Origin of the sequence: Paracoccus sp. (in: a-proteobacteria), from assembly GCF_047605025.1 — a bacterium.
Classification (GTDB): Bacteria; Pseudomonadota; Alphaproteobacteria; order Rhodobacterales; family Rhodobacteraceae; genus Paracoccus.
Map to the genome: position 1 here is coordinate 1 of NZ_JASGGO010000026.1, position 55910 is coordinate 55910.

49 protein-coding genes and 8 pseudogenes are annotated in these 55910 nt (G+C 65.7%); 33 read left to right on the top strand and 24 right to left on the bottom strand.

Annotated elements, in window-relative coordinates:
• Positions 1–418: 418 nt before the first annotated feature.
• Positions 419–547, top strand: coding sequence for a hypothetical protein (locus QM682_RS14275; protein ID WP_415130886.1), 129 nt, complete (start codon positions 419–421; stop codon positions 545–547).
• A 163-nt stretch (positions 548–710) separates the two neighbouring features.
• Entirely contained in the window at positions 711–1184 is a 474-nt protein-coding gene (locus QM682_RS14280) for a DUF4177 domain-containing protein (RefSeq protein WP_415130888.1), read from the top strand.
• Between the two features lie 60 nt (positions 1185–1244).
• Here the strand turns inward: QM682_RS14280 and QM682_RS14285 are convergent, their stop codons facing one another.
• Positions 1245–1454 carry a SlyX family protein gene (locus tag QM682_RS14285; protein WP_415130890.1) on the bottom strand — a complete coding sequence of 70 codons (210 nt, stop codon included), beginning with the start codon at positions 1452–1454 and terminating at the stop codon, positions 1245–1247.
• Between the two features lie 49 nt (positions 1455–1503).
• Here QM682_RS14285 and hisS point away from each other — a divergent pair, with 49 nt between their 5' ends.
• Genes hisS through hisG form a run of 3 tightly spaced genes read left to right on the top strand, consistent with a single transcriptional unit; the run spans position 1504 to position 4738 of the window.
• On the top strand, positions 1504–2988 hold the full coding sequence (gene hisS / locus QM682_RS14290) for a histidine--tRNA ligase (protein ID WP_415130892.1): 1485 nt from the start codon (positions 1504–1506) through the stop codon (positions 2986–2988).
• The gene (locus QM682_RS14295; RefSeq protein WP_415130894.1) at positions 2985–4061 is read left to right on the top strand and encodes an ATP phosphoribosyltransferase regulatory subunit; all 1077 of its coding nucleotides are present in this window, start codon (positions 2985–2987) and stop codon (positions 4059–4061) included. The genes hisS and QM682_RS14295 overlap by 4 nt, the downstream gene beginning before the upstream one ends.
• Positions 4058–4738, top strand: coding sequence for an ATP phosphoribosyltransferase (gene hisG / locus QM682_RS14300; RefSeq protein WP_415130896.1), 681 nt, complete (start codon positions 4058–4060; stop codon positions 4736–4738). Before QM682_RS14295 ends, hisG begins: the two co-directional genes overlap by 4 nt.
• Before the next feature lie 714 nt (positions 4739–5452).
• Here hisG and ftsY read toward each other — a convergent pair.
• The gene (gene ftsY / locus QM682_RS14305) at positions 5453–6523 is read right to left on the bottom strand and encodes a signal recognition particle-docking protein FtsY (RefSeq protein ID WP_415130898.1); all 1071 of its coding nucleotides are present in this window, start codon (positions 6521–6523) and stop codon (positions 5453–5455) included.
• Positions 6524–6867: 344 nt separating this feature from the next.
• On the bottom strand, positions 6868–8067 hold the full coding sequence (locus QM682_RS14310; protein ID WP_415130900.1) for a phosphoglycerate kinase: 1200 nt from the start codon (positions 8065–8067) through the stop codon (positions 6868–6870).
• Positions 8068–8243: 176 nt separating this feature from the next.
• Between QM682_RS14310 and QM682_RS14315 the strand changes: the two genes are divergently transcribed.
• From QM682_RS14315 to QM682_RS14335, 5 genes are all read left to right on the top strand, one after another.
• Complete coding sequence (locus tag QM682_RS14315; protein ID WP_415130902.1) at positions 8244–8753, top strand: peptidylprolyl isomerase; 510 nt, start codon at positions 8244–8246, stop codon at positions 8751–8753.
• Complete coding sequence (locus QM682_RS14320; protein WP_415130904.1) at positions 8743–9339, top strand: peptidylprolyl isomerase; 597 nt, start codon at positions 8743–8745, stop codon at positions 9337–9339. Before QM682_RS14315 ends, QM682_RS14320 begins: the two co-directional genes overlap by 11 nt.
• 49 nt (positions 9340–9388) lie before the next feature.
• Positions 9389–9850, top strand: coding sequence for a YaiI/YqxD family protein (locus QM682_RS14325; protein ID WP_415130906.1), 462 nt, complete (start codon positions 9389–9391; stop codon positions 9848–9850).
• A gap of 104 nt (positions 9851–9954) precedes the next feature.
• A complete protein-coding gene (locus QM682_RS14330) occupies positions 9955–10584 on the top strand; it encodes a LysE family translocator (protein ID WP_415130908.1) in 630 nt (209 codons plus the stop codon).
• Positions 10581–11039, top strand: coding sequence for a pyridoxamine 5'-phosphate oxidase family protein (locus QM682_RS14335; RefSeq protein WP_415130910.1), 459 nt, complete (start codon positions 10581–10583; stop codon positions 11037–11039). The genes QM682_RS14330 and QM682_RS14335 overlap by 4 nt, the downstream gene beginning before the upstream one ends.
• Positions 11040–11687: 648 nt before the next feature.
• Here the strand turns inward: QM682_RS14335 and QM682_RS14340 are convergent.
• A complete protein-coding gene (locus QM682_RS14340) occupies positions 11688–13592 on the bottom strand; it encodes an AMP-binding protein (RefSeq protein ID WP_415130912.1) in 1905 nt (634 codons plus the stop codon).
• Positions 13593–13689: 97 nt separating this feature from the next.
• A complete protein-coding gene (locus QM682_RS14345) occupies positions 13690–15969 on the bottom strand; it encodes an NADP-dependent malic enzyme (protein WP_415130914.1) in 2280 nt (759 codons plus the stop codon).
• 148 nt (positions 15970–16117) lie between these two features.
• Between QM682_RS14345 and QM682_RS14350 the strand changes: the two genes are divergently transcribed.
• From QM682_RS14350 to QM682_RS14385, 8 genes and pseudogenes are all read left to right on the top strand, one after another.
• Positions 16118–16513 (top strand): cytidine deaminase, encoded by a 396-nt coding sequence (locus tag QM682_RS14350; RefSeq protein ID WP_415130916.1) that lies wholly within the window; start codon positions 16118–16120, stop codon positions 16511–16513.
• Entirely contained in the window at positions 16510–17808 is a 1299-nt protein-coding gene (locus QM682_RS14355) for a thymidine phosphorylase (RefSeq protein ID WP_415130918.1), read from the top strand. The genes QM682_RS14350 and QM682_RS14355 overlap by 4 nt, the downstream gene beginning before the upstream one ends.
• Positions 17805–19004 carry a phosphopentomutase gene (locus QM682_RS14360; protein WP_415130920.1) on the top strand — a complete coding sequence of 400 codons (1200 nt, stop codon included), beginning with the start codon at positions 17805–17807 and terminating at the stop codon, positions 19002–19004. The genes QM682_RS14355 and QM682_RS14360 overlap by 4 nt, the downstream gene beginning before the upstream one ends.
• The gene (locus QM682_RS14365; protein WP_415130922.1) at positions 19001–19969 is read left to right on the top strand and encodes an adenosine deaminase; all 969 of its coding nucleotides are present in this window, start codon (positions 19001–19003) and stop codon (positions 19967–19969) included. Before QM682_RS14360 ends, QM682_RS14365 begins: the two co-directional genes overlap by 4 nt.
• Complete coding sequence (gene upp, locus QM682_RS14370; protein ID WP_415130924.1) at positions 19966–20598, top strand: uracil phosphoribosyltransferase; 633 nt, start codon at positions 19966–19968, stop codon at positions 20596–20598. The genes QM682_RS14365 and upp overlap by 4 nt, the downstream gene beginning before the upstream one ends.
• A 69-nt stretch (positions 20599–20667) precedes the next feature.
• On the top strand, positions 20668–21840 hold the full coding sequence (locus QM682_RS14375) for an SPOR domain-containing protein (RefSeq protein ID WP_415130926.1): 1173 nt from the start codon (positions 20668–20670) through the stop codon (positions 21838–21840).
• Positions 21841–22135: 295 nt separating this feature from the next.
• Positions 22136–23369 (top strand): annotated as a pseudogene (gene istA / locus QM682_RS14380) (IS21 family transposase); the annotation flags it as partial.
• Positions 23367–23525, top strand: a pseudogene (locus QM682_RS14385) (IS3 family transposase); the annotation flags it as partial. The pseudogenes istA and QM682_RS14385, both read left to right, overlap by 3 nt.
• Here the strand turns inward: QM682_RS14385 and QM682_RS14390 are convergent.
• Positions 23520–24288, bottom strand: a pseudogene (locus QM682_RS14390) (IS110 family transposase); the annotation flags it as partial. The pseudogenes QM682_RS14385 and QM682_RS14390 sit on opposite strands and share 6 nt — an antisense overlap.
• A gap of 136 nt (positions 24289–24424) precedes the next feature.
• On the opposite strand from QM682_RS14390, the pseudogene QM682_RS14395 reads away from it, so the two are divergent.
• A pseudogene (locus tag QM682_RS14395) lies at positions 24425–24697 on the top strand (integrase core domain-containing protein); the annotation flags it as partial.
• 300 nt (positions 24698–24997) lie between these two features.
• On the opposite strand, the gene ansP reads toward QM682_RS14395, so the two are convergent.
• The 4 genes from ansP to QM682_RS14415 form a co-directional block, all read right to left on the bottom strand.
• Entirely contained in the window at positions 24998–26563 is a 1566-nt protein-coding gene (gene ansP / locus QM682_RS14400; protein WP_415130928.1) for an L-asparagine permease, read from the bottom strand.
• Between the two features lie 101 nt (positions 26564–26664).
• Positions 26665–27561: a transporter substrate-binding domain-containing protein gene (locus tag QM682_RS14405; protein WP_415130930.1), complete on the bottom strand. Its 897-nt coding sequence runs from the start codon at positions 27559–27561 to the stop codon at positions 26665–26667.
• A gap of 317 nt (positions 27562–27878) precedes the next feature.
• A complete protein-coding gene (locus QM682_RS14410; RefSeq protein WP_415130932.1) occupies positions 27879–28271 on the bottom strand; it encodes a hypothetical protein in 393 nt (130 codons plus the stop codon).
• Between the two features lie 413 nt (positions 28272–28684).
• On the bottom strand, positions 28685–29395 hold the full coding sequence (locus QM682_RS14415) for a GntR family transcriptional regulator (RefSeq protein WP_415130977.1): 711 nt from the start codon (positions 29393–29395) through the stop codon (positions 28685–28687).
• Here QM682_RS14415 and QM682_RS14420 point away from each other — a divergent pair.
• A pseudogene (locus QM682_RS14420) lies at positions 29318–29928 on the top strand (IS5 family transposase); the annotation flags it as partial. The gene QM682_RS14415 and the pseudogene QM682_RS14420 overlap by 78 nt on opposite strands.
• Positions 29929–30130: 202 nt before the next feature.
• Here QM682_RS14420 and QM682_RS14425 read toward each other — a convergent pair.
• The 3 genes from QM682_RS14425 to QM682_RS14435 form a co-directional block, all read right to left on the bottom strand.
• The gene (locus QM682_RS14425) at positions 30131–31465 is read right to left on the bottom strand and encodes a sigma-54-dependent transcriptional regulator (RefSeq protein ID WP_415130934.1); all 1335 of its coding nucleotides are present in this window, start codon (positions 31463–31465) and stop codon (positions 30131–30133) included.
• Entirely contained in the window at positions 31462–33186 is a 1725-nt protein-coding gene (locus QM682_RS14430) for an ATP-binding protein (protein WP_415130936.1), read from the bottom strand. The genes QM682_RS14425 and QM682_RS14430 overlap by 4 nt, the downstream gene beginning before the upstream one ends.
• A 365-nt stretch (positions 33187–33551) precedes the next feature.
• A complete protein-coding gene (locus tag QM682_RS14435) occupies positions 33552–34784 on the bottom strand; it encodes an MFS transporter (RefSeq protein WP_415130979.1) in 1233 nt (410 codons plus the stop codon).
• Between QM682_RS14435 and QM682_RS14440 the strand changes: the two genes are divergently transcribed.
• Positions 34679–35716 carry an aspartate/glutamate racemase family protein gene (locus tag QM682_RS14440; protein ID WP_415130981.1) on the top strand — a complete coding sequence of 346 codons (1038 nt, stop codon included), beginning with the start codon at positions 34679–34681 and terminating at the stop codon, positions 35714–35716. The genes QM682_RS14435 and QM682_RS14440 overlap by 106 nt on opposite strands.
• Here QM682_RS14440 and QM682_RS14445 read toward each other — a convergent pair.
• Positions 35680–36180: pseudogene (locus tag QM682_RS14445) on the bottom strand (NADPH-dependent F420 reductase); the annotation flags it as partial. The gene QM682_RS14440 and the pseudogene QM682_RS14445 overlap by 37 nt on opposite strands.
• Before the next feature lie 243 nt (positions 36181–36423).
• Here QM682_RS14445 and QM682_RS14450 point away from each other — a divergent pair.
• The 3 genes from QM682_RS14450 to QM682_RS14460 all read left to right on the top strand — a co-directional run bounded on the left by QM682_RS14450 (position 36424) and on the right by QM682_RS14460 (position 39816).
• Positions 36424–38067, top strand: a complete 1644-nt coding sequence (locus QM682_RS14450) for a dipeptide ABC transporter ATP-binding protein (protein WP_415130938.1) — start codon at positions 36424–36426, stop codon at positions 38065–38067.
• A gap of 75 nt (positions 38068–38142) precedes the next feature.
• A complete protein-coding gene (locus QM682_RS14455) occupies positions 38143–39435 on the top strand; it encodes a M20/M25/M40 family metallo-hydrolase (protein WP_415130940.1) in 1293 nt (430 codons plus the stop codon).
• A gap of 93 nt (positions 39436–39528) precedes the next feature.
• Positions 39529–39816 (top strand): TSUP family transporter, encoded by a 288-nt coding sequence (locus tag QM682_RS14460; RefSeq protein WP_415130942.1) that lies wholly within the window; start codon positions 39529–39531, stop codon positions 39814–39816.
• A 14-nt stretch (positions 39817–39830) separates the two neighbouring features.
• On the opposite strand, the pseudogene QM682_RS14465 reads toward QM682_RS14460, so the two are convergent.
• A pseudogene (locus tag QM682_RS14465) lies at positions 39831–40280 on the bottom strand (IS21 family transposase); the annotation flags it as partial.
• 171 nt (positions 40281–40451) lie between these two features.
• Between QM682_RS14465 and QM682_RS14470 the strand changes: the two are divergent.
• A pseudogene (locus QM682_RS14470) lies at positions 40452–40734 on the top strand (transposase); the annotation flags it as partial.
• 204 nt (positions 40735–40938) lie between these two features.
• On the opposite strand, the gene maiA reads toward QM682_RS14470, so the two are convergent.
• The 3 genes from maiA to hmgA all read right to left on the bottom strand — a co-directional run bounded on the left by maiA (position 40939) and on the right by hmgA (position 44232).
• The gene (maiA, locus tag QM682_RS14475; RefSeq protein WP_415130944.1) at positions 40939–41577 is read right to left on the bottom strand and encodes a maleylacetoacetate isomerase; all 639 of its coding nucleotides are present in this window, start codon (positions 41575–41577) and stop codon (positions 40939–40941) included.
• A complete protein-coding gene (gene fahA / locus QM682_RS14480; RefSeq protein WP_415130945.1) occupies positions 41574–42779 on the bottom strand; it encodes a fumarylacetoacetase in 1206 nt (401 codons plus the stop codon). Before fahA ends, maiA begins: the two co-directional genes overlap by 4 nt.
• 73 nt (positions 42780–42852) lie before the next feature.
• Complete coding sequence (hmgA, locus tag QM682_RS14485) at positions 42853–44232, bottom strand: homogentisate 1,2-dioxygenase (protein WP_415130947.1); 1380 nt, start codon at positions 44230–44232, stop codon at positions 42853–42855.
• Between the two features lie 145 nt (positions 44233–44377).
• On the opposite strand from hmgA, the gene QM682_RS14490 reads away from it, so the two are divergent.
• Positions 44378–44800 carry a MarR family winged helix-turn-helix transcriptional regulator gene (locus QM682_RS14490; protein ID WP_415130949.1) on the top strand — a complete coding sequence of 141 codons (423 nt, stop codon included), beginning with the start codon at positions 44378–44380 and terminating at the stop codon, positions 44798–44800.
• Here the strand turns inward: QM682_RS14490 and QM682_RS14495 are convergent.
• From QM682_RS14495 to QM682_RS14505, 3 genes are all read right to left on the bottom strand, one after another.
• The gene (locus tag QM682_RS14495; RefSeq protein ID WP_415130951.1) at positions 44797–45231 is read right to left on the bottom strand and encodes a MarR family winged helix-turn-helix transcriptional regulator; all 435 of its coding nucleotides are present in this window, start codon (positions 45229–45231) and stop codon (positions 44797–44799) included. The genes QM682_RS14490 and QM682_RS14495 overlap by 4 nt on opposite strands.
• Positions 45232–45295: 64 nt before the next feature.
• Positions 45296–46066, bottom strand: a complete 771-nt coding sequence (locus QM682_RS14500) for a prephenate dehydrogenase/arogenate dehydrogenase family protein (protein ID WP_415130953.1) — start codon at positions 46064–46066, stop codon at positions 45296–45298.
• A 150-nt stretch (positions 46067–46216) separates the two neighbouring features.
• The gene (locus tag QM682_RS14505) at positions 46217–47269 is read right to left on the bottom strand and encodes an AraC family transcriptional regulator ligand-binding domain-containing protein (RefSeq protein WP_415130955.1); all 1053 of its coding nucleotides are present in this window, start codon (positions 47267–47269) and stop codon (positions 46217–46219) included.
• A 130-nt stretch (positions 47270–47399) separates the two neighbouring features.
• On the opposite strand from QM682_RS14505, the gene QM682_RS14510 reads away from it, so the two are divergent.
• Genes QM682_RS14510 through QM682_RS14525 form a run of 4 tightly spaced genes read left to right on the top strand, consistent with a single transcriptional unit; the run spans position 47400 to position 50334 of the window.
• Positions 47400–47606: a hypothetical protein gene (locus QM682_RS14510; protein WP_415130957.1), complete on the top strand. Its 207-nt coding sequence runs from the start codon at positions 47400–47402 to the stop codon at positions 47604–47606.
• Positions 47561–48721, top strand: coding sequence for an APC family permease (locus QM682_RS14515; protein ID WP_415130983.1), 1161 nt, complete (start codon positions 47561–47563; stop codon positions 48719–48721). The genes QM682_RS14510 and QM682_RS14515 overlap by 46 nt, the downstream gene beginning before the upstream one ends.
• A 4-nt stretch (positions 48722–48725) precedes the next feature.
• Positions 48726–50015, top strand: coding sequence for an NAD(P)/FAD-dependent oxidoreductase (locus tag QM682_RS14520; RefSeq protein ID WP_415130959.1), 1290 nt, complete (start codon positions 48726–48728; stop codon positions 50013–50015).
• Positions 50016–50040: 25 nt separating this feature from the next.
• Complete coding sequence (locus QM682_RS14525; RefSeq protein WP_415130961.1) at positions 50041–50334, top strand: hypothetical protein; 294 nt, start codon at positions 50041–50043, stop codon at positions 50332–50334.
• A 161-nt stretch (positions 50335–50495) separates the two neighbouring features.
• Here the strand turns inward: QM682_RS14525 and QM682_RS14530 are convergent, their stop codons facing one another.
• From QM682_RS14530 to QM682_RS14540, 3 genes are all read right to left on the bottom strand, one after another.
• Complete coding sequence (locus QM682_RS14530) at positions 50496–51986, bottom strand: sodium:solute symporter family transporter (RefSeq protein ID WP_415130963.1); 1491 nt, start codon at positions 51984–51986, stop codon at positions 50496–50498.
• Between the two features lies 1 nt (position 51987).
• A complete protein-coding gene (locus tag QM682_RS14535) occupies positions 51988–52227 on the bottom strand; it encodes a hypothetical protein (protein ID WP_415130965.1) in 240 nt (79 codons plus the stop codon).
• Between the two features lie 84 nt (positions 52228–52311).
• The gene (locus QM682_RS14540) at positions 52312–53034 is read right to left on the bottom strand and encodes a LuxR C-terminal-related transcriptional regulator (RefSeq protein WP_415130967.1); all 723 of its coding nucleotides are present in this window, start codon (positions 53032–53034) and stop codon (positions 52312–52314) included.
• Positions 53035–53151: 117 nt separating this feature from the next.
• On the opposite strand from QM682_RS14540, the gene QM682_RS14545 reads away from it, so the two are divergent.
• From QM682_RS14545 to QM682_RS14555, 3 genes are read left to right on the top strand one after another with little or no spacing between them, the layout of a single operon-like run.
• On the top strand, positions 53152–54111 hold the full coding sequence (locus QM682_RS14545; RefSeq protein ID WP_415130969.1) for an MBL fold metallo-hydrolase: 960 nt from the start codon (positions 53152–53154) through the stop codon (positions 54109–54111).
• Between the two features lie 24 nt (positions 54112–54135).
• A complete protein-coding gene (locus tag QM682_RS14550) occupies positions 54136–55716 on the top strand; it encodes an FAD-dependent oxidoreductase (RefSeq protein ID WP_415130971.1) in 1581 nt (526 codons plus the stop codon).
• The gene (locus QM682_RS14555; RefSeq protein ID WP_415130973.1) at positions 55704–55895 is read left to right on the top strand and encodes a DUF2783 domain-containing protein; all 192 of its coding nucleotides are present in this window, start codon (positions 55704–55706) and stop codon (positions 55893–55895) included. Before QM682_RS14550 ends, QM682_RS14555 begins: the two co-directional genes overlap by 13 nt.
• Positions 55896–55910 lie beyond the last annotated feature (15 nt).

Consider the following 55910-nt stretch of genomic DNA (forward strand, 5'->3'; position numbering starts at 1 on the left):
CGCCAGAGCCGGCAGTTAATCAAATATCGGGAGAGTTTTGAGACGCTCTGCCTGAAATCTGCGACAGATCCGCCGCTCCCGGAACATCAGGGGGTTTCGTTTCACACGTTCTTGTCGCATTCGCGACGCCACTTGCGACAGGCGCTACCTTGGGGTGACCGTTCGCTTTGTCCCTCATAGCCAACGCCTGCTTCCTGACACAGCGGGCCACCCCACCCCATCAGCCTTGAAGCGCGCGCCGGCCTCGCCGAAAGTCTGGGCATCTGGGCATCTGGGCATCTGGGCATCTGTCGCGGGGGGCCAGCCTTGGGCCTCTCTCAAGGCCGGCGCGTTCACCTGACGCTCCGGGGCGTTATCCGATCCTGGGAGGGATCAGACGGGTATCGCGGATCTGGCGACCGGCACCCTGGTCGAGGTGATGCCCCGGTGCCGCGACGCGCCCTTGCCGATGACGCTGCTCTTTCCGCATCGCCATTCCCTGCCGCAGCGGGTCACGGTCTTTGCCGACTGGCTTGAGGATCTGCTTCGTGAATATGTTCTCGCCTGAGGCTCCCTGGGGTGCGTGGGCACTGCGTGCCGATAACCTCAGGACCGCCGGAAGGCGCGCTCCCTCCCGAATATGTGCGCCACGCGCCACACGCAGTCCCAGCGCAACGCTTCCCTTGCCCGCCCATCTCGCCTAACCTCCGCCCCAAAGGAAAGGCACCCGCATGAGCCGTTACGAATACATCGCCATTCCCGCCCCCGCGCGCGGCGAAAAGACCAAAAGCGCCAAGGCCGGCATCGACCGTTTCGCGGCCACCCTGACCGACACGCTGAACCAGATGGCCGACGACGGCTGGAACTATGTGCGCGCCGAGACCCTGCCGGCCGAGGAACGTTCGGGCTTGACCGGCCGCAGCACCGTCTATCACAACCTGCTGATTTTCCGTCGCGCCCTGGTCGCCGAAGCGGCGGATCATGCCCATCTCCAGCCAGCGCGGGAAGTCGCGCCCCCGCTCGTCCCGGAGGCTGCGCCGCAGTCCGTCACCGCCCCCGAGGCCCAGACCCCGCCTGTGCGTGCTCCTTTCAGCCAGCCCATGCGCGCCATGCCGGAACGCGCCCAGTCCCGCGCGGCCGAGCCACCCCTGACCCGGCCCGAACCGCAACCGGCGGGGCCGCGCCTTGGGCCGGCCAGCCGCTGATTTCTTGCTTGTGAAAATATCCTGGGGTGAGCCCCCGTAAGGGGGCGAGGGGCAAAGCCCCTACCAATGCGGCGGGCGCTGGTCCGCAAGCGGGATCGTGCTGCCCTCGGCCTCGCGTTCGGCTTCGCGCTCCATAAGCAGTCCGACCCGGCGTGACAGCCGCGCGATCTCGCGCTCCTGGCGCGTGACGACCTCGGACAGATCCTCCGCCTGCCGCGCCAGATGCGCGACCGTCTCCTCCAGGCGTTCCAGCCGCTCCTGCTTGTCCATGACCTCACCATCCGTTAGACCCCCGCATGGTAGAAGCCCGAGGCGAACCATGGCGAAAGATCAGAAGAAACAACCCCGTCCCAAGGCCGAGACGCCCAAGGGGTTCCGTGACTATTTTGGCGCGGACGTGACCGAGCGCAAGCAGATGCTGGACCGCATCGCCGAGATTTATCATCGCCATGGCTTCGAGCCGCTAGAGACCAGCGCCGTGGAAACCGTCGAGGCTTTGGGCAAGTTCCTGCCCGATGTGGACCGCCCCAATGCCGGCGTCTTCGCCTGGCAAGAGGCCGAGGTGCCCGGCGGCGGCGCGGGCGACTGGCTGGCCCTGCGCTATGACCTGACCGCGCCCCTGGCACGCGTCGCGGCGCAGTTCCGCAACGATCTGCCCAGTCCCTACCGGCGCTATGCCATGGGGCCGGTCTGGCGCAACGAAAAGCCGGGGCCGGGGCGCTTTCGCCAGTTCTATCAATGCGATGCCGATACGGTGGGCAGCGCCTCGGTCGCGGCGGATGCCGAGATCTGCGCCATGCTTGCGACTGCCCTGGAACATGCCGGCATTCAGCGCGGCGATTACCTGATCCGCATCAACAACCGCAAGGTTCTGAACGGCATTCTTGAAGCGATGGGCGTGGCCGAGGGCAGGCCCGCCGACGATGTGCTGCGCACCATCGACAAGTTCGACAAGGTGGGTCAGGACGGCGTGCGCCAGCTTCTGACCACCGGCCGCAAGGACGAGTCGGGCGCGATGATCGAAGGCGTCGGCCTTGCCCCCGAACAGGCCGAACCCGTCATCGCCTTCCTGACCTCGAAAGGGGCCGACAACGCGGAAACGCTGAACAATCTGCGCGCCGCCGTGGGCATCTCGGCCGTGGGCGCCGAAGGGGTCGAGGAACTGGCGCAGATCAGCGACATGCTGGCCGCCATGGGCGTGGCCGAGGATCGGGCCATCATCGACCCTTCGATCGTGCGTGGCCTTGGCTATTACACCGGCCCGGTATTCGAGGCCGAGCTGACCTTCGAGATCCTTGACGACAAGGGCCGCAAGCGCCAGTTCGGTTCTGTCGCCGGCGGCGGGCGCTATGACGGGCTGGTCGAACGCTTCACCGGGCAGAAGGTGCCGGCGACCGGGGTTTCCATCGGCGTGGATCGCCTGCTGGCCGCCCTGCGCGCCAAGGGCTTGATGGGCGGTCAGGCCCAGGGCCCGGTCGTGGTGACCGTCATGGACCGCGACCGCATGGCCGATTACCAGGCCATGGCCGCCGAGCTTCGCGCCGCCGGAATCCGCGCCGAGGTCTATCTGGGTAACCCGAAGAATTTTGGCAACCAGTTGAAATATGCCGATAAACGTCAGTCCCCCGTGGCCATCATCCAGGGCGGGGACGAGGCTTTGCGTGGCGTCGTCCAGATCAAGGACCTGATCCTGGGCGCGAAAATCGCCGCCAAGGTCAGCCATGAGGAATGGAAGGCCCAGCCCGCCCAGACCGAGGTGCCGCGCGGTGATCTGGTCCGCGAAGTGCGGCGCATTCTGGGATGAGCAAGCGCGAGAAACAGGCCATCGGCCAGCAGATTCTGGCCGCCTTCCGCGCTGCCGGAGCCAAGGAGGTCGCGCCCGACCTGCTTTTGCCCGCCGAGACGCTGCTGGACCTTTACGGCGAGGATATCCGTGCCCGCGCCTATGTCACCCAGGATCCGATCCGGGGCGAGGTCATGCTGCGCCCCGACTTCACCGTTCCCGTCGTGCAGATTCACATGCAGGGCGGTGCCGAGCCGGCGCGCTACTGCTATCTGGGTGAGGTCTTTCGCAAGCAGGACCAGGGCGAGATCCAGCCAGAACACCCGCGCGACAATGAGTTTCTGCAAGCGGGGTTCGAACTTTTCGCCCGCGATGCCGATGCCGATGCCGAGGTTTTCGCGCTGTTTCATAATATCCTCGCCCCGCTGCGCTTGCAGGCCACCATGGGCGACATGGATCTGCTGATGGATGCGGTCCGCGCGCTGCCCCTGTCCGAGGCGCGGCGCGCGGCGCTTTTGCATCACATCTGGCGGCCCCGGCGCTTCGCCCGCCTGCTGGCGCGGTTTGCCGCGCCGCCCCAGCCGCGCGGCTCCGCCGCTTCCTGCGCGCCCTGGAACGGGCTACGCTCGCGCGAGGAAATGCAGGCGCGGATCGACCGGCTTCAGGCCGATAAGGACGAGGCCCCGCTGCCCGCGATCTGGATCGAACGGCTGGAGCGGCTTTTTGCCATTGATGCGCCCGCCCCCGAGGCGCTGCGCCAGTTGCGCGACCTGGCGGCCGAGATCCCCGAGATCATCGAGGCGGTCGAGCGGCTGGACCGCAACCTTTCGCTGCTTGCCGCGCGCGGCATAGATGCTGACGCGATCCGCTATGACGCCAGCCATGGCCGGCATACGATGGAGTATTACGACGGCATGACCTTCAGCTTCATGGCCGAGGGACGGGCCGACTGGCCTCCGGTCGCCACCGGCGGGCGCTATGACGCATTGGCGGCGGTGCTGGGGCAGGGGCGCGCCATTCCCGCCGTGGGCGGCATCATTCGTCCAGGTCTGATCTTCGAGATGGGGGCCGCGATCTTGGAGAAATCGGCATGATTCGCCTGGGTGTGCCCTCGAAGGGGCGGCTGATGGAGCAGACCTTCGAATGGTTCGCGGCGCGCGGCGTGCGCCTGTCGCGCGCTGGCTCGGACCGGGAATATGCCGGCAGGGTCGACGGCGCCGAGAACGTCGCCCTGGTGCTGCTTTCGGCGGGTGAGATCCCGCGCGAACTCAAGGCCGGGCGCATCCATCTGGGCGTCACCGGCACCGATCTGATCCGCGAAAAGCTGGCCGGCTGGCGCAGCCATGTCGAGGAGCTGGCGCCCATGGGCTTCGGCCATGCCGACCTGATCCTGGCGGTTCCCGCCTGCTGGGCCGATTGCGACAGCCTGGACGATTTCGCCGCCATCGCCCGCGATTTCCGCGCCGAGCATGGCTTCCGCCTGCGCATCGCGACCAAGTATCACCGGCTCGTGCGGGCCTGGCTTTCGGCCGAGGAAGTGGCGGATTACCAGCTTGTGGACAGCCAGGGCGCGACCGAGGGCACCGTCGCGAATCTGACCGCCGAGGCGATAGCGGACATCACCTCCTCGGGCGAGACGTTGCGGGCGAACCACCTGAAGATCCTGGGCGAGGCCCCGATTCTGCGCAGCCAGGCAACGCTGCTGCGTTCGCTTGCCGCAGGCGACACGGATGATGTGCACGCCTTCGCCGCGCGGCTGGGGCTTCGGTAACCCGAGCCCCGAAGGACGCGTTGGGGCCTTGCAATGACAAGGAAAATTCCATGTCATGCGACCATGATCCCCGCCGCGGGACGTGCGGATGCGCGCATCCGGGGGCGCTGAGGCCGCGACGAACGCCAGGACCGATGCGTATCCGGTCAAGCTCTGAGCGCAGCTTTGGCGGCACGGGTGCATGGGTATTTGGAAAACGAAGAAGGGCCGAACTGGAGCCTGGCGCATGCGTGGGCTTTTCGTGGATTGGCTGCGGCGGTGTGGATCATGGCCTCGGCCGGGTTTGCCTGGCGCGCATGGCGATGGGTTTGGGTTCCGCATGCTTGTGGAAGGCGTTCTCGACGGCGTGATGGCAGGCGAATCTTTGGCATCGATCCTGCGCTTCCGCGCGGAAGGGATGTCGCGAGATGGCGATCAGGGCGCTCAATTTGGTGGCGGCATTATGACGCTGCCCGCGCCGGCCTGGCCTGGGCTACCCAAACCATCATTTGGATCGGGTCCGGGCCGTCTGCCCATTGAAGCGGCCAATGGCCCGGCTTTCAGCCACCTTCACGCCCTGGCTCTTGGCGTTTTGGCCGTGACGGTGGCTCTTGGCGATCGTCGGGGCGGCCAGGGCATGTTTCAGGCGGGATTATCCGGCGCGACCCTTGCCTGCCGGGCATCCGTCGGTATATCGCGATCACATCCGGGCCGGCTTGGGACGTAGCGCATGCTTTAGTCGGGCAAGCCTACCAGAGCGCGGGCGAAGTCCCGGGCGTCGAAGGCGTCGAGATCGTCGATCTGCTCGCCCACGCCTATGGCATGGATCGGCAGACCGAAACGGTCGGCAAGTGCCACCAGAACGCCGCCCCGCGCCGTGCCGTCCAGCTTGGTCATCACCAGGCCCGAGACATCGGCGAGCTTCTGGAAGGTCTCGACTTGGCCCAGAGCGTTCTGGCCGGTGGTGGCGTCCAGGATCAGCAGCGTATTATGTGGCGCCGAGGGGTCCTTCTTGCGGATGACGCGGACGATCTTGGCCAGTTCCTCCATCAGATCCTGGCGGTTTTGCAGGCGCCCGGCGGTGTCGATCATCAGCAGATCGGCGCCCTCGGCCTCTGCCCGGCTCATGGCGTCGAAGGCGAGGCTTGCGGGGTCCGAGCCTTCGGGGGCGGTCATCACCGGCACGCCGGCGCGCTTGCCCCAGACCTGCAACTGCTCGACTGCGGCGGCTCGGAAGGTGTCACCCGCAGCGATCACCACATTCTTGCCCGCCGCCTTGAACTGGCTGGCGAGCTTGCCGATTGTCGTGGTCTTGCCCGAACCGTTGACGCCCACGACCAGCACCACCTGCGGGCGCTTGGGGTAGATTGGCAGCGGCCTTGCCACGGGGGTCATGATCCGCGCAATCTCATCGGCCAGAAGCTGCTTCAGTTCCGTGGCCGAGATACGCCGGCCCATGCGACCCTCGGCGATATTGGCGGTGACCCGCAGCGAGGTGTCGACGCCCATGTCCGACTGTATCAGCATTTCCTCAAGCTGTTCCAGCATCTCGTCGTCCAACTCGCGCCGAGGTTCTGCGGGGGCGCCGGTGCTGCCGAAAATGCGCCCGATCAGGCCAGGACGCGGCGTTTCCGGCGGCGCTTCCGGAGGCGGTGCGAGGGCAGGGCTTGGCTGCGCGGACAGGGGGGTGGCCTGGGGCGACTCCCCCCCCTCGTCCCCGCCTTCGGCGACGATGTCGTCCAGTCCCGCGCCGATCTTCGACGATGAGCGCGTCAGGCGGTCGCGCAGTTTCGAGAAAAACGACATAGCCCCATCCTTCCAAATAGCCGCGTCGAACCTAGGCATTTCCGCGCCGAAGGGAAAGCGCCCTCTGTTTTCTTTCTTGTCCAAATATCCCGGGGTCTGGGGCGGAGCCCCAGCAGGGCAGTTCCCGGGAAAAGCCGCGCTGATCGGGCGTTTCCCAACCCGAAGTAGGCTTCGGCATGCATGATGCCGATCCCGAACGGCGCTGTCCGCCCCGATCACTACGATCGTCGCCAGCCTCGGGGCCTAGGGGATGTCCGGCCGCGCCGAGGTGGCGCAGACGGCCTCCGCCGCGCAGGTTTCGGCGCATTGAGAAGAGGTCCGTCCCCCTTCTCAATGCCGGCCCCTCAAGCGTGCTTTCGCAAAGCCGCGACGCCGGGCAGGTCCTTGCCCTCCATCCACTCCAGGAAGGCGCCGCCCGCGGTCGAGATAAAGGTGAAGTCCTCCGCCACACCGGCCTTGTTCAGCGCCGCCACCGTGTCGCCCCCGCCCGCCACCGAGATGAGCCTGCCTTCGCGTGTCAGCCGTGCCGCCTCTTGCGCCGCCGCATTGGTCGCGGTGTCGAACGGAGCGATCTCGAAGGCGCCGAGCGGGCCGTTCCAGATCAGCGTGCGCGATGCCTCGAACACCTCGCGCACCGCCGCGACCGTCAGCGGGCCGGCATCCAGGATCATCGCATCGGTGGGGCAGGCGTTGGCGGCCAGGGTCTCGCTGGCCGCGCCGGCCTTGAATTCGCGTGCCACCACCACGTCCACGGGCAGGTGGATCCTGCATCCAGAGGTCTCGGCCTTGGCCAGGATCCCGCGCGCGGTATCGGCCATGTCGCGTTCGGCCAGGGATTTGCCGACCTCGGTGCCCTGCGCGACCAGGAAGGTGTTTGCCATGCCGCCGCCGATCACCAGATGATCGACCTTGGTGATCAGGTTCCCCAGCAGATCGAGCTTGGTCGAGACCTTGGCCCCCCCCACCACCGCGACCACGGGCCGCTGCGGCTCGCCCAGGGCGGCGTTCAGGGCCTTCAGCTCCGCTTCCATCAGCCGGCCGGCGGCAGCGGGCAGAAGCTGCGCGATCCCCTCGGTCGAGGCATGGGCGCGATGCGCCGCTGAAAAGGCGTCGTTCACATAGGCTTGACCCAAGGCGGCCAGCGAGGCCGCGAAAGTGGCGTCGTTTGCCTCCTCGCCCTCATAGAACCGGGTGTTCTCCAGCAGCAGCACGTCGCCGGGCTGCAAATCGGCCACGGCGCGCTTGGCCGGGCCGCCGATGGCCTCGTCCGAGAATTTCACCGCCTGGCCAAGCGCCTGCTCCAGCGCGGGCAGCACCACCTTCAGGCTCATGCTGTCGACGCGCTTGCCCTTGGGCCGGTCGAAATGCGCCAGCAGCACCGGGATGCCGCCCTTGGCCTGGATGTCCTTGACCGTGGGCACGATCTTTTCGATCCGGGTCGCGTCGGTCACCTGGCCGTTCTCGACCGGGACGTTCAGATCCACGCGGGTCAGCACGACCTTGCCGTCAAGGTCCAGGTCGTCGATCGTGTTGAAATCGGCCATGCTTCGTCCTTTCCTTTGGGGCACTCGCGGCCCTGACGGGTTGTCCCGCATCATGACATTCGCGTCAACCGGCAGGTCGCAGGATGGTTCCGGTCGAACCGCTCTGCAATGCTGGCGTTGTATGGGCGCAACGAAATGCTTATGGCTTTCGCCCAAGCCAGCAGAAGGAGACCGCCATGGCCGAGATCAAGGATCCCGAAAACACCATCATCATCGAACTGAAGGACGGGCCGGTGGTCATCGAGCTTTTGTCCGACGTAGCCCCGAAACATGCCGAGCGGATGAAGGAACTGGCCCGCGCCGGGAAATATGACAACGTGGCCTTCCACCGCGTGATCGAGGGCTTCATGGCCCAGACCGGCGACGTGGAGCACGCGAACATGGAAAACAATTACAATCCGGGCCGGGCGGGCACGGGCGGCTCGGACCTGCCGGACCTGCCGGCGGAATTCTCGCGCCTGCCGCATGACCGGGGCACGCTGGGCGCCGCGCGCTCGATGAACCCCAACAGCGCCAACAGCCAGTTCTTCATCAACTTCAAGGACAACCATTTCCTGAACGGGCAATACACGGTCTATGGCCGGGTGATTTCGGGGATGGAGGCCGTGGACAAGATCGCCCGTGGCGAGCCGCCGGCGAAACCGGACCGGATGATCTCGGTCAAGGTGGCCGCCGATGTCGCGTAAGCTTGGCGCGGCGGTTCTGGCCCTGGTCTTGGCGGGTCCCGCCCTGGCCGAGGGCCTGCCGGGCGTGACCGATGGTCCCGGCCCGAACCTGGTGATCGAGGTCGCGGATGCCAAGGGCGCGGCCAAGGGCAGGATCGTGCTGGATCTTTACGCCGACAAGGCGCCGAAGCATGTCGAGCGGCTGGTCGGGCTGGCGAAATCCGGCGCCTATGACGGGGTGGTGTTCCATCGCGTGATCGACGGTTTCATGGCCCAGACCGGAGACGTGGAATTCGGCAAGCATGGCGGTGATACCGCGCGCGCGGGCATGGGCGGCTCGAAGCAGCCCGACCTGCGGGCCGAGTTCAACGAGGTCAGCTTCCAGCGCGGCACCGTGGGCATGGCCCGCGCCCAGAACCCGAACAGCGCCAACAGCCAGTTCTTCATCGATCTGGCCCCGGCCGAGTTCCTGGACGGGCAATATACCGTCGTCGGCCAGTTGGTCGAAGGCTGGGACGTGCTGAACGCGATCAAGAAGGGCGACCCGGCCGCGAATGGCGCGGTGCTGGATCCCGATTACATGGCCAAGGTCTCGGTCGCCGAGTGACCCTTGTAGGCCCCGCCTCGTGCGGGGCTTTCTTTCCGCCGGAGATGCGATGACCACGCTTTACATCGACGCCGATGCCTGCCCGGTGAAAGCCGAGGCCGAGCGCGTCGCCACCAGGATGCGCCTGCCGATGGTGCTGGTCTGCAATGGCGGGCTGCGGCCGTCGGCCAATCCCTTCGTGAGCCTGCGGATCGTCCCGGACGGCCCGGACGAGGCCGACAAGTGGATCGCGGCGTCCTGCGGTCCGGGCGATGTGGTCGTCACCTCGGACATTCCCCTGGCGGACCGCTGCCTGAAGGCCGGCGCGCAGGTGATCCAGCCGAATGGCGAGGTGCTGACCCTGGCCAATATCGGCGGCAGGCTGGCCACACGGGATCTGATGCAGGATATGCGCGCCTCGGACCCGTTCATGCAGGGAAGGGGTGGGGCTTTCGGCAAGGCGGACAGGGCGCGGTTTCTTCAGGCGCTGGACCGGGTGATGGCGGCGGCGGTGCGGGTGGGAAGCGGTTGATCGGCGGCCGGGCAGACGGCTGTAAGGCCAAAAACTCGAGCGAAGAAAGGCATTGGTGTTGTCGAGCATTCGACATAGCCTGACATGATGAGATGGAGGCCGGAATGCCTACCGAGATCGTCGTCGTCGCGACAGTGCTGCTTCTCTACGCGGCCATTGTCGTCAGTCCGGGTCCGAACTTCGCTCTGATTTCCCGTCTGGCAATCTCCGGTGCAAGGCAAACCGCCATCGGCGCAACTCTTGGTCTGGCCTGTGCCGGAACTCTCTATGCGATCCTAAGCATGTCCGGCCTTGCCCTGCTGCTGACCCGGATCGGCTGGCTGGCGGGGGCGGTGCAGATCGCCGGGGGCCTGTTTCTTGTCTATCTGGGCGTCAAGGGATGGTTGCATCGTCCTGCCCCTGACGATGAGCGCGGCGTTCCTTTGGCGCAGGACCGCTTCGCTCGGGGGCTGCGCCTCGGGCTGCTCGTCAACCTGAGCAACCCGAAGGGGATCGCGTTCTTCATCAGCCTCTATGCCGCGACCATTCCGCTGGACACGTCTACAGCCGCGAGGATCGCGATCCTCGGCGGTGGCTTCGCGCTGGAAATCCTGTGGTATGGGCTGGTGATCTGGCTGCTGTCCACGGGGCCGGCGCGAGCGGCCTACAGGCGGTTCGGGGTCTGGATCGAGCGCGTCATGGGAACCTTTCTGGTGCTTTTCGGCCTCCGCCTCATCTTCGAGAGGCGGACATGACCGGCAGATTCAAGGAGGTGGAAAGGGCGGTTCTCTGCTGGCTGGCGACCGTGGATGCCCGAAACCGGCCGAATGTCTCGCCCAAGGAAATCTATGCCGAAACCGGCGCGAACCGGCTGGTCATCGCCGATATCGCCTCGGCGCGAAGCGTCAGGAACATTCGCGAAAATCCGGCGGTCTGCGTCAGCCTGATCGACATTTTCCTGCAACGCGGGCGCAAGCTGGAAGGCCTGGCGGAAATCATCGCCCCCGACCACCCGGATTTCGCGACCTTGTTGGCACCGCTGCTGGAAAGGAGTGGCGGCGCGTTTCCGATCCGCCATGTGATATCCGTCGATGTCAAGCAAGTCTCGCCCATCCTTGCGCCGAGCTATGTCCTTTTGCCGGATCGAAGCGAGGCGGAGCTGCGTAGGGATGCCTATCGCACCTACGGGGTGCTGCCGATCCAAGAGTGATTGCTTCGTCCCGCCAAGCGGACCGCTTGAAGCGCCCGCAAGAAGCGATCAGGCGTGAGCCGGGATGGATGAACGATCAGCGTGCCCGAAACCTTGGCATCGGAAGTCAGGAGTCCGACAGATAGTCCGCTGAAACGTAACCCGAGACACCCGGTTTGGCGGCGAGCGAGACCCTGCACCAGAGTTTGCCGGCTTTCGTCACGCAGTCGTGGCGCCTCAGCCGAGGAAAATCAGTCGAAAACTCCAGTTCCAAACGATCCAGTTCTCAGCGGGCAGAGCAATCCTGATCGCGACCCAATAAATGAGCCTGAAACGGTGGAGACCAACGAACGGCAGCACTGGTTCCTGACTCGGGTCGTGGAAGGTGGCCGGCAGGTGTGTCCGGGCGCGGGCAGGATGACGGGGCATCGTGTCGGGATCGGGCTTTCCGATTGCCTCCCTTGATATGCGGGGGGCTTCGGCGGTGATCGGCGGTTTGGGGCGTGGCACCGCCAAATCCCGCTTGGATGAGAGGCCGAGCGGGATCCGCCATGGGGACGGTATGCGGATATGCCCGGCGGATGCCCGCGTCGGGGTCGATTTCTACAGGATCAAGCGCACGGTCCACTGCCCGAACGGGCCAGCCCAAGACCGCCGCCTGAGCCGCGCTTAGCTGGCCTCGGCGGTGGCCGGATAGCCGATTCTCCCAAGTGCCGCGCGGATCTCGTCCAGGGTTGCCGGGTCCTCGATGGTCGCGGGGGGCTTGAAGCTTTCGCCGTCGGCGATCCTGGTCATCGTGGCGCGCAGGATCTTGCCCGAGCGCGTCTTGGGCAGGCGCTCGACGATGCAGGCCGATTTGAAGGCCGCCACCGGGCCGATGCGGTCACGCACCAGCGCCACCACCTCGCGCAGCACCTGCTCATGGGGCGTGTCCGTGCCGGCCTTGAGGCAGAGGAACCCCACCGGAGACTGGCCCTTCAGGGCATCGGCGGCGCCGATCACGGCGCATTCGGCGACGGCGGGATGGCTTGCAAGCGCCTCTTCGATCGCCCCGGTCGAGAGGCGATGCCCCGCCACATTGATCACGTCATCGGTGCGCGCCATGATGAAGACATAGCCGTCTTCGTCGATATAGCCCGCATCGCCCGTCTCGTAATAGCCGGGGAAGCGGTCGAGATAGCTTTTGCGGAAACGGTCATCGGCATTCCAGAGCGTCGGCAGCGTGCCGGGGGGCAGGGGCAGCTTGATCGCGACGGCGCCCAGGGTGCCGGGCGCGACGGGATGGCCGCCCTCGTCCAGGACCTGCACGTCATAGCCCGGCATCGGCATCGAGGGACTGCCAAGCTTGGTCGGCAGGATCTCGATGCCCAGCGGGTTCGCGACGATGGCCCAGCCGGTCTCGGTCTGCCACCAGTGATCCACCACCGGCACGCCCAGATGGTCCTGCGCCCATTTCACCGTTTCGGGATCGGCGCGCTCTCCGGCCAGGAACAGGCCCTGAAGGTCGTGCAGCTTGTAGCGGCGGATCCATTCGCCGTCGGGATCCTCGCGCCGGATGGCGCGCAGCGCGGTGGGGGCGGTGAAAAAGCTTTTGATGCGGTGGTTCTGGATGGTGCGCCAGAAGACGCCGGGATGCGGGGTGCCGACGGGTTTGCCCTCGAAGACGACGGTTGTGGCCCCGGCGATCAGCGGGCCATAGCAGATATAGCTGTGCCCAACGACCCAGCCCACATCCGAGGCCGCCCAGAACCGATCCCCGGCGCCGATATTGTAGATATTGGTCATCGACCATTGCAGCGCCACCAGATGGCCCGCCGTGTGCCGCACCACGCCCTTGGGCTGGCCGGTCGTGCCCGAGGTGTAAAGGATATAGGCGGGATGGTTGCCCGGAACCGGGACGCATTCGGCGGGCTTCACGCCGTATTGGAAGCCGTGCCAGGAAAAATCGCGGCCCTCGACCAGCTTCGCGACCTCTTCCTCGCGCTGAAAGATCACGCAGAATTCGGGCTTGTGGCTGGCTTGGTCGATGGCGGCGTCCAGCAACGGCTTGTAATGGACGACCCGGTTCGGCTCCAGTCCGCAAGAGGCGGCGATGATCGCCTTGGGTTGGCAATCGTCGATCCTGACCGCCAGCTCATTGGCCGCGAAGCCGCCGAAGACCACGGAATGCACCGCGCCCAGGCGCGCGCAGGCCAGCATCGCCTCGACCGCTTCGGGGATCATCGGCATGTAGATGATGACGCGGTCGCCCTTTTCGACGCCGCGCATGCGCAGGGCACCGGCAAGGCTGGCCACCCGTTTCTGCAATTGGCGATAGGTGATGCCCTTGGTCGAAAGCGTGATCGGGCTTTCATGCATCAGCGCGATCTGGTCGCCCCGCCCGGCCTCGACATGGCGGTCCACGGCGTTCCAGCAGGTGTTGACCAGCCCGTCCGAGAACCATTCGTAGATCGGTGCCCGCTCATCGAACAGCGCCTTTGAGGGTTTGCGCACCCAGTCGATGGCCTCGGCGGCCCGCATCCAGAATCCTTCGGGATCCCCTTGCCAGGCAGAATAGACCTCGCGATACCCCATTCCATCCCCTCCCCAAAAGCGACAGGGCGGATGTTGGCCCTGCCAGGCAAGCCAGGCAAGGGCCTTGATGTCGCAGTTCCCGCCGCAGGGCGGGGGGTCAGCCGTAATGGCCGACCGGGCTGCCCGCCAGGGCGCTCATGTTCAGCAGGCCGCGCGCGGTGATCGAAGGGGTCACGATATGCGCCTTGTTGCCCAGGCCCATCAGGATCGGCCCGACCTCAAGGCCGCGCGCGCGCATCTTCAGCGCGTTCCTGACGCCCGAGGCGGCATCGGTTCCGGCGAAGATCAGCACGTTCGCCACCCCCTCCAACCGCGAGCCGGGGAAGATCCGTTCGCGCAGTTCGGGGTCCAGCGCCGCGTCCACATGCATTTCGCCGTCATACATGAAGTCCGGCTCCATCGCATCCAGCAGCGCCAGCGCATCGCGCATCTTGCGCCCGCTATAGGTGTCGAGATTGCCGAATTGCGAATGCGAGCACAGCGCGATCTTGGGCGTCACGCCGAAGCGGCGGACATGGCGGGCGGCGCCGATCGCGGCCTCCATCACCTGTTCGGGCGAGGGGTCGTGATTGCATTGCGTGTCGGCGATGAAGAGGGGGCCTTCCTCAAGGATGATCATCGACAGCGCGCCCACGGGGTGCAGGCCGTCGCGCGCCAGGATCTCGCGGACATAGCGCAGATGCCAGCTATATTGCCCGAAGGTGCCGCAGATCATGCTCTCCGCCTCGCCGCGATGGACCATGACGGCGGCGATGGCGGTGGTGTTGGTGCGCATGATGGCGCGTGCGATATCGGGGCTGACGCCCTGGCGGGCCATCAATTCGTGATAGGTTTCCCAGTATTGGCGGTAACGCGGGTCGTTTTCGGGGTTCACGATCTGGAAATCGCGGCCGGGGCGGATCGGCAGGCCGGCGCGTTCGGCGCGCATCTCGATCACATCCGGGCGGCCGATCAGGATCGGCGCGTCATTGGTTTCCTCAAGCATGGCGTTCGCGGCTTGCAGGACCCGCTCGTCCTCGCCCTCGGCGAAGACGATCCGGCGTTCGGCAAGCTGGGACGCCTCGAAGATCGGGCGCATGATCAGGGCCGAGCGGAAGACCGAGCCGTCGAGCTTGCGCTTGTAGCCCTCCAGGTCCTCGACGGGACGGGTGGCCACGCCGGTCTGCATCGCGGCCTTGGCCACGGCCGAGGAGACGATGCCCACCAGCCGCGGGTCGAAGGGCTTCGGGATCAGGTATTCGGGGCCGAAGCTCAGCGTCTCGCCGCGATAGGCGGCGGCGGCCTCGGCGGTGGTGGTGGCGCGGGCCAGCGCCGCGATCCCCTCGATGCAGGCAATCTGCATGTCGTCGTTGATCGTGGTCGCGCCCACGTCCAGCGCGCCCCGGAAGATGAAGGGGAAGCACAGCACGTTGTTGACCTGGTTCGGATAGTCGCTGCGGCCGGTGGCGATGATCGCGTCGGGGGCGACGGCGCGCGCGTCCTCGGGCAGGATCTCGGGGGTGGGGTTGGCCAGCGCGAAGATGATCGGGCGCCTGGTCATGCGCGATACCATGTCCGGGGTCAGCACGCCGGGACCGGAAAGGCCCAGGAACATGTCCGCGCCCTCGATCACCTCGGACAGCGTGCGCAGGTCCGTATCCTGGGCATAGGCGGCTTTCTGCGGGGTCATGTCCTCGGCCCGGCCTTTCCAGATCAGGCCGTGGATGTCGCAGAGCCACACGTTCTCACGCTTGACGCCCAGCTTCAGCAGCATGTTCAGGCAGGCGATGCCCGCCGCGCCGCCGCCGGTCGAGACGATCTTGATGTCCTCGAACCGCTTGCCGACGACATGCAGCGCGTTGGTCGCGGCGGCGCCCACGACGATGGCGGTGCCGTGCTGGTCGTCGTGGAACACCGGGATGTTCATCCGCTCGCGGCACAGCTTTTCAACGATGAAGCAGTCGGGGGCCTTGATGTCTTCCAGGTTGATCGCGCCGAATGTCGGCTCAAGCGCGCAGACGATGTCGGCAAGCTTGTGGGGATCGGCCTCGTTCAATTCGATGTCGAAACAGTCGATATTGGCGAATTTCTTGAACAGAACCGCCTTGCCTTCCATCACCGGCTTGCTGGCAAGCGCGCCGATATTGCCCAGCCCCAGAACGGCGGTCCCGTTCGAGACGACGGCGACCAGATTCCCGCGCGAGGTATAGCGCGCCGCCGTGGCCGGGTCGGCCTTGATTTCAAGGCAGGCTTCGGCGACGCCGGGGGAATAGGCCCGGCTAAGGTCGCGGCCATTGGCAAGGGGCTTCGTCGCCCGCACCTCAAGTTTGCCGGGGCGCGGAAACTCGTGATAATCCAGCGCCGCCTGCCTTGCGCTGTCCTGCCTGCGGTCTTCCATGGCCCTGCCTCCCTTCAAGATGGTTCAGCGTTAAACCGTTTTTTGTCTGGGGAACAGGGGTGTCCGCCGCAAGGGCCGGACTTGCGTCCCGAAGGGGCCGGACGCAATGTTGCGGGCAAGGGATCACAGGAATGCGAAAGGCATGGGCATGAGCCTCTTGGATGCGGCGCGCGAGGTGCGGGAACGGGCTTATGTGCCCTACTCCAGGTTCAAGGTGGGGGCCGCCGTGCGCGGCGCCTCGGGGCGGATCTATCAGGGCTGCAATGTCGAGAATGTGGCCTATCCCGAGGGCACCTGCGCTGAAGCGGGCGCCATCGCCTATATGGTCGCCTGTGGCGAGACCGAGATCACCGAGGTCGCGGTGATCGCCGACAGTCCCAGCCCCGTGCCCCCCTGCGGCGGCTGCCGCCAGAAGCTGGCCGAGTTCGGGCGCGCCGATACGCCCGTGCTGCTGGCCACGACCAGCGGCAAGACGCTGGCGACCACCATCGGCGAATTGTTGCCGGGGCGCTTCGATATCTCGCATATGTCGGGCATCGAATGAGCCATCCCGATCCGCGACCGGCCATCGCCGCCGTGCGGGACGGCCGGGGTCTTGGCCTGCGGGATGCGGCCATGATCGCCCAGGGGCTGGCTCAGGGCTGGCTCAGCGATGCCCAGGCCGCAGCCTTCGCCATGGCCGTGCTGACGCGCGGTCTTGATCCCGAGGGACGCGTCGCCCTGACCTGCGCGATGCGCGATTCCGGCGGGGTGCTGCGCTGGGACGTGCCGGGGCCGGTGCTGGACAAGCATTCGACGGGCGGCATCGGCGATACGGTCAGCCTGATCCTGGCCCCGGTCCTGGCGGCATGCGGCGCCTATGTGCCGATGATCTCGGGGCGGGGGCTAGGCCATACCGGCGGGACTCTGGACAAGCTGGAGGCGGTGCCCGGCCTGCGCTGCGACCTGAACGAGGCGGAGTTGCGCGCCGTGGTCGACGAGGCCGGCTGTGCCATCGTCGCGGCGGGGCGCGATCTGGCGCCCGCCGATGCGCGGCTTTACGCCATTCGCGACGAAAGCGCGACGGTCGGTTCGCTCGACCTGATCACCGCCTCGATCCTGTCCAAGAAGTTGGCGGCGGGGCTGGACGGGCTGGTGCTGGATGTCAAGCAGGGCTCGGGCGCGTTCCTGCAAAGCTTCGAGGCGGCGCATCGGCTGGCGACCGCGCTGGTCGAGACGGCAAGCGGCGCCGGCTGCCGGACCCGCGCCTATGTCACCGACATGGACCAGCCCCTGGCCCGCGCCGCCGGGAACGCGCTGGAACTGCGCCAGGCGATCGCGGTGCTGACCGGCGGCGCGGGGGCCAAGGCGGCGGGCGCCCTGCGCGATCTGTCGCTGACGCTTTCGGATGCCTGCCTGGACCTGGGGGGCCTGGAGGGCGCGGCGCAGGCGCTTGCCTCGGGCGCGGCGGCCGAGCGTTTCGCGCGGATGGTCGCGGCGCAGGGCGGGCCGTGCGACCTGCTGGAAAACCCTGACCGTCATCTGCCCCCGGCGCCGGTCGTGCTGCCGGTGCCGGGCCGGGGCCGTGTCGCCGCCATCGACACCCAGGCGCTGGGGCATGCCGTGGTGGCGCTGGGGGGCGGGCGGCTGATCGCCTCGGACCGGATCGATCCGCGCGTGGGCCTGTCGGACCTGTTGCGCATCGGCGATGAGGCCGGGGCGGACCACCCGTTGGGCTTCGTCCATGCCGCCAGTCTTTCCGCCGCCGAGGCCGCCGTCGCCAAGGTCCAGGCCGCCTACCATCTGGGCGAGGGGCCACCGCCCAGCCCGCTGATCCGTCATGAGGTGCTGCCCGAATGACCGATCCTCCCCCCGAGCAGCGCCGCGCCTTCCTGATCGTCATGGATTCCGTGGGCATCGGCGGCGCCCCGGATGCGGATGCCTATTTCAACGCGGGCCTGCCCGATACCGGCGCGAACACGCTGGCCCATATCGCCGCCGCGCGCCCCCTGCGGATGCCGAACCTGGACCGGCTGGGCCTTGGCGCCGCGATCCGGCTGGCAAGCGGGGCCAGCGCGCCGGGTCTTGGCGTCGCGCCGCAGGGGCTTTGGGGCGCGGCAAGCGAGGTCTCGCGCGGCAAGGACACCCCCTCGGGCCATTGGGAGATCGCGGGTGTCCCGGTGCCCTGGGACTGGCATTACTTCCCGAATACGCGCCCCTGCTTGCCGCCCGAGCTAAGCGGGGCCATCGCGCGGGCGGCGGGGACTCAGGGGATCCTTGGCGACGAGCACGCCTCGGGGACCGAGATCATCGACCGCCTGGGGGCCGAGCATCTGCGCCGGGGCTGGCCGATCTGCTACAGCTCCGCCGACAGCGTGCTGCAAATCGCCGCGCATGAAGAAGCCTTCGGGCTTGAGCGGCTGCTGAAGCTGTGCCGCGACGTGGCCGCGCTGGTCCATCCGATGCGCGTGGGCCGCGTCATCGCGCGCCCCTTCACCGGACCCGAGGGCCGTTTCACCCGCACCGCGAACCGCCGCGACTATGCCATCGCCCCGCCCGGCCGGACCATCCTGGACGCGGCCCATGCCGCCGGTCGCCCGACCCATGCCGTGGGCAAGATCGGGGACATCTTCTCGCATCGGGGCATCGACCATCTGCACAAGGGCGGCGGCGATGCCGATCTGGCCGCGCATCTGCTGCGGCTTGGGGACGAAGCCCCGCCGGGCAGTCTGACCTTCGCCAATTTCGTCGAATTCGACAGCGTTTACGGCCATCGCCGCGACATTGCGGGTTATGCCGGGGCGCTGGAATGGTTCGATGGCATCGCCGGGCGGTTCCTTGCGCGGCTGCGGCCCGGTGATCTGGCGATCTTCACCGCCGATCACGGCAACGATCCCAGTTGGCGCGGCACCGACCACACCCGCGAGCGGGTGCCGGTCCTGGGCTGGGGTCATGGCCCCAGCCCCGTGGGTCTGGTCGGTTTTTCGGACATCGCGGCCTCGGTCGCGGCACATCTTGGCCTCAACCCCGTCGGACCAGGAGTTTCCTTCCTTTGAAAACCCTCAGCAAGGTCGAGCTTCATCTTCATCTGGAAGGTGCTGCCCCCCCCGCTTTCATCCGTGGCCTGGCCCAGGAAAAGGGCCATGAACTGCGTGGTGTCTTCGACCATCGCGGCCGCTACGCCTATCGCGACTTCAAGGATTTCCTGCGGATCTACGAGGCCGCCAGTTCGATCCTGGAAGGCCCTGCCGATTATGCCCGGCTGCTTTCCGCCGTGCTGGCCGAATGCGGCGAGCAGGGCGCGATCTATGTCGAGCTTTTCGTCTCGCCCGAATTCTGCGGCGGGGGCGATCTTTCCGCCTGGCGCGACTATCTGGGCGCGATGGAAGAGGTCGCCCGCGCCTATGCGCTTTCCGGCGTCGAAAGCCGCGCGGTCCTGACCTGTATCCGGCATTTCGGCCCCGACCGGGCGAAGAATACCGCGCTTTGCGCCGCCGAGACCGGGGGCGGCTGGGTCGCCGGCCTGGGGCTGGCGGGGGCCGAGGATGTGGGCCATGCCCGCGATTATGCCTGGTCCTTCGACTGCGCGCGCGAGGCGCAGCTTGGCCTGACCGCCCATGCCGGCGAATGGTGCGGCCCCGATTCGGTGCGCGCCGCGCTGGAACTGGGCGTCAGCCGCATCGGCCACGGCATCCGTGCCATCGAGGATCCGGCCTTGGTCCGCTATCTGGCCGACAAGAACGTGACGCTTGAGGTCTGTCCCGGCTCGAACGTGGCGCTGAAGGTGGTGCCGGACCTGGCCAGCCATCCCATCGCAAGGCTTGCCGATGCGGGGGTGCGCGTCACCGTCTCGACCGACGATCCGCCGTTCTTCCACACCAGCCTCAGCCAGGAATACGACCGGCTGGCCAAGGAGTTCGGCTGGTCGGAAAGCGAATTCCGGCAGATGAACCTCTGGGCCGTCGAGGCCGCATTCTGCGACGAAGAGACCCGCACCCGCCTGAAACAGGAGCTGACATGACCCCGCATCTGACTATCGTGAACCACCCGCTGGTGCAGCACAAGCTGACCCTGATGCGCGACAAGACCACCTCGACCGCCAGCTTCCGGCGCCTCCTGCGCGAGATCAGCCTGCTTCTGGCCTATGAGGTCACGCGCGAGCTTGAGATGACCGAGGTTACCGTCGAGACGCCGCTGACCACGATGCAGGCACCGATGCTGGAGGGCAAGAAGCTGGCCCTGATCTCGATCCTGCGGGCCGGAAACGGGCTGATGGACGGCATTCTTGAACTGATCCCGGCGGCGCGGGTGGGTTTCGTGGGCCTTTACCGCGACCCCGAGACGCTGCAACCCGTGCAATATTATTGCAAGGTTCCCAAGCAGTTGGATGCGCGCATGACCATTGTGGTGGACCCGATGCTGGCCACCGGAAACAGTTCGGTCGCGGCCATCGACTTGCTGAAGCGCGAGGGGGCGAAGAACCTGCGGTTCCTTTGCCTGCTGGCTTCGCCCGAGGGCGTGGCCCGGATGCGCGAGGCCCATCCCGACGTGCCGATCGTGACCGCCTCGCTGGACGAAAAGCTGAACGATCACGGCTATATCGTGCCGGGCCTGGGTGATGCCGGAGATCGTATGTTCGGCACGAAATAGGGCGGCGTTAACCCGCCCTTAGCCTGTCTGCGCTTATTCCTTTGGAAAACGTGATTCCTGGGGGCGGCGATGCGGCTTTGGCAATGGGCGATATTCTGGGCGCTGGCCCCCGCGGCGGCGCTGGCGCTTGAGGTGCGCCCGGCCGAGCCTCCGCCCGAGGGGTTCCAGGCCGGGCAATATATCGACAGCCAGGGCTGTGTCTTTCTGCGCCAGGGCGATGGCTGGGCGCCCCGACTTGCGGGTGATGGCGGCCTGATCTGCGGCTATCCGCCAACCCTGTCGCAGCGCGGGCTGAATGGCGGGCCAAGGCTGCGCGTCCTGGACCCCGATATGGGGAAAAGCCGGGCCGAATTGCTGGAGCAGGCGCTGACCCGCAGCGTGGTGACGGAACTGCGTCCCGGCGAACTGGTCTCGGACCCGCGCCCGATGGAAGTCCTGCCCGATCTTGGCCCCGAGCCGCATGCCGAGGGGCCGATGCAGGATCTGCGCGCGGCGCTGAATGCCGCGCCGGCGGTGCGCCAGGGCATGGGCGGGGATCTGAAGCCGAACAGGCGTCTGTGCGAATTGCTGGGCCATGACGGCCGTGCGCCCGATGATGCGGCGCGACTGGGCGCGGACCCGAGCCAGGGTTATTGCGGGGCGCTGGCCGATGCGGATCTTTCGCGCCTGGCATTCGCGCGCCCGCTGGGCGAGATCCGTCGGGATGAGCCTGTCGGGGCGGCTGCGATACCCGCTGCGATACCTGCTGCGGATGCCGCGCGACAGCCGGGGCCGTCGGCGGCTGGGGTCGGGACCGCACAGCCCTCGCCCACGCCGCCGTCACCCGCACCGCCTGTCCCTGCACGGCCAGCGCGCGTGGTCTCGGCTTCGATACCTTCATCTTCGCATGGGACCGCAGCCGCGAAGGGTCTGAAAGCGGATGCACGGGCCTCGCGGTCTTTGGTGCAGGGCCGGAAAACGGAAACGCCGCAGCACCGGGCGGCGGGGCAGGGGCCTGCCCCGGCCACCATCCCGGCGGGCGCGCGTTTCGTCCTGGTCGGCCATTACGCCGATCCGCGCCGGGCCCAGGCTATTGGCCGCCAGATTGCGGGGCTTGGCTTTCCGGTGGTTCTGGCGCGGAACAAGGGTGGCGCGCAGGCGCCGCAGTCCGTCATGGCGGGTCCTTTCCCCACGCGCGAGGCCATCGTGCGCGGCCTGGACGGAATCCGTCGTGCGGGTTTCAAGAACGCGGTGCCACGCTAAGGCATCTGGGTGTAGGGGGGCTAACCTTGGCACTGGGCGGCCCAATAGCGATAAGTCTCGCAAGAAACTGAACACACAAGAGAAATTTTTCGAAGGCATTTGCGAAGGTCGACGGGTCGTGCAGGTCCGGGGGTGAGAAGGGCGGTGCGAAATTAGTCCACGTTAGCGGCGGCATGGTGCTGCTGCGGGCGGCATACAAGTCGTCCACCTTTTCCCTTTCTGCGGTTGCAGGGAGGATGGGAGGATCTATAGCGTGGACCTGTATCTGAGAGTTCGTCAGGCCTGTGCGGCGGGCATGAGCCAGCGTCAGGCGGCAATGGCATTCAACATATCGCGCGACACGGTTGCGAAGATGATGATGTTCTCGGTTCCTCCGGGCTACCGGCGGACGGCCGAGGTCAAGCGCCCGAAGCTTGATCCGTTCATCCCGATCATCGAGGGTTGGCTGGAGGCGGACCGGACCATGCCGCGCAAGCAGCGGCATACGGCCAAGCGTGTTTTCGACCGTCTGCGCGAGGAATGCGGCTTCACCGGCGGCTACACGATCATCAAGGATTATATCCGGGAACGTGAGCGGCGGGGCCAGGAGGTGTTCGTGCCGCTGGCGCATCCCCCGGGGCACGCGCAGGCTGACTTCGGCGAGGCAATGGTCCGGATCGGAGGTGTCGAACAGAAGGCGCATTTCCTCGTGCTGGACCTGCCGCACAGCGACGCGCGCTATGTGCGGGCCTACCCTGCGGCAGTGGCCGAGGCCTGGGTGGACGGCCATATCCATGCCTTTGCCTTCTTCGGGGCAGTCCCTCAGTCGATCGTCTATGACAATGATCGGTGCCTGGAGGCGAAGATCCTGCCGGATGGAACGCGCAAGCGGGCGGAGCTGTTCAGCGGCTTGCTGTCGCATTACCTGATCCGGGATCGCTATGGCCGGCCGGGCAAGGGCAACGACAAAGGCAATGTCGAAGGCCTGGTGGGCTACTCGCGGCGAAAGTGAAACGATCGGCGAGAGATTGCAGCGCGATCTCGCCGCGATGCGCCCGCTCCCGGTGGCGCCCTTCGATGCCTGCGATCAGGCGATCGGCCACGTCTCGTCGCAATCGCTCGTGCGCTGCAAGACCAACGACTACTCGGCGCCGGTCGCTTACGCCCATCAGGATGTCTGGATCCGGGCCTATGTCCATGAGGTGGTGATCGGCTGCCGGGGCGAGGTGATCGCCCGTCATCCCCGGTGCTGGGATCGCGATGAGCTCGTCTTCGACCCGATCCACTACCTTCCGCTGATCGAGCAGAAGATCAGCGCTCTAGATCAGGCCGCGCCATTGCAGGGCTGGGACTTGCCCAAGGAGTTCACCACCCTGCGCCGGATGATGGAGGCGCGGATGAACCGGCACGGCCGACGCGAATATGTCCAGGTCCTGCGGCTTCTGGAAACCTTCGATCTGGCCGATCTGCGGGCTGCCGTGACGCAAGCGCTGCAGATGGGGGCGATCGGCTTCGATACGGTGAAGCATCTCTTGTTGTGCCGGGTGGAGCTGCACGGTCGGTTGCGGGATCTGGCCAATGAGCGGCGCAGGTTCGGCTACCGGCGACTGTTCGTCCTGCTCAGGCGGGAAGGCGAGGCATCGGGGATCAATCGCATCTACCGGCTCTACCGCGAGGAAGGGTTAACAGTGCGTAAACGCAAGGCTGCGGCCCTGCGCCAGGACAAGGCGGAACATCCGTATCGCATCGGAGTCCGGGCAACCGGCAGGCCCACGGAAGCTTTTGATGTCTCGTATATATCCGCCAGAAGTGCCGCCTTCCCGACGCGACGACCGATCACCGGCAAGGCCGCTTCAGCGAAGGCGTCCTTGTCCATGGCGGTGATCATGTTGAAAGACGGAAAGGCCTCAAGAAACGTCAGGAACCAGTCGCCGCGAAAGCTGCGGTGGAACCGGGCCGCCTCCGGAAAGCAGAGTGGCGGGCAATGGGTCGGGATACGATGCCACAGCTCGGTCTTCGACCGCGCGACCATCCCGCAGGTCTTCGACAACTCCTGGATGTCGCGCGTGCCAGCCACCAGCGGGTCATGAAAGACCTGCACCGCCCCGATCTCCAGCATCCGCAGGATCACCTGCGCATCCTTCGGATCGTTCTTGTCCCAGCTGTTGTGCAACGCCTCCCGCGAGCGAGCGCGATCGATGAGACCAGCTTTAATTCGAAACCCGCTTGCCCGAGGGCGAACATCAGCGCCCGATGATGGTTCCCGGTCGCCTCGAACCCGACCGTGACCGGCCGGCCAAATTCCCGAAGGGCATCGATCAGACGCCGATAATCTGCAGCAGTGTGCAGCACCGTCATCCGGCGGCGACGTGACTTGCCGGGCACGGCGATCAGCACCTCGTGCCGGTGCCTGGAAATGTCGATGCCTAGCTGAACACGGGCATCCGAAGCATGATCAACCTTGGCCATGGCCGGTCTCCTCTGTGGTGTGGTTCGCAAAACCACCATAGGGACCTGAGCCCAGGTTATGGCCGCCTGCTGCGCTGTTTTGATGGCTGCGCAGGCGGCCATAACCTCCAGCAGCCCTTCATTCCCGACATGCTATGGGACGGAATACATCAGTTCCACGCCGACGGCCTGGGCCGAAAAGCAGGGCATTGCCCTCAACCACATCCAGCCCGGAAAACCGCAGCAGAATGCTTATATCGAGCGCTACAACCGGGCGGTCCGGCATGAATGGCTGGACCTCTATATCTTTGAAACCATCGAGGAGGCGCAGGAGATCGCAACCGACTGGCCATGGACTTACAACAATGAGCGCCCCAACATGGGCATCGGCGGCATTACACCCGCCCAGAAACTGAAGATGGCTGCCTGAAGTCTACTTCTGCGCCCCGTTAAAACGGGGAGGATTACCACGACGCCATCATCCGGGCGCCGCCGGATGTGCCGCCCGATGTCCGGCTTGGGCATTTCTCCGCTCTGGTGGACGGTCAGGCGGTGATCCCGGGATTCGCGGCGCTGGTCTGGCGGGTGGAAACCGGCTGCCGGGCAGATCAGGCCCGGCGCGGGGCATTGAGGGAAAGGGCCGCCCGCCGGTCGGGATGATGACCGGCGGGCGGGGCGGGGTTGGCGGAGGCCAGCCATCCGCCCTACCGGAGTGCGGGTCGGGCGACCGTCACTCCAGGATGTTCTGCGTCAGCGTCACCGAGGGGATGGTCGTCGGCATCATCACCTGACGATGCCTTGCCGTCCATTTCCAGCCGCCCCAGAGCAGCAATCCGACGAACGGAATGGCGGCGACGGTGAAGGTGCCGTTCGGGTAGTCGAAGGCCATCAGGACCAGCACGCTGAGCAGGAAAGCAAGCGTGAGCCACGAGGTCACCGGCGCGCCCGGCATCCGGAAAGGCACGTCCTCGACCTCGCCGCGCTTGACGGCACGGCGGAACATGATCTGGCACACGACGATGAAGCCCCAGGTGCTCAGGATACCCAGCGAGGCGATATTCAGGACGATCTCGAAAACGCTCGACGGCACCAGATAGTTGAGCAGCACCCCGAAGACATAGATCGCGAGCGTCACCAGAATGCCCATATAGGGCACGGCCTGCGCGCTCATCTTCGAAAGGAACTGCGGCGCCGATCCGCCCTGCGCCAGCGCGCGCAGCACGCGGCCGGTGGAATAAAGGCCGGAGTTGAGGCTCGACAGCGCCGCCGTCAGCACGACGATGTTCATCACGCTGCCGATACCCGGCACGCCGAGCGCAGCGAAGAAAGTGACAAAGGGGCTCTCGCCCGACTTGTAGGCCGTCCAGGGCAGAAGCAGCACGAGCAGGGCGATGGCGCCGACATAGAACAGGGCGATGCGCCAGATCACGCTGTTGATCGCGCGCGGCAGGATCTTGCGCGCGTCCTTGCATTCGCCCGCTGCGGTGCCGACAAGCTCGACCCCGGCAAAGGCGAAGACGACGCCCTGCACCAGAACCAGCGCAGGCAAGAGGCCGTTCGGGAAGAAGCCGCCGTTTTCCGTGATCAGGTGCATCCCCGTCGCATGGCCGCCAACGCTGAAGCCGCCGCCCAGCAGGGCGGTGCCGACGATCAGGAACAGAGAGATCGCCGCGACCTTGATGAGCGCGAACCAGAACTCCATCTCCGCGAACCACTTCACCCCGATGAGGTTCATCGAGCCGACGATCACCAGCGCGCCGAGCGCCGAAATCCATTGCGGCAGATCGGCGAAGGCATCCCAGTAGTGCATATACAGCGCGACTGCGGTGATATCGACAATCCCGGTCATCGCCCAGTTCAGGAAATACATCCAGCCGGCGACGAACGAAGCTTTCTCGCCCAGAAACTCGCGGGCATAGGAGACGAAGCTGCCGCTGCTCGGGCGGTGGAGCACCAGTTCCCCCAGGGCGCGCAGGATCAGGAAGGCGAAGGCGCCGCAAACGAGATAGACGATGGCGAGCGACGGCCCCGCCACCTGCAACCGGGCGCCCGCGCCGAGAAACAGGCCCGTGCCGATGGCGCCGCCGATGGCGATCATCTGGACCTGACGGTTGCCGAGCGTCTTGTGGTATCCTTCCTCATGCGATTCAAGCCAGCTTTGCTTGTCCAGTTTCGCGGTCCCCTCGACCGGCTGATTGGTGTTTGAAGTGGACAATGGTCTCTCCTTTTTCCCTGTCAGAAAATTGCTGCACGGGATTGCGCCCGCGCCCGGGGGCGAGGCGGTCATTCGGTGCATTCTGTTGTTTGTCTTGCCGTGTCTGGCCTACGGAACCCCATCCGGCGCGCGGATGCGGATCGACCGGACGCGCCGCCGGGCGGGTATCCTCGCCCCCGCGCTCATTCGATCGGCCGGTCGTTGGGGGCCGCGAACAGCGCGGTCAGAGCCTCCGAAATCGGCCAGTCGAGGTTCATGCCATGGGGCGGGATGGGCTGCGTGAACCATTTGTCATAGAGCGCGCGCGCCTCGCCCGAGGTCATCAGATCGGCGATCGCCCTGTCGACCACGGCCTTGAAGGGCACGTCGTCCTTGCGCAGGGTACAGCCGTAGGCCTCGAGCGCGAGGGGTGTTCCGGTCACGATCCAGTCGCCGGGCCGCGCGGCCTTCATCCTCTCGCCATAAAGCAGCGCATCGTCCATCACGAAGGCCGCCGCCCGCCCGGCCTCGACCTCCTGAAAGGCGCGGTCATGTTCCTTGGCCGCGATGATCACCATGCCCGCCGCATGTTCCTCGTTGTAGCGGTGCAGGGATCGTTCGGCCGTCGTCCCCGAGGTCACGACAACCCGTTTCCCGCCCAGATCCCCGAAATCGGCAATTCCCGCGTCCCTGTGCGTCAAGATCCGTGTGCCGATGATGAAGATCGTATTAGAGAAAGCCACCTTCTGTTCGCGGTCGCGCGTGTGGCTGGTCGAGCTGCATTCGATATCCACGCTGTCGTTGATCAGCAGCGGTATCCAGTTTTGTGATGTGATAGGTGCTCGGGCAACGGTCAGCGAGGGCAGATTCAGTTCTTTCCGGATCGCCTCGACGATCCGCAGCACGATGTCCTGCGAATAGCCGACGATGCGGCCGTTGTCCGAGTAATAGGAAAACGGCACCGAGGATACGCGCTGGCCGACCCTTATGGTCGACGTCGCGGCGATCCTTTCCAGCGTCGCGGAGCCCTCGGCACCGGCCGCCGCCGCAATTCCGGCGATGGCCGCACCCGTGAGGACTGCCAGGCATGATTTGCCCATCGTATCCCTCGCTGTTGTGGACAATACTGCGGGCCGGGGGCCACGGATATCGTCTCTTCGAGATCTTTTTCCATCTCTGTTTCGCCACAGCCTGCCACGGTATCGGCGGCGATTGCACGATAAAAATGGACAGTCGGGGAAATGGGATAATAGTCTGAAATATAACGATTATTAATGATATTCACCGGGCTGACGTTCGGAAATCCGAACTATTCTCCGGAACCCGTTCGGAAATCCGAACGAGTTCCGGGAAGCACGTTGCGGCGAAGGCCCATCGGCCAGATGCCCCCGGACCGGAAAGCCGGGGGCTGCGCGGATCAGAAGCTGGTCTTCAGCGTCAGTGCGACAGTCCGGGGTTCACCGTAGAAGCTGTTCATCCCGTTCACGCTGTTCCGGCTGCTCTCGTAATAGCGGCGGTCGAACAGATTGTTCACGGTGAGGCGCAGGCTCGTGCTGTCGGTGAGGCGATATTGCACGTTGGCGTCCCAGACGGCGAAGCCCGGGTATTTCACGCCATAAAGGCTGGTCGCGTCGCTTTGCACCTGCACGCCGCCGAAGGTCAGCGTCGTAGTTTCGCCGAGGTCGTAGTCGAGCAAGCCGTAGAGAGTGTCGTTGCGGCTCTCGATGTTGTCCCGGAACGAATTCGCCTGATCATGAATGCTTACATGTCGGCCGCGGATCGCCCCTGCCTCGTTCAGCTTGCCCGACACATCTCCGGTCGCGCGATAACGGTCATCGCTGCCGAAAGTCAGGCCGGTGCTGGCCTAGAATGCCTCGGTGGGGTGCTTGCGGACGGCGTTGATGGTGCCGCCCGGCTCGCCGTTCGCCTGAACAAGGCCCGTCGCGCCCCCCCCCCCTCGATATGGTCATAGATCTCGAGATCGCTTGTCGAGGTCGACGTGCGGTAGGGGTTGCCCTTCCGGATCGGGAAGAACTCGGCCGCGTCGGCCCCTGATCACCCGGAGCGCTCTGACCCGGGCCGATCTCGATATGATCCACCGTCATTCCCCCGGTTCGACCCGACGGCTGATGCTGGCGGCCGACAAGGGGGATGCCGCGACCGGAGTGCGTCGGCGATCGCGGGCGGGCATGAATCCCCTCATGTCGCTCCGGCAGGCGGGTTTCAGGAGGGGAACAAGGTGAAGACGAAGTTGATCAAACCTCCAAGATGGCGCTTCATCTCTTCGCTGGCGCGTTCTGCGTCTCCGGCGCGAAGTGCTTCGACAATCGCCAGATGTTCATGGCTGAGACGACTGCGCAGCATCTCGACCTCGAAAAGGCGCGTAGTCGAGCGAAGTTGCTGAATGATCCTGGCCGTCACCTCATTCCCGCAATATTCCAGTATCGTGCCATGCAACCTGTCGTCTGACAGCCAGTGCGCCTCGGTATGATGCGCGGTTCCGGCCTGCAATGAGACAAGCTCGCTATGGATTTCCTCCAGCCGCTCAGACGGAATGACAGGGGCTGCATTCCGGGTGGCATCCGGTTCGATTAGCATGCGCAGCCGTAGCGACTGAAGATATTCGCGTATCTCGACACATCGGACCATGAAATTGCGGCTGTCGCGCTTGGTCAGCAATCCCTCGTCTTCGAGCCGCTGCAGGGCCTCGCGCAGCGGCGTGCGCGAAATACCAAGCTCGGCCGCCAGTGGCGCCTCAACGATGACTTCGCCGCTGCGCAGCCTGTGGTTGAGGATCATGTAACTGATAGCGCGATGCGCCTGATCCACCAAAGACCGTGTCGCCAGTGGTGAGGGGGAATCAAGTTTCTCGGGGCTGGGTATGGCCAATCGCCGGGAAAGCGATCCCTCGGATCGTTTTCTGGCCCGGCTCATACGCGCAAGCGCGGCACGCAGCGTCGGCGCCAATATCGCAAGATTCATTTGACGACGGATACGGCCACCGGCGACATCCATGCAGTAGAGTTCACCGGCGACGCGACAAGGGCAACAGCCCTGTTCTGCCCCACCTGCTGGACCAGATCCCTGCTGACGAACAGATCGGCACCGTGACCGATGATGGTGCTTTTGGCACAAGGCGATGCCATGGCGCGATCCTCCAGCGCGGCGGCACAGCGATCATACCCATCCACAAGAACGGGCGACGATGGCGCGAGGACTGTCCTGCCGCCAGGGCGCGCAACGAGATCCTCAAGGTCACACAACGCCTGGGAAGGGCAGCCTGGAAACGCTGATCCGGATATCACGCCCGAAGCCGGATCGAGGCAAGGATGAGGTGCCTGAAAGCGTTCGGGGAACACATCGCCTCACGCGATCCGGACCGCCAGACAGCCGAAGTCCAGATCCGCGTCGCAATCATGAACCGCTTCAATGCATTCGGCACCGCCGAGATCGAACGCGTGGCATGAGCCCAAAGGGCAAGGGGGGCGTCCGGAAACCGCCTGACTTCTGCAACAACGCCCCCCTGAATGCTAAATCCACTGGCTGGGCGTCATGCTTTGGCTATGATGCGCTTCTGACCCGCATCCGGCGGGGGGCAAGTCTTCAGGCGGCGGATGTCCCGGCAAGAGGCCGGTCCGTAGCATGAAGATCACAACGGCGGGTCCGGATCTATTCCAGAAGCCGGTATTTCCGGATCTTGTCATGTAGCGTGGTCTTGGGCACGTTCAGCGCATCCGCGGTCCGGGTCAGGCTTCCGTCATGGCGCCGGAGTTCCGCGGCGATCAGGTTGCGCTCGAAATCCCCGACCCATTGCGCAAGCGATTGCGGCGCGCCCTGCGCGGCGGCGACCGTTTCCGTCAGCCCGCTTTTCGCGATACCCAGCACCAGACAATCCGCGGCCGTCTGCAATTCGCGGACATTTCCGGGCCAGGTATGCGCCATGAGCCGGTTCATCTGTTCGGTCGTCAGCGACGGATGCGGCCGTCGGAACCGGTCCGCCGCGGCCAGAATGAAATGCTCGAGCAATATGGGAATATCCTCACGCCTTTCGCGCAGCGGCGGCAATTCCATGATGACGGCGTTGAGGCGATAATAAAGATCGTTCCGGAGCATGCCCGACTGAACGCGCTCGAAAAGATCGGGGCTGGCGGCGGCGACGATGCGGCAGTCGATGGGGATCTTCTGGTTGGAGCCGAGCCGCTCGATCACCCGGTCCTGAAGAAGTTGGAAAAGCTTTATCTGCACCTTGGGCTGAATGGCGTCCAGTTCATCCAGAAACAGGGTGCCGCGTCCGGCATGTTCGACCTTGCCGATCCTGCGCTTGCGCGCGCCGGGAAATGCGCCCGCTTCATGGCCGAACAATTCGCTGTCCAGCATGTCGTCGGAAATCCCGCTGCAATTCACCGCAACGAATGCCGCGTTTTTCCTCCGGGAATGCCGGTGCAACAGTCTCGCCACCAGTTCCTTGCCGACGCCGGTTTCCCCCAGAAGAAGAACATCGACATTGGAATCGGCGATTTCCGAAATGAGACTGCGCGCATTCCGGATCTGCGTGGAATTGCCGATCAGCTTTTCCTCGACGCCTTCCAGCAGCGTCAGCCTTTGCCGCAGATCCGAGACCTCGAGCGTCAGCCTGCGCTTTTCCGCCGCGCGCTGGACGGTGCTCACCAGCCTTTCGGGCCGGAAGGGCTTGGTGATGAAGTCATAGGCGCCGCTGCGCATCGCCTCTACCGCGACGGCGATATCCCCATGACCGGAAACGACAATCACCGGCAGATCGGAATCGAGGCCGGCGCAATGTCTGACGACGCTCAGCCCGTCGGCGCCCGGAAGCTTCAGGTCGGTGACGACCAGTCCGGTAAAGCCGGGCTTTATCGCGGGGAAAGCCTCCTCGGCGCTTTCAAAGCCGATCGCCTCCATATCGGCAAGCTGAATGGCCTGAAGGCAGCCGAGCCGCAGATTGTGATCGTCCTCGATGACGATAACCGTAAGTCGGGCGGTCATGCGAGGCTCCCTGATGGCACGGCGGGCAGTTTCAGCCGAAAGACGGCGCCGCCCTCCGTTCCGCTTTTCGCTGTCAGATCTCCGCCATATTCGCGGGCAATGCTGCGCGAAATGGCAAGGCCAAGGCCAAGCCCGGTGGATTTGGTCGTGCGAAAGGGAATGAACAGATTTTCGACCTCGCCGGGATCGAATCCCTTGCCGGTATCCGCGACAGAAATCACGACGTGACCGTTGCCCTCATCTGTGCGGATATGCAGAATGCGGCGATTACCGTCCTCCATCGCGTCGCAGGCATTGGCGATCAGATTCACCAGAACCTGCTCAAGCCGGTTTCGATTGCACCAGACCACCGGCGAGGGATGATCGCAATCATTCACCACCTCGATCCTTGCGGATCGGAGCCGCCCGTCCAGTAAAAGAAGCGCGCTTTGAACCGCGCGCGCGACCTCGGCCATTTCCGGCTCGGCGGGGGACTTTTTTGCGAACGACCTTAGTGGATGGATGATGCCCGCCATCGTGTCGACCACCTCGCCAATGACCGCAAGATTGCCCTGCGCATTCTCCAGATCGCCCCGGCGGATGAATTCGCGCGTATTTCCGGCCAGCGTCTGTATCGCGCCAAGCGGCTGCGCGAGTTCATGCGTGATACCGGTCGCCAATTCGCCGAATGCGGTCAGTTTCGCCGCCTGAACGAGATCGTCCTGCGTGGCGCGCAATGCCTGTTCCGTCCGGATGCGTTCGTCCATCTCCTGCCGCAGTTCCGCATTCGTTTCGGTCAGCGCCCGGGTGCGCCGGGCGATCGTCATTTCAAGCCGGGCATTGATCCGTTCGAGCGCATCCTTTGCCTCCTGCCTTTGCCGCGCGGCGCGGCGGCGCTGCGCGAGATAAAGCGCCAGCGTGAAAACGAAGGCCGCCAGGGCCGAGGCCAGCGCCCCCGCCACCACGCCCTGCCGCCGGACATCGGCAAGATCAGAAAAAACCAGCAGTTTCCAGTCCATCCCGTCCAGAACCCGCCCCTGAACCAGCAGGTCGGAAAGGCCCGTCTTGACGATTTCATCGAGACCGAGCGACGCCTTGTCGACATCCAGATCGACGATGGCGGGAAATGCGCCGATCCGGTGGTGCCCATACATGCCCGTCAGTTCCAGATCGACACGTTGCGCGACGGTGAGCGGCTTGAGCGAGGCATAGAGCCAGCCCCGTTCCGACGACAGGACCACCACATTGTCGCGGTCCGCGATGAGCGCGGGCTTCCCGAGCAGCGAGAACGCCTCGACCACCGGTTGAAGGCTGATCTTCACGGTCGCGATACCGACGATGCGATCACCGTCATGGATCGGATGGGCCACGAAATATCCCGGAATGTCGGGCGCCTCGCCAAGCGAGAAATGACGCCCGACGAAACCGGACAGCGCGTCCTGGAAATAGGGCCGATAGGAGATGTCCTCGCCCAGTTTGCTGTCGTCTTGCTGCGTCGTATTGCTCGACCCGACGACTTCGCCGCGCTCGTTGACAACGAAGATCGCGTCGCTGCCGAGCCGGGCGCTGAGCCTGTGAAGGAACTGGTTCACGGCCTCGACGGTCGCGGGCCCGCCGCGGTTTCCGACCAGTGCGACGACATCCGGGTTGAGTTCGATGGTGCCGGGAATGCCGCTCAACCTGTTGATCATCAGGACGGCCGTGCTGGTGAAGATGTCCAGCCGATGCCCGGTATCGGCCATCAGCGCCGCCGTGGCCCGGGCGCGGCCCAGCCGGTCCCCCTCGATCCCCGCGAGAGCGATGGTGGCAAGGCCAAGCGCCGCGACAAGGGCGATACGGATGCCGCGGCTGCTCTTTTCCACGCGGATCGTGCCTTCGGTGATCGTGACCATCTGGCTCCCGGAGCGTTGTCCCAAGGCGCGGGCCGGTCTTCGGGCGCGATTGCGCATCCGGTCCGCATCCGGGGAAGGGTAGAGACACCGGCCCGGCGTCACAAGCAATTTCCTCGCCAGATCAAGTCGCTGCGCGCGAAATACCCGGTGCCGGGTCAACCGGGGCGCTTGCGGCCCAATGTTCGGGGGATGCCGGTGCCCAAAGGACCGGGGGATCAGGCCGCGCCGCCCGGTTCTTCATGTGCCGACCCTGACAGCGGGAGGGAAAATGCGGCAATGAGGCTGACGAGGATCCCGGCGGCGGCGAGACAGAAGGCCAGTTGCGTGCCTTGGGCGAGGACGGCGCGAAGCGCCTCGCCTTCCAGTCCGCCGGTGTGGCGGTTGGCCAGCGCGATCAGGACGGCGAGGCCGATGGCATTGCCGACGCTCAGTGTCGTGGACGCCATGCCGGAGGCGACGCCCTGCTCGTCGTGATGCACGCCGGAGGCGGCCGCGATCCACATGCCCGTCCAGACGATGCCTTGCCCGATCCCCGACACGATCGGCCCCGGCGCAAGGGCGAGATACCCCGCCGTCGTGCCGGGCACCAGCGGCACCGTCCCCGTCGCGCCCACCACCATGCCCGCGATCAGCGTCGTGCGGGTGGAAAGCCGCGTCGCCAGCCGTGCGCCGATCTGCGTGCCGGCCGCGATGGCGATGGAGGGCAGCAGGAAGGTCCATCCGGTTTGCAACGCGTTCAACCCCCGCGCGTTCTCGAACAGGACCGTCAGGAAATAGGGCAGCGCTTCGAAGGTCCCCATATAAAGGAAGGTGATCGTCATGCCGGCAACGAGGCTGCGGTTGCGGAACAGGCGCAGGGGCATGAGGGGGTCGCGGCTCCGCGCCTCGATCACCACGAAGGCGACGAGGAGGACCGCCGCCAGCGCCAGCGCGGTGGCCACGCTTGGGGCGCGCCAGCCCGCTTCCGGCCCCTCGACCAGCGCGAAGACCAGCGCCGTGGCGCCGATCGTCACGGTCAGCGCGCCCGGCAGGTCGAAGCTGCGCTTTTCCTGCCGCCGGGGGTCGCGCGGGATGACGAAGAAAGCCGCGAGGATGGCGATCCCGGCCAGCAGGACATTGACGTAGAAGACCGCGGGCCAGTCCCATGCGGCGGTCAGGAACCCGCCCGCGAGCGCGCCGATGCTGAGCCCGCCCGCCGAACAGCAGGAAACCGCCGCAGAACACCATATAGGCGCTGACCACCCATTGCAGGGTCTGCCCCGAGAACCCCAAGGGCGAAGGCGGTTTCGCCACGCGGGCGCTGGCGGATGAGCCGACAGCCGCCCGCGCCATCGAACGCAGCCTGCGCGAGGCGGTCGAGACCTATACCCGCAGGGACCGACCGAAGGGCTGCATGGTGGTCTCGGCCGCGACCAATTGCACGAGGGGGAACGACGGCGTGCGGGAATTCCTGGCCGACTACCGCCGCCGCCGCACCGCCTCGCTGGTCGAGCGGCTGGAACGCGCGGTGGCGCAGCGCGAGTTGCCCCCGGAAACGGATGCGCAAATGCTCGGGGATTATTACGCCATGGTCCTGCATGGCCTTTCCGTGCAGGCACGCTGGCGTGTCGCGGAATCGGTTGCTCGCAACCCTTCCCGCCGCCATGCTGGCGATCCGGGCGCAGGCGGGCACTCTGCCGATAGCGAGGTGAAAGTGAAGCTGATCGGACTTCTGGGCGGCACGGGCTGGCCCTCGACGATGCTGCCCTACCGGCGGATGAACGCGGATGTGCGGCGCAGGCTGGGCGGGCACCACTCGGCGCGGATCGTGCCATACAGCATCGACTACCATGAAATCAAAAGCCGTTACTGGGACCGCTGGAGCGAAATCCCCGCGCTGCTTGAGCCGGAGATCGCGCGCCTGCTGTCCTTCGGCCCGGATTTCTGGATGCTGGCGAACAACACCTTGCACAAGGCTTATGACGCGATCGCCGCCGATGTCGCGCCGGTGCCCTTCTTTCACGCGGTGACGCTGACGCGCGATCATCTGGTGGACCGGGGCCTGCGGTCGGTCCTGCTTCTGGGCACGCGGTTCATGATGGAGGACGGCTTATTCGCCCGCCCCCTTGAAGCGGCGGGCGTCACCGTCACCATCCCCGACGCCGCCGAACGCGACCTGATCCAGTCCATCCAGTCGCGTCTGTCGAAGGGCGAGACCGCGCCGGAGTTTCGCGCGGCTTTCTCGGCCCTTCTCGAACGCTACGAACGGGCGGGCTGCGAGGCCGTCGTGACCGCCTGCACAGAACCTCCCCTCGTCATCGACCAGACCATCACGGGGATGACCGTCGTCGATCCGCTGGTTCTTCAATGCACGTCCTGCGTGGACTTCGCCCTCGCCTGATCCGCCTTCACCAGTCCGAAGCCGATCCTGTCGCCATGGCCGAGCCCATAGCCAAGCTGGATGAGTTGCTCGACCATCGGCTCCAGATACCGGGTGTTCTTCAGCGACCCGGCGGGGATCGCCGTGAAGCCGAAGGCCCGGACCAGCGCGCCCACCTCTTCGACCGCATCCGCATCGTCGCCCGCGACGAAGACGGGAACGGAAACCGGATGCCCCCCGGCGCGCAGGGCGATGACCGGGGCGAATACGGTGTTGAACGCCTTGACGACGCGCGCCCCGGGAAGACGCCGGGCGATTTCCTCGGCCGCCGAGGTCGTATGGCCGATTGTCAGGCTCATGAAGTCATCGGCGAGCGGATTGGTGATGTCGATGACGATCCTGCCGGAAAGCGCCGGGGCAAGATCGTCCGCCACCGCAAGGGCCTGCGTGTATCTTGTGGCGATGACCACGATATCGGCGTTCTCGAGCGCGTCTGGTCTGCCCCCTCTGAGTGGTCCGGTTTGATTGTTAGTGCATTGTCGGCCTCTGGTCCATTTGCACGAAGGTCTCTGGGGCTGGGGGCCGGTATCGCAGAGCGCTATGAGGCCTGACTGTGTTGTGCAGCTCGGACGCACAACGCCCACAGGACCGAAGAGCGTGAAGTCCTCTATCCTTGGCACCCTTGGCGACGGCATCCGCGACGTGACCGCGCCGGAGGGCCGCAACTGATGACCGATCCGATCCTGTCGATCCGCAATCTGACCGTCGATCTGCCCAAAGACGGAGACCGACCGCATGCGGTGGAAAACCTCAGCCTCGATATCATGCCCAAGGAAATCGTCTGCATTGTCGGCGAATCCGGTTCGGGCAAGTCGATCACCTCCTTCACCACGATGGGCCTGCTGCCAAAGGTGCTGAACCCGTCGCAGGGCGAGGTGATCTTTGAGGGCCGCGACCTGCTGAAGATCGCGCCGCGTGAACACGCCAAGCTGCGCGGCGCGCGGATGGCGATGATTTTTCAGGAGCCGATGAGCGCGTTGAGCCCGTGCTATACCGTCGGCAATCAGATCGAGGAAATGTTCGAGGCGCACACCAGCCTGTCGGCGGCCGAGCGGTGCGCCCGCACGATGCGGCTTCTGGAGGAGGTTCGTTTGCCGGAGCCCGCGCGGATCTATGCCTCTTATCCGCATCAGCTTTCGGGTGGTCAGCGGCAGCGGATCGTGATCGCGATGGCGCTGGCGCTGGACCCGGCGCTGTTGATCGCGGATGAACCGACGACGGCACTCGACCTTTCGACACAGGCGCAGATCCTGCATCTGTTCAAGGATCTGCGCGAAAAGCACGACGCGGGGATCATGTTCGTTACCCATGACTTCGATGTCGTGGCCGAGATTGCCGACCGGGTGATCGTGATGAAGCAGGGCCGGATCGTCGAGCAGGGCACGGCGGATGAGGTTCTGAGCCGACCGCGCCACCCCTACACCCGCCAACTGATCGATGCCGTTCCGCTCAGGGGCGGCAGCACGCGCAATCTGGGAGAGCGGTCCGAAATGATGCGCGTCGCGGGGCTCAACAAGACTTATCAGGTCAAGGGCACGATGTTTCGCCCGGCCCGCACCGTGCAGGCCGGCAGCGAGATCGATTTTTCGGTGCGCGAAGGCGAAACGCTGGGCATCGTCGGGGAATCCGGATCGGGCAAATCGACGCTGGTGAAATGCCTGATCCGGCTCGAAGACCCTGACAACGGTGCGGTTTGGGTCGAGGGCACGAATGTCGCGATCTGTTCGCGCGCGGCGCTGCATCCGTTCCGCAAGGATATCCAGATCGTATTTCAGGACCCCTATGGCTCGCTCAACCCGCGCCGGAGGATCGGCGATCAGCTGGTCGAGGGCCCGGTGAACTTTGGCGAGAACCGGGACGAGGCGATGGCCCGCGCGCGGGAGCTTCTGTCGATCGTGCGGCTGGGGCCCGAGGCCCTGAACCGCTATCCGAACCAGTTCTCCGGCGGCCAGCGGCAGCGGATCTGCATCGCGCGGGCGTTGATGGTGCGGCCAAAGGTTCTGATCGCCGATGAAGCGGTCTCGGCGCTCGATGTTTCGGTGCAAAAGGAGGTTTTGAAGCTTCTGAACGAGATCCGCGACAAGATGGACCTGACGATTCTGTTTATCACCCATGACCTGCGCGTTGCGGCGGAGATCTGCGACAATCTGATCGTCATGCAAAAGGGCGCGATCGTCGAGCAAGGCACAGTCGATGCGGTCTTTGGTCATCCGAAACATCCCTATACCCAACAGCTTCTGGCGGCGCAGCCGGGGCAGGGCTGGGTCGTGCCCGATGTCGCGGCCCTGCCCCCGGCGGAGGGCGCGGCATGAAGCCGGCGCCTGCCTCTCTGATGGTATGCAGGACGGTCAGAACCACATAGATATTCCGGCAGAATCGAGGACGACATGATCATCCGTGACGCGGCACTGACCCATAGCGCGACCTATTTCGACGATGGCGGCTTTGAACGCGATCTGGCGGCGCTGGTCGCCGTTCCAAGCGAAAGCCAGGACCCCCGCGGGCTGCCTCATCTGGCCGGATATCTGACCGGCCACATGGTGCCGATGCTGGAGGAGATGGGCTTTGTCTGGCAGATCCATGACAATCCCGTGGCGGGGGCCGGGCCGCTCCTGACGGCGGAGCGGATCGAGGACCCTTCGGCGCTGACGGTGTTGGTCTATGGCCACGGCGATGTCGTGCGCGCACAGGAAGGCCAGTGGCGCGCGGACCTGTCGCCTTTCGATCTGACGCAGGACGGCGAGCGGCTCTATGGTCGCGGTTCGGCCGACAACAAGGGCCAGCATCTCGTGAATCTGCGTGCGCTGGCGGCGCTGATCGCGGCGCAGGGGAAGCTCGGCTTCAACGCCAAAGTGCTGATCGAGATGGGCGAGGAAGCCGGCTCCCCCGGCCTGAAGCAGTTCTGCGCTGAACAGCGCGCGTTGCTGAAATCGGATGTGCTGATCGCTTCGGACGGGCCGCGGCTGTCGCCCGAACGGCCGACGATCTTCACGGGGTCGCGTGGCGGCGTCAGTTTCGACCTGCTGGTCGATCTGCGTGAAGGGGCACATCATTCGGGCAATTTCGGCGGATTGATCGCGGACCCGTCGATCATTCTGGCCCATGCGCTGGCCACGATCACCGATGCGCGGGGGCAGATTCTCGTGCCGGAATGGCGCCCCGACAGCCTGACCCCGCGCATCCGCGAGGTGCTTTCCGTCCTGCCGCCGGTAGAGGCGGGGATCACGCTCGACCCCGGCTGGGGCGAAGAAAGCCTGACCCCGGGCGAGCGTGTTTTCGGCTGGAACAGCTTTGCCGTTCTAGCGATGAAGTCGGGTGTGCCCGAGGCGCCGGTGAATGCGATCGCGGGTCATGCACACGCGACCTGTCAACTGCGTTACGTGGTCGGCACCGATGCCGGGGATATCGTGCCGGCGCTGCGGCGCCATCTGGCGGCCAGGGGCTTCGATGCCGTGCAGGTGATCGCCGCCGATGGCGGAACTTTCCCCGCGACTCGACCCGGACCACCCCTGGGTGCGCTTCGCCGCACGGTCGCTGGAACGGACGACGGGCCTCGCGCCGCATCTGCTGCCGAACCTTGGCGGGTCGCTGCCGAACGACTGCTTTGCCGAAGTGCTGGCGCTGCCGACGATCTGGGTGCCGCACAGCTATGCGGGCTGCAATCAGCACGCGCCGAATGAGCATGTCCTGAAGCCCCTGATGCGGCAGGCCCTGCTGGGCATGACCGGGGTCTTCGCCGATATCGCCGCGGGCAAGGCGCCGGAGCGCGACGCATGAGCCTCGCGCTGCTGCTGTCGGTGGTCGGGGTCGCCGGCGCGCTGGCGGGCGTCATCTCGGGATTGCTGGGCGTGGGCGGGGGGATCATCCTCGTCCCGGCGCTCTATTATGTCTACGGCGCGATGGGCTATCATTCGGACCATGTGATGCAGGTATGTGTGGCCACCTCCATCGGTACGATCATCTTCAATTCGCTCCGCGCGATCCAGGGCCATCACAAGCTCGGCGCCGTCGATTTCGGCCTGATCCGGCACTGGGGCCATTCATCGCCATCGGTTCGGTGATCGGCGTTTGCCTCATGCGCCACCTTGATTGTGGTCGTCGCCCCATCGATCAGGACAACCTCGTGGCTCCAGTCGAACTGATAGGCTTCGCCGGGGGCAAAACTCAGCGGCACGAAGGCGGACGAGGCACCGGAGCTTTGAGTGCGCGCCCAGACCGAGGCGTAGCGGCGCACCGCATCATACCCGCCTTCATACCCGAGACCGCGCAGTTCCTCGTAGATCTGGATCAGCGTCAGGCGTTCCCGGCGTCCACGAGTCGCATTGATCGCCAACAGTCGGCTCAGCTCCTCAAGCCAGGCGCCCAGCTTCGGGCGTGGCTGAACCGTTCGGGTGTAGGTGAACTCCGTTATCCCGGTGCGGATCACCTTGCGCACCACCTTCTTCGACAGCTTCAGGTCACGGCAGATCGTCTTGATCCCCTTGCCCTCGGTAAAATGCAGCCGCCTGATTTTTGCGTTCGCCAGCGGGCTCGGACCAGTGGCGCCTCACTGGCTCACTCTCCACGACCAGCATCCCGCGCTCGGCCTCCGATAATCAGCGGAAGCCCAATGGACCCAACCCCTGGCCGGTGGGGTCCCTTTTGGACGCCGATCACCCCAGAAGCGGGGTCCTTATTCCAAGCCGGACAACACTTCGATGAGGCCGATTTCGTTACCGACCTGCGGCATGCCTGCGTGACGCCACATGCCGCGCGAAAAAGCGCGTTATTCAGCAATCGACGGCAGCACCACCCGGCACGACGGCTATGCCAAGTCCCAACGGAACCGCAAACGCATTGAGGACGACTTTGGCTGGGCCAAAACCGTCGACGGCATGGCGCGGACCGTCTATCGCGACCTCGAACGGGCGCGCTCCCGCTTCGTCCTGACGATGGCCGCCAACAACCTCGCCAGGCTGCCTCGTCTGCTGGCGGCGTGACGATGACGAACCTGGTGGGGCACACACGCCCCTTGCACCCAAAAGCGCGAGGCAGGGTAGCGACGCCTGGAACGAGGGGAAACAGTTCCGACGGGATCCATCCGGCTACGACGACGAGCAGTCTAGTAGTGACACAGGTCACCCCAATATGATTGCCGCGTGATCATCCATCCGTTGTTGACCCGCGCCGTCCGGTTCAGGCGCCTACGGTATTCTCCCGGGCATGTTGCGGTCGGGGTGGGCCTCTATGAAGGCCGGCAGGTCGCGGCAGGCGGCTTCGACCGCCGTGATCCTTTCGGGCAGTTCGACGCCCCAACGCCGGGCGTTGTAGATCTGGGGCACCAGCACGCAATCGGCCAGTCCCGGGCGGTCCGCGTGGCAGAACCTGCCGGTGAAGCCGGGATGATCCAGCATCCGCTCGAACGCGGCGAGCCCCTCGGCGATATTGTCGCGGTTCCATGCCGCGCGGGCTTCGCGCCCGGCCAGAGCCTCGACCCGCGCCAGCACCTTCAGGTTCGAGACCGGATGGATCTCGCAGGCGATGGCCAGCGCGAGCGCCCGGACATGCGCGCGGGCGGCGGGGTCGCCGGGCAGCAGCGCCGGTTCGGGCTGGGTTTCCTCGAGATATTCGAGGATCGCCAGCGATTGCGTCAGCACCAGCCCGTCGATCTCCAGTGCCGGCACCAGCCCTTGCGGGTTCAGCGCCAGATGTTCGGGCCTGCGCTGCGCACCGGCCACCAAATCGACCTGCACCCGGTCGTAGGCGATCCCCTTCAGCCCCAGCGCGATCCGCACCCGATAGGATGCGGACGAACGCCAGTAGTCGTGCAGAACCACGCTCATGCTTCGGCCGGCAGGACGCGGCCGGTGCAGGGACCGAAGCCGATGCGATAACCTTCGCCGCGGGCCTCGGCGAACAGGCCGATCTCGTCGCCATCCTCGATGAAGGTGCGCGGCTCACCGTTCACCGTGACCTGCCGCTTGCCGGACTGGGTCATTTCCAGCAGCGCCCCGGTCTGGTCCGGCGCCGGCCCCGAGATGGTGCCCGAGCCCAACAGGTCGCCTACCCGCATCGGACAGCCGGAACTGGTGTGATGCGCCAGTTGCTGGGCGCTGGAATAATACATGACGTTGTAATTCGTCCGGGCCATTTCCTGACCGTTCATGGTCCAGCCGATGGCCAGATCGTAAAGCCCGGGACGATCCTCGGCCAGATAGGGCAGCAGCGGATTCGCCCGCTCGGCCCCGGGGGACCGGAACGGCTCCAACGCCGCCTGCGTGACCACCCAAGCGCCGATGGTGGTGCCAAGCGCCTTGGACTGGAACGGCCCCAGCGGCTGGTATTCCCACGCCTGCACGTCGCGCGCCGACCAGTCGTTCAGCAGCACATAGCCGAAGATCATCGTCTCGGCCTCGGGCACGCTGACCCGGCTGCCCATCGCGCTGTCGGCACCGACGATGGCGCCGAGTTCGAGCTCCAGATCCAGCCGGCGGCAGGGCGCCCATTCCGGGCCGTTCTCGCCCTTCAGCTGGCCCATCGGCCGGCGGATCGGCGTGCCCGAGACGACCACCGACGAGGCACGGCCGTTATAGCCGATCGGCATGTGGGTCCATTGCGGCGGCAGCGCGTTCTCGGGGCCCCGGAACAGCACGCCGACGTTGAAGGCATGGTTTTTCGAGGCGTAGAAATCCGTGTATTCCGTCACCCGGATCGGCAGGTGCATCTGCGCCGAGGCCATCGGAACCAGCGGCAGATCACCCGAGGCGCCCTCGGCCAGAAGATCGGTCAGCCGGGCGCGCAGCCGGTCCCATTCGGCCCGGCCACGGGCGATGAGCCCGTTCAGTTGCGGCTGGGAGAAGGTGCCGCCCGCATCCAGCAGGCCCTTCGCCTCGCAAGCGGCCAGATCCAGGATCATGTCGCCGATGGCCACGCCGCAGCGCGGCGCCTCGCCAGCGACCGAAAAGACGCCATAAGGCAGGTTGTTGAGGGGAAAGGGGCAATCCGCCTGATTGGCGCTTGCGACCCGGGACCGGATCAAAGCCACTGCCGTCTCCTTCTTTCTTGTGGAAATATCCCATGGGGAACCGGGGGCGGACTGCCCCCGGCTGCGGGTCGCGTCACTTGATGCCGGGCTTGCCGTCGAACTTCTTCTCGAGCTGGTCCCAGACCTCGATATATTCCTCCTGCATCGGCGCCTCGCGGGCGGCGAATTCGGTCAGGTGCTGGGGAAAGCGGGTCTCGAACATGAAGCTCATCGTCTCGTCCAGCTTTTCCGGGCGCAGTTCCTCGTTCGAGGCATATTCGAAGGCGTTCTTGTCCGGGCCGTGCGGCAACATGCAATTGTGCAGGCTGATGCCGCCGGGCGCGAAGCCCTGTGGCTTGGCGTCATAGACGCCGTAGATATTGCCCATCAGCTCGGACATGATGTTCTTGTGATACCACGGCGGCCGGAAGGAATGTTCGGCCACCATCCAGCGCTCGCGGAACAGCACGAAGTCGATATTGGCCGTGCCCTCCTGTCCCGAAGCGGCGGTCAGAACCGTGAAGATCGAGGGATCGGGATGGTCGAACAGGATCGCGCCGACCGGGGAATAGGTCCGCAGGTCATATTTATAGGCGCAGTAATTGCCGTGCCAGGCGACGATATCCAGCGGTGAATGATCGATCCAGGTCTCGTGGAACTGGCCGCACCACTTGATGACGACGCGCGAGCGGACCTCGCGATCCTCGTAGGCCGCGACCGGGCATTTGAAGTCGCGGGTGTTGGCCATGCAGTTCGCGCCGATCGGACCGCGGCCCGGCAGTTCGAATTTCTGGCCGTAGTTCTCGCAGACGAAGCCGCGGCAGGGGCCTTCCAGCACCTCGACGCGATAGACGAGGCCGCGCGGAATGATGGCGATCTCTTTCGGCTCAAGATCGATGATGCCCAGTTCGGTGCAGAAGCGCAGCTTGCCTTCCTGCGGCACGATCAGCAGTTCGCTGTCGGCCGAAAAGAAATATTCGTCCTGCATGGACTGCGTGACCAGATAGACGTGGCTGGCCATGCCGACCTGGATGTTCACGTCGCCCGCCGTGGTGATGGTGCGCATGCCGGTGATCCAGGTCAGATCCTCGTCCGGGACGGGAATGGGATCCCAGCGATACTGGCCCAGCGACATGATGTTCTGGCCCTTGGGATCATAGGGCGCGATGTTCGGCGCGGTTTTCCAGTAAGGCACATCGATCGGGCTGAAGCGCCCGGTATGATGGACCGAGGGGCGGATGCGGTAGCACCAGGTCCGCTCGTTCTGGCCGCGCGGCGCGGTGAAGGCGGTTCCCGAAAGCTGTTCGGCATAAAGCCCGTATTCGCATTTCTGCGGGCTGTTCTGGCCCTGGGGCAGGGCGCCGGGCAGGGCCTCGGTCTCGAAGTCGTTGCCGAAGCCGGGCATGTAGCCGGCGACGGTGCCGGTGGTGTTCTCGGCGCGGATCATGCCTTGCGGCAATGCATGAGATGTCATTCGGGCTCCTCCCCCTCATATTCGTTGCTGATGCAATGAAAATAACGTTGCATCAGCAACGATGTCAACGGTTGCTTCATGCCGGGTTCGGATTTATTGCTATTGCAATGATTTTCCGGCGTTTCCGAACCGGAAGGAGTGCGGCATGGGTTTCGATCTCGACAGTTTCCTGCCCTATCGGCTGTCGGTCGCGGCGGCCCAGGTCAGCCGGCGATTCGCCGCGCTCTACGAGGCCGAGGCGGGGCTGACGGTTCCCGAATGGCGCGTGCTGGCGCATCTGGCGAACTCGGGGCCGGTCAGCGTGCGCGACATCAACGCCCGCGTCAGCCTGGACAAGTCCATGGTCAGCCGCGCGGCCACCCGGCTGGAAAAGGCCGGCTACCTGCGCAAATCGGTCCATGACACCGACCAGCGCCTGGTCGAGCTGGAACTGACCGACAGCGGCCGCGCCCTGATGTGGCGGCTGGGCAGGATCGCCGAGGCATTTCAGGCCGAACTGATGCAGGATCTGGGCGAGGATGCCCCGCATGTCGCCCGCGCGCTGGAACGCTGGATGGCCAGGACCTAGCCCTCGATCCGCCGGATGGCATCGCCGAGCGCGCCGATGCCTCTTTCCAGCGCGTCGCGGTCCTCGGGCTGCATCGCCTTGAGGACGGCGCCGGCCTTGGCCTCGACCGCGCCGAAAGCCCGCCGGAACTGCGCCCGGCCGGCCGGGGTGATGGAATATTCGCGCAGGCGCCGGTCCCCGGGCGGGATGCGCCGCAGGATCATGCCCTTTTCTTCCAGCCGCGAGGCGGCGCGGCTGACCTGTACCTTGTCCAGCGAGGTGCGCCCGGCAAGTTCCAGCGAATCGATCGTGCCGGCATCCTCGAGCAGGAACAGCAGCCGCCATTCCTCGCGGGTCAGGCCGTGCTCGCGGCCATAGACGGCGACGAGCTGCCGCGACATGGCCTCGGCCACCACGGCAAGGCGATAGGGAAGAAAGCTTTCGATCCGCATGGAGGTCCGATCCGTGGCCGCGAGATTGTTTCTAATGTAACAATCTCGCGGCCGGAGGCCAAGATCAAGCCGGTATTGCGAGATATAGGAGGGATTGCGTCAGTCGGTCGCGCAGGACCGCGACATGGGGATTGCCCTCGGTGACGGCCGCGAACACCTCGGGCGCATCACCCGAGACCATCGCCAGCGCCTGCATCATCAGGTCGAAGCTGTGGGTGCGGATGCGGGGATGGGGCTGGAACCCGGCCATGGCGCGGGCCAGCAGATGGGTCAGGCCCTGGGTCAGCGCGGCGTGCCGGTCGTGTTCCTGCGGCGTGCTGAGGATCACGTTCAGGCCCAGGCGGGCGCGCAGGAAGGCCGCGATGCGCCGCCAAGCGGTGCCGCGCAGCGGGCAGAGCACGATCCGCGCCGGGGCGCCCGGCTGGCCGAGGCTTTGCGGGCCGAACAGCGGGTGGGTGGCCAGGATCTGCACATCCGCCGGCAGGATTCGCTGCATCAGCAGGGCCGGCCCTTCCTTGACCGAACAGACATCGGACACCACCTGTCCCGGCCGCAGGTGCGGCGCGATCCGGGTCAGGACGGGCTCCAGCGCCGGAACCGGCATCGCCAGGATCACCAGACCGAAACCGCCCGCCTGTTCCAGCCGCGCCAGCGCCAGCCCGGCCTGTTGCGCGCGGGCCTGCGCGGCGGGGTCGGGGTCGCAGATGGTAACCCGCGCATGGGGCGCCAGCATCCGCGCCGCCAATCGACCAAAGGCGCCATATCCCAGGATCAGGATCGACGGCGCGGCGGCGGAGCAATCGGAGGGGCAATCACGGGATATGGCACGAAACATGGCGTTTTCCTTGGGGGTGGATGTGCCAGGGGTCGAGGATCGCAGGGGGATCGCTGGCAGGGCAGCAGCGGTCATGACAAGGCATCCGCTGCTCAGGGCAGCGGGTAATAGGCTTGGCTCGGGAACAGGGTCTTGCGATTCATGCCGCGCCTATAGGTCCTTCCCGTCCGGCGGGTCAAGGGTCTGATCGGGCGGCGGCTCGACGCGATGGTCCTTGGGGGCCTTCCGGTCGCGGTCCTGATGGCGCGCCACAAGCCGGTGCCATCGGCATAGCCCAGCCGCTGGGCGATCTCGGCGTTCGAGCTGCGGCCCTCGCGCAACTGGCCGCGCGGTTTCCAGCAGCACCTGCAGGACCAACGGACGTAGCGCGGTGCCATGTTCGGCCAGCTTGCGCTGAAGGCTGCGGGTGGACAGGTTCAACTCGGCCGCGACCAACGCCAGCGTGACCGGGCGCTGGCCCAGATGCAGCGCGATCAGGTGGCGCACCCGCTCGACCAGATCGCCGGGCGTGGGCGGGCGCGACAGATCCTCGACATGGCGCGACAGGACCGACATCAGCCCGTGTTCCTCGGGGCGCAGGACGCGCTCGGCGGCAGCACGGTCGAAGATGAGACGGTTGGCGGTCTGCCCGAAGGCCGGGCGCATCCCCAGAATCCGCGTCAGCCCGCCCACATCCTCGGGCGCGTCATGTTCGACATGGATCTCGACCGGGCGACCGGCGGCGCCGAAGACATCGCGCGCCAAGGCCAGCGTGGCCGCCAGCGTATATTCGCTGTCCTGCCGATGCGGCCCGATGTCGGACGCGGCGATGCGGTAGGTCCAGGTCAGCGCCTCCCCGTCGGTCTCGACCCGGATCGCGGTGCCGCCCTGCCAGGCGTTGAGGCTTTGCGCAAGCCGCTCCAGCCCGCGCCGCAATGTCGAGGAGGCCGCGAACAACAGCCCCACCGGGCCCAGGTCGAAGGGCCGGAAGCCGGTCCCGACCCGGGCGCACAGCAGCGGATCGGCCGCGCACAGCGCCGCATCCTCAAGGAAGGCCACATAACGCTGCAAGGGAATCTCGGCATAGCTGTCGGCCAGCATGGGGCGGCTCAGCAGATGGCGCGACAGCAGCGGACCACCTTGCAGCCCGCGCCGGTCCAGCTCGCGCAGGACCGGCACCAGCGAGGATACCCGGATCATCGCAACCGGCCCGTTCTGGTCCATCCCGCCGCTCCCGCCCGTGGTCTTGGCGCATTTCGCAATTTTTTGCGCCGCGATATCGCGCCTATAATTTGTTGCGGATGAAACGAAACTGAAGCGGCAGGGAATAGCCGCAACTCATCAGGGAAGCACCATGTCACAGAACGTAACCGGGGACGCTGCGCGTCCCGCGGGCCTTGCCCGCAATTCGATCGGCACCACCCATATCGTGTTCTTCGTGGTCGCGGCGGCGGCGCCGCTGGCCTCGGTCGTCGGCGTCTCGCCGGCGGCTTCTATGCCCTCATCACCACCGGCCTGGGCCGCCCGGCCGGGGTCGCCGCCGCCGCGATCTCGCTTCTGACCTACAAGATGATCCAATTGGCGGTCTATGCGCTGTTCGGCATCTTCGTCTCGGGCGCGCTGGCGGTGCTGGGCATCGCGCTGCCCCGGTGGCTGCCGATCCTGGTGATCATGGCCGTGATCTGGCTTTGCGGCGCGCGCAACATCGCTTTTTCCGGCAAGCTGCTGGGTCTGTGCATGATGGCCGAAATCGCCATCCTGTTCGCCTTGGACATCGGCATCCTCTTGCGCGACGGGGGGCCGCAGGAGTTCTCGCTGACCTCCTTCGCGCCGGCCACGGTCTTTGTCCCCGGTCTGGGCGCGGCGCTGGTCTTTGTCGTCGGCTCGTTCATGGGCTTCGAGGCCACCGCCATCTTCGCCGAAGAGGCCGAGCACCCCGAGCGCACCATTCCCCGCGCCACCTATGCCGCCGTGGCGCTGATCGTGGGCTTCTACGCCTTTTCGACCTGGACCATCACCCAGTATTACGGCGCGGAGCAGGTCCAGTCGGTCGCGGCTGCGGGGGGCGAGACCTTCTTCTTCAACGCGGTGGCCGATGTGCTGGGCGGCTGGTCCGTCACCGTGATGGAGACGCTGCTGATCGTCAGCCTGTTCGCCTCGGCGCTGTCCTTTCACAATACGATCAACCGCTATTTCCTGGCGCTCGGGCGCGACGGCCTGCTGCCGCGCAGCCTTGGCAACGTGCATCCGCGTCACGGCTCGCCGCATGTGGCGGGGCGGGTGCAGGCGCTGGTCGCGGCGGGTCTGATGATCACGGCGGTGCTGGCCGGGCTCGATCCCTATGCGGTCGTGTTCTCCTGGACCTCGGCCATCGCGGTGATCGGCATCCTGTCGGTGCAGATCCTGGTCTCGTTCGCGATCATCGCCTGGTTCCGCCGCAACCCGCATGGCCTGGGGCCCTGGGCGCGGCTGGTGGCGCCGCTGCTGGCGCTGGCCGGGCTGGTCCTTGTCATCGCCAACCTGCCGCTGCTGGCGGGTTCCGACAGCCCCATCGTCTGGTCCTTCCCCTGGATCGTCGTCGCCTTCGGCCTTCTGGGCGCCGCCTATGCCGTCTTCCTTCGTAACCGCCGTCCCGCGCTTTACGCCGCGCTTGGCACGGCCATTTCCGAGGTCTGATCCCATGTCCATGCTTGATCCCAAGGTGATGCGCCATCTGGATGCGCTGAGCTACTACACCGCGACCCGCAAATACGACCTGAGCTTTCCGCGTCTGACCGATGACATCCAGGCCGATGCCGTGGTGATCGGTGGCGGCTTTTCCGGCATCAACACCGCGCTGGAGCTGGCCGAAAAGGGCATCACCAATATCGTGGTGCTGGAGGGCCGCCATCTGGGCTATGGCGGCACCGGCCGCAACCTGAACGCGGTCAAGAAGCACGTCGGCCCGCAGGGGCTGGAGACGCTGTTCAAGATCGCCAACCTTGGCGCCGGCATCATCCGCGACCGGGTGGCCAAATATGGCATCGACGCCGATTTCTGCCGTGGCTACGGCTACATGGCCTATAACAAGCGCCAGATGAAGACGCTGCGGACCTGGTTCGACGAGTTCCGCGCCGTCGATCCCGTCGAGGACATCCAGTTCCTGGAAGGTCCGGCGGTCAGGCAGATCATCGGCTCGGAGGTCTATGCCGGCGGCATCAAGCACATGGGCGGCGGCCATGTCCATTCGCTGAACCTGCTGCTGGGCGAGGCGCAGGCGCTGGTCGGGCTTGGCGCGCGGATCTTCGAGAACTCGCCCGCCATCTCGGTCGAATATGGCGCGCAGATCACCGTGCGCACCAATGCCGGCACCGTGCGGGCCGACAAGCTTCTGTGGGCCTGCGACAGTTTCCTGAACCGGATGGAGCCCGAGATCGCCGGCAAAACCATCAACACCTTCGCCTTCCAGATCGCGACCGAGCCGCTGTCTGACGAGCTGATCCAGCGCATCAGCCCGATCCGCGGCGCCTATTCCGACATCCGCCCGGTGATCGACATTTACCGCGTCACCAATGAGAACCGGCTGCTTTACGGCTCGGCCACGCCGCTGGTCGATCACATCCCGCAGGATCTGGCGCAATGGAACCGCGCGCTGATGCTGAAGACCTTTCCCTATCTGCGCGATGTCGGGATCGACATGGCCTGGGGCGGCCCGATGGCCTGTTCGGCGAACCTGTTCCCGCAGATCGGCACGTTCTCGAACCGGCCGAATGCCTTCTATGTTCAGGGCTATTCCGGCTTTGGCGTCACCCCCAGCCATATCGTCTGCAAGGTGCTGGCCGAGGGGATGAGCGAGGGCTCGGCCCGCTATGACCTGATGGCCCGGATCCCGCATGTCTTGATCCTCGGGACCGACCATGCCTGGCCGGCCATCACCACCGCCGCGAAATGCTGGCACCAGCTGTCGGGCTATTTCAACGGCCGCCGCTGATTTACCAACCACAAGGAGAAGACCGATGATCACCAAGATCGACACCACCACCATTCCCGCTCTCGACCCCTGGGGCAGCGTCACCAACCTCGGCTCGGAGGTGCTGGAAGGCGACGTGCAATGCATGGGCAGCATGATCCATGGCGCACCCACCGATCCGGTATCCTGTGCGTTCTTCGGCGTGACCCTGACCGACGAGAGCACCGGCATCGCCACCAGCTATGGCGTGGGCGACGCCTGGTTCGTCGAAAAGGGCACCGCGATCCTGTGGGAAGTGACCTCGGACCGCTTCGTCAAGAACTACTTCGCGGTCGCCTGACCGTTTGCGGGGGGCGGCTGCAATGGCCGCCCCTCTCCTGTCGTGCCGGAGGGGTCGTCCTGCCCTGCGCCAGCCTTCCCGCCACAACGAAACTTGTGGCCCTGTCCCCATGGTGGGGGCAGGGCCGCTTTGTCTGCTAAAGCCCCGGAGCCGCCGGGGGTTCAGACCCGCGCCGCCAGCCTTTGCGGTCCCGCCAGCGACACGGCGATCGCCACGGCGAATGCCAGCGGAACGGTGACCAGCGTGGGATAGTCCGACGGGAACACCGGCGCGGCATGGCCGAGGATCTTGACCCAGACCGAAGGTCCCAGCACGATCAGCAGGACCGAGGCGACCAGCCCGGCAAACCCGCCCGCCATCGCGCCCGCCGCCGTGGTGCGCTTCCAGTAGAGCGCCAGGATCAGCACCGGGAAATTGGTCGAGGCCGCGATGGCAAAGACCAGCGCCGCAAGGAAGGCGACATTCTCGTGCTGGAACAGGATCGCAAGCAGCATAGCCGCGACCGAGATCGCGACCGTCGCCAGCCGGAACACCATGACCTCGGTCCGGTCCGAGACCGGCCTGCCGCGCAGGGTGTTGGCAAGGTCGTGCGAACTGGCCGAGGCGGCCGAGATGGTCAGCCCCGCGACCACCGCGAGGATCGTGGCAAAGGCAATTCCGGCCATGATGCCGTAAAAGGGCTGGCCCCCCAGCGCGGTCGCCAGATGCAGCACCGCCATGTTGCCGCCGCCGATGATGCCCTTGCCATCCGCAGCCTGAAAGGCCGGCTCGCCCATGACCAGCGCCACCGCGCCCGGTCCGACAAAGACGAACAGCAGCGCAAAGACAATGCCGATGATCCAGACGGCGACGGTGATCGACCTGCGCGCGGCAGCCTCGTCCGGGACGGTAAAGAACCGGATCAGAAGATGCGGCAGGCCCAGGATGCCCAGCGACTGGCCAACCGCAAAGGACAGGGCCGAGAACAGGTCCATCTGGAACCCGCCCGGACGGAAGACGCCGCTGCCAAGCGGGTGCAGCTCGGCGACGCGGCCGTAAAGTGCTGCGGGTCCGCCGGTCTGGGCCAGGACCAGCAGGCTCATCCCCGCGACCGAGGCGACCAGCAGCACCGCCTTGACGATCTGCACCCAGGTCGCCGCCAGCATGCCGCCGAAAGCCACATAGATCGTGACCAGCACGCCCATGGTCAGCACGGCATGGGTGAAGCTCAGCCCGAACAGCACCGAGATCAGCGTGCCCGCGCCGACCATCTGCGCGATCAGGTAGATCAGCGCGATGGTGATCGAACTGGTGGCCGCGAACAGGCGCATCCGCTCGTCGCCGAGCTTGGCCACCATCACGTCCCCGATGGTAAAGCGCCCCAGCCGGCGCAGCGGCCCCGCGATCAGCAGAAGCAGCAGCGCAAAGCCGACCAGCGGACAGATGTAGTAAAGCGCCGTATCCGCGCCCTTGGCATAGAACAGCGCGGTGGTGCCCAGAAGCGTGGTGGCGGACAGGAAGTCTCCGGCAATGGCCAGGCCGTTCTGGCCGCCGCTGATCTCGCCGCCGGCGGTGTAAAGCGCGGCCTTGCTCTGCCCGCGCCGCGCCGCCCAGACGGTGATCGCCAGGGTAACGGCGATGGTCGCGAAAAAGCTGATGATGCTGGCGGACATGTCAGCCCCCCATCCGGGCGGCAAAGCCCGAGTTAGACTGCGCCATCAGGATGAACACCAGCAGATAGGCCGGAATCACCAGCACTGCTGCCGGGACCCCCAGCCAGCGATCCGCCAGAAAGGCGGCGGCGCCGGGAAAGGCCGCGATCAGCGGCACCGGCAGGAACAGCAGCGCGGCCAGTATGACGCGCGCCCAGGGGCGGGGTGAATCGGGTGGCGAATGTGACGGCAGATCAGGCATGGGACCTCCTCCCAAAAATCGTTTCATGCGAAACGAAAATGCGGGAAGGGGTCGGGCTTGTCTGTCCGCAGCCCTATGGACAGATCACGCCATGATCGCGGCCAAAAGATCGCTGGCCTTGTTCATGCCCAGCTTTTGATAGGCGCGCTGGCGATAGGTCAGGACGGTGCCGATGCCCAGGCTCAGATCCTCGCCGATCAGGCGGGCGGTCTGGCCGGTCAGGGTGCGGGCGCAGACCTCGCGCTCGCGCGGGGTCAGGACGGGATGGGACTGCGCCAGCCGGGCGCGGACCTGATCCAGCAGCGGCGCCGGGCTTTGCGCCAGCCGGGTCAGGCCGGTGATCGCCAGCTGCGCCAGCGCGCCCAGCTGCGCCATGTCCGGTTCGGCATCGCCGTGGCGCTGATAAAAGGTCACGACGGTCGATTCGTCGCCCCTGCGCCAGCCGAAGCAGATCTTCTCGACGAATCGGGGGCGCTCGAAACAGAGCTTGCGATATTCGCCCAGTTCGATGGATGCGGCTGGGATGCGGCAGGCGAATCCGCTGTCCGGCGGCGCCGCGCGCCGGGCCTGCGCGGCAGGATCGCTGCGGTGAAACCGGCGGGCATAGGCGCCGGCACGCTCGGCCACGTCGCCCAGCCCGCTGGACGAGGCAAGCACCACTGGCGCCCCGGAATCAACGCGATAAGCGAAAAGTTCCTCGACCCCGGCGGTGGAATGGGCGATCTGAAGCAGCCTTTCGGCGAACAGGTTCTGGTCCCGCGCCTCGAGCAATTCGACCGCCAGATCGGGATTGATCAGTCCGACCATGTGAACCCTCCTCGCAAAATCGCCCTGTCGATAGACCTGCGGACATACGGGCCGAAATCGTTTCATTAGAAATGATATGAGGACAAAACCCACCGAATAGCAAGGGAGAGAGACGCGATGACCAAGGCTTTCGCATCATCCGCCGATACCGCCGCCAAGACCGACACGCTGGAGATTCTGGCCGATGGCGTCTATGCGCTGACCGCCGAGGGCGACCCGAACGTCGGCGCCGTCGAGGGCGAGGACTTCATCGTCGCCATCGAAAGCCGGGCCACCCCCTCGGCCAGCCGCGACTGGCTCAAGATCCTGCGCGAGCAGACCGACAAGCCGGTGCGCTACCTGATCCTGACGCATTACCACGCCGTGCGGGTGCTGGGCGCCAGCGCCTTCGATGCGCAGGACATCATCATGTCGAACGCCTCGCGCGATCTGGTGGCGGAACGCGGCGAACAGGACTGGAAAAGCGAATTCGGCCGGATGCCGCGCCTGGCCAAGAATGCCGAGGAAGTGCCCGGCCTGACCTGGCCGACCATCACCTTCGACACGGAATACGACATCGAACTGGGCGGCGGTCGCGGCAAGCTGGAACTGCGCTTCCTGGGCCGCGGCCATACCGGCGGCGACATTACCGTCTGGCACGACAAGACCCGGACGCTGTTCGCCGGCGATCTGGTCGAATCGAAAGCCGCGCTCTACACCGGCGACGCCTATCACATGGATTGGGCCGGCAAGACGCTGGACAATGTGAAGGCTTATCGGTCCGAAAACCTGATCGGTGGGCGGGGTGCGGTGTCGCGCGGCGTCGCGGAAACCGATGCGGCGGTCGAACAGACCCGCAAGTTCCTGAACGGCATGATCGAGAATGTCGGTCGCGTCCACAAGGCCGGGGGCGACCTGAAGGCCGCCTTCGAGGCGACGCGCGACGCGCTGGCCCCGGAGTTCGGCGCCTGGCCGATCTTTGAACATTGCCTGCCCTTCGACGTGCAGCGGCTCTGGGACGAATTCGACGGCATCGAGCATCCGCGCATCTGGACCGCCGAGCGCGACCGCGAGGTCTGGGCAAAACTGCAGGGCTGATGAGCACCAGGGGGGAAGAAAATCATGGCAAATGTTGCGGGCATTCCCGTCTTCAAGGAAATCGGCGCCACGGCGGTGCCGGCCAATGCCGAGGATCGGGCGCAGGTGGTCATCGTCGGCGCCGGCCCCGTGGGGCTGGCGATGGCGCTGGATCTGGGCCGGCGCGGCCATGCGGTCACGGTGCTGAACCGGCTGGACTTCGTCGCGCATTGCTCCAAGGCGATCTGCTTTTCCAAGCGCTCGCTGGACATCCTCGACCGGCTCGGTGTCGGCGATCCGGCGGTGGAGAAGGGCGTCACCTGGAATGTCGGAAAGGTGTTCTGGGGCTCGGGCGACCAGCCGGTCTACCAGTTCGACATGCTGCCGGTCAGGAACCAGAAACGACCCGGCTTCATCAACATCCAGCAGTATTACATCGAGGATTACCTGCTGGCCGGTGCGCAGGCCCTGCCCAATATCGACATCCGCTGGGGCCACCGCGTCGATGCGGTGACGCCGCTGAACGACGGGGTCGAACTGGCGGTCTCGGCTGACGGGGGCGATTACCTGTTGCACGCGGATTGGCTGATCGCCTGCGACGGCGCACGCTCGACGGTGCGCGACAAGATGGGGCTGGACTTCGAGGGCCGGGTCTTCGAGGACAATTTCCTGATCGCCGACATCCGCATGAAGCACGAGATGCCGCCCGAGCGCTGGTTCTGGTTCGATCCGCCCTTCAACCCCGGCCGTTCGGCCCTGATGCACCGGCAGCCCGACGATGTCTGGCGGCTGGACTTCCAGCTTGGCTGGAACATCGACCGCGAGGCCGCGATCAGGCCCGAGAATGTCGAGCCCTATGTCCGCGCCATGCTGGGCGAAGGGGTCGAGTTCGAGCGCGAATGGTATTCGGTCTATACCTTCCAGTGCCGCCGCATGGCCCGGTTTGTCCATGGCCGGGTGATCTTTGCCGGAGATTCCGCGCATCTGGTGTCGCCCTTTGGCGCGCGCGGCTGCAATGGCGGCTTTGCCGACATCGACAATCTGGGCTGGAAGCTGGATCTGGTGCTGCGCGGTGCCGCCGACGAATCGCTGATCGAGACCTATAACGACGAGGCCGTGGCGACGGCGGATGAAAACATCCTGAACTCGAGCCGTTCGACCGATTTCCTGACCCCGAAATCGACGGCGAGCCAGGCCCTGCGCGACGCGGTGCTGGAACTGGCGCAGGACCACGACTTTGCCCGGCCCTTCGTCAATTCGGGCCGCCTGTCCACCCCGGTCAGCTACCCGGCAAGCCGGTTGTCCACGCCCGACCGCGATAGCTGGCAGGGTGGCACCGTCCCCGGTACGCCGGTCCTGGATGCGCCCCACGCGGACGGATGGCTGCTCGAGCAACTGGGCAACGACTTCACCCTTCTGGCCATCGACTGGACCGGCCCGGTGCCGCCGGGTGTGCGCCTGGTCCCGGTCGAGGGGCTGGCAGCCGAACGGCTGGGCCTGACCCCCGGCGCGGCCGTCCTGGTCCGTCCCGATCACTATGTCGCGGCGCGCTGGAAGGACGCCACCGCCGAGGATGTCGAAACGGCGCTGATCCGCGCCAAGGGAGGCAAGTCATGCCTGCATTGAACCTGACCCCGAACCTGGCCCGCCACGACGACCTTTATGAGTCTCTGGTCGCCATGCATGATGGGTTGTCCGACGCCGAAAGCCTGAAGCTCTGGGCGCGCTTCGCCCTGATCCTGATGAACCAGATCGGCGATCCCGAGGTGATCTCGGCCGCCATCGCAGCCGCGCGTCCGCGCTGAACTGAATCCAGGGGA

Coding starts and splice junctions, on each gene's coding strand:
- QM682_RS14275 (WP_415130886.1), top strand. CDS start 419: ATGCCCCGGTGCCGCGACGCGCCCTTGCCGATGACGCTGCTCTTTCCG.
- QM682_RS14280 (WP_415130888.1), top strand. CDS start 711: ATGAGCCGTTACGAATACATCGCCATTCCCGCCCCCGCGCGCGGCGAA.
- QM682_RS14285 (WP_415130890.1), bottom strand. CDS start 1,454: ATGGACAAGCAGGAGCGGCTGGAACGCCTGGAGGAGACGGTCGCGCAT.
- hisS (WP_415130892.1), top strand. CDS start 1,504: ATGGCGAAAGATCAGAAGAAACAACCCCGTCCCAAGGCCGAGACGCCC.
- QM682_RS14295 (WP_415130894.1), top strand. CDS start 2,985: ATGAGCAAGCGCGAGAAACAGGCCATCGGCCAGCAGATTCTGGCCGCC.
- hisG (WP_415130896.1), top strand. CDS start 4,058: ATGATTCGCCTGGGTGTGCCCTCGAAGGGGCGGCTGATGGAGCAGACC.
- ftsY (WP_415130898.1), bottom strand. CDS start 6,523: ATGTCGTTTTTCTCGAAACTGCGCGACCGCCTGACGCGCTCATCGTCG.
- QM682_RS14310 (WP_415130900.1), bottom strand. CDS start 8,067: ATGGCCGATTTCAACACGATCGACGACCTGGACCTTGACGGCAAGGTC.
- QM682_RS14315 (WP_415130902.1), top strand. CDS start 8,244: ATGGCCGAGATCAAGGATCCCGAAAACACCATCATCATCGAACTGAAG.
- QM682_RS14320 (WP_415130904.1), top strand. CDS start 8,743: ATGTCGCGTAAGCTTGGCGCGGCGGTTCTGGCCCTGGTCTTGGCGGGT.
- QM682_RS14325 (WP_415130906.1), top strand. CDS start 9,389: ATGACCACGCTTTACATCGACGCCGATGCCTGCCCGGTGAAAGCCGAG.
- QM682_RS14330 (WP_415130908.1), top strand. CDS start 9,955: ATGCCTACCGAGATCGTCGTCGTCGCGACAGTGCTGCTTCTCTACGCG.
- QM682_RS14335 (WP_415130910.1), top strand. CDS start 10,581: ATGACCGGCAGATTCAAGGAGGTGGAAAGGGCGGTTCTCTGCTGGCTG.
- QM682_RS14340 (WP_415130912.1), bottom strand. CDS start 13,592: ATGGGGTATCGCGAGGTCTATTCTGCCTGGCAAGGGGATCCCGAAGGA.
- QM682_RS14345 (WP_415130914.1), bottom strand. CDS start 15,969: ATGGAAGACCGCAGGCAGGACAGCGCAAGGCAGGCGGCGCTGGATTAT.
- QM682_RS14350 (WP_415130916.1), top strand. CDS start 16,118: ATGAGCCTCTTGGATGCGGCGCGCGAGGTGCGGGAACGGGCTTATGTG.
- QM682_RS14355 (WP_415130918.1), top strand. CDS start 16,510: ATGAGCCATCCCGATCCGCGACCGGCCATCGCCGCCGTGCGGGACGGC.
- QM682_RS14360 (WP_415130920.1), top strand. CDS start 17,805: ATGACCGATCCTCCCCCCGAGCAGCGCCGCGCCTTCCTGATCGTCATG.
- upp (WP_415130924.1), top strand. CDS start 19,966: ATGACCCCGCATCTGACTATCGTGAACCACCCGCTGGTGCAGCACAAG.
- QM682_RS14375 (WP_415130926.1), top strand. CDS start 20,668: ATGCGGCTTTGGCAATGGGCGATATTCTGGGCGCTGGCCCCCGCGGCG.
- ansP (WP_415130928.1), bottom strand. CDS start 26,563: ATGCACCGAATGACCGCCTCGCCCCCGGGCGCGGGCGCAATCCCGTGC.
- QM682_RS14405 (WP_415130930.1), bottom strand. CDS start 27,561: ATGGGCAAATCATGCCTGGCAGTCCTCACGGGTGCGGCCATCGCCGGA.
- QM682_RS14415 (WP_415130977.1), bottom strand. CDS start 29,395: ATGAGCCGGGCCAGAAAACGATCCGAGGGATCGCTTTCCCGGCGATTG.
- QM682_RS14425 (WP_415130934.1), bottom strand. CDS start 31,465: ATGACCGCCCGACTTACGGTTATCGTCATCGAGGACGATCACAATCTG.
- QM682_RS14430 (WP_415130936.1), bottom strand. CDS start 33,186: ATGGCCGATACCGGGCATCGGCTGGACATCTTCACCAGCACGGCCGTC.
- QM682_RS14450 (WP_415130938.1), top strand. CDS start 36,424: ATGACCGATCCGATCCTGTCGATCCGCAATCTGACCGTCGATCTGCCC.
- QM682_RS14455 (WP_415130940.1), top strand. CDS start 38,143: ATGATCATCCGTGACGCGGCACTGACCCATAGCGCGACCTATTTCGAC.
- QM682_RS14460 (WP_415130942.1), top strand. CDS start 39,529: ATGAGCCTCGCGCTGCTGCTGTCGGTGGTCGGGGTCGCCGGCGCGCTG.
- maiA (WP_415130944.1), bottom strand. CDS start 41,577: ATGAGCGTGGTTCTGCACGACTACTGGCGTTCGTCCGCATCCTATCGG.
- hmgA (WP_415130947.1), bottom strand. CDS start 44,232: ATGACATCTCATGCATTGCCGCAAGGCATGATCCGCGCCGAGAACACC.
- QM682_RS14490 (WP_415130949.1), top strand. CDS start 44,378: ATGGGTTTCGATCTCGACAGTTTCCTGCCCTATCGGCTGTCGGTCGCG.
- QM682_RS14495 (WP_415130951.1), bottom strand. CDS start 45,231: ATGCGGATCGAAAGCTTTCTTCCCTATCGCCTTGCCGTGGTGGCCGAG.
- QM682_RS14500 (WP_415130953.1), bottom strand. CDS start 46,066: ATGTTTCGTGCCATATCCCGTGATTGCCCCTCCGATTGCTCCGCCGCC.
- QM682_RS14505 (WP_415130955.1), bottom strand. CDS start 47,269: ATGGACCAGAACGGGCCGGTTGCGATGATCCGGGTATCCTCGCTGGTG.
- QM682_RS14510 (WP_415130957.1), top strand. CDS start 47,400: ATGTCACAGAACGTAACCGGGGACGCTGCGCGTCCCGCGGGCCTTGCC.
- QM682_RS14520 (WP_415130959.1), top strand. CDS start 48,726: ATGTCCATGCTTGATCCCAAGGTGATGCGCCATCTGGATGCGCTGAGC.
- QM682_RS14525 (WP_415130961.1), top strand. CDS start 50,041: ATGATCACCAAGATCGACACCACCACCATTCCCGCTCTCGACCCCTGG.
- QM682_RS14530 (WP_415130963.1), bottom strand. CDS start 51,986: ATGTCCGCCAGCATCATCAGCTTTTTCGCGACCATCGCCGTTACCCTG.
- QM682_RS14535 (WP_415130965.1), bottom strand. CDS start 52,227: ATGCCTGATCTGCCGTCACATTCGCCACCCGATTCACCCCGCCCCTGG.
- QM682_RS14540 (WP_415130967.1), bottom strand. CDS start 53,034: ATGGTCGGACTGATCAATCCCGATCTGGCGGTCGAATTGCTCGAGGCG.
- QM682_RS14545 (WP_415130969.1), top strand. CDS start 53,152: ATGACCAAGGCTTTCGCATCATCCGCCGATACCGCCGCCAAGACCGAC.
- QM682_RS14550 (WP_415130971.1), top strand. CDS start 54,136: ATGGCAAATGTTGCGGGCATTCCCGTCTTCAAGGAAATCGGCGCCACG.
- QM682_RS14555 (WP_415130973.1), top strand. CDS start 55,704: ATGCCTGCATTGAACCTGACCCCGAACCTGGCCCGCCACGACGACCTT.